This is a genomic window from Geodermatophilus sp. SYSU D00700 (assembly GCF_054050255.1).
The window spans coordinates 1-57,671 of the sequence record NZ_JBJGZA010000006.1 but is presented as its reverse complement, the minus strand read 5'-3'; the positions used below and the strand labels follow the sequence as shown (position 1 = coordinate 57,671).

46 protein-coding genes (1 of these 46 running past the window's edge) are annotated in these 57,671 nt (G+C 74.5%); 19 read left to right on the top strand and 27 right to left on the bottom strand.

Annotation, left to right across the window (positions count from 1 at the left end):
- The 6 genes from glfT1 to ACI79V_RS06860 form a co-directional block, all read right to left on the bottom strand.
- Positions 1-19 carry the 5' end (the start) of a galactofuranosyltransferase GlfT1 gene (gene glfT1 / locus ACI79V_RS06885; protein WP_456887781.1) on the bottom strand. The gene continues 896 nt to the left of window position 1, outside the view, so 19 of the gene's 915 nt are visible here — the first part of the coding sequence; it begins with the start codon at positions 17-19; its stop codon lies off the left edge, out of view.
- Complete coding sequence (gene wzt, locus ACI79V_RS06880; RefSeq protein WP_456887779.1) at positions 16-783, bottom strand: galactan export ABC transporter ATP-binding subunit Wzt/RfbE; 768 nt, start codon at positions 781-783, stop codon at positions 16-18. Before wzt ends, glfT1 begins: the two co-directional genes overlap by 4 nt.
- On the bottom strand, positions 780-1,637 hold the full coding sequence (gene wzm / locus ACI79V_RS06875) for a galactan export ABC transporter permease subunit Wzm/RfbD (RefSeq protein WP_456887777.1): 858 nt from the start codon (positions 1,635-1,637) through the stop codon (positions 780-782). The genes wzt and wzm overlap by 4 nt, the downstream gene beginning before the upstream one ends.
- Before the next feature lie 18 nt (positions 1,638-1,655).
- The gene (locus ACI79V_RS06870) at positions 1,656-3,614 is read right to left on the bottom strand and encodes a DUF6541 family protein (RefSeq protein WP_456887775.1); all 1,959 of its coding nucleotides are present in this window, start codon (positions 3,612-3,614) and stop codon (positions 1,656-1,658) included.
- 111 nt (positions 3,615-3,725) lie between these two features.
- The gene (locus ACI79V_RS06865; RefSeq protein ID WP_456887773.1) at positions 3,726-6,056 is read right to left on the bottom strand and encodes an N-acetylmuramoyl-L-alanine amidase; all 2,331 of its coding nucleotides are present in this window, start codon (positions 6,054-6,056) and stop codon (positions 3,726-3,728) included.
- Positions 6,057-6,224: 168 nt separating this feature from the next.
- Positions 6,225-7,484, bottom strand: a complete 1,260-nt coding sequence (locus ACI79V_RS06860; protein ID WP_456887771.1) for a glycosyltransferase family 2 protein — start codon at positions 7,482-7,484, stop codon at positions 6,225-6,227.
- A 385-nt stretch (positions 7,485-7,869) separates the two neighbouring features.
- On the opposite strand from ACI79V_RS06860, the gene ACI79V_RS06855 reads away from it, so the two are divergent.
- The 5 genes from ACI79V_RS06855 to ACI79V_RS06835 are packed head-to-tail and all read left to right on the top strand — an operon-like array spanning position 7,870 to position 12,665.
- Positions 7,870-9,441 carry an LCP family glycopolymer transferase gene (locus ACI79V_RS06855; RefSeq protein WP_456887768.1) on the top strand — a complete coding sequence of 524 codons (1,572 nt, stop codon included), beginning with the start codon at positions 7,870-7,872 and terminating at the stop codon, positions 9,439-9,441.
- Between the two features lie 40 nt (positions 9,442-9,481).
- A complete protein-coding gene (locus ACI79V_RS06850; RefSeq protein WP_456887766.1) occupies positions 9,482-10,282 on the top strand; it encodes a TIGR03089 family protein in 801 nt (266 codons plus the stop codon).
- Between the two features lie 58 nt (positions 10,283-10,340).
- Positions 10,341-11,159 carry a CoA transferase subunit A gene (locus tag ACI79V_RS06845; protein ID WP_456887763.1) on the top strand — a complete coding sequence of 273 codons (819 nt, stop codon included), beginning with the start codon at positions 10,341-10,343 and terminating at the stop codon, positions 11,157-11,159.
- Positions 11,156-11,824: a CoA transferase subunit B gene (locus ACI79V_RS06840; protein WP_456877188.1), complete on the top strand. Its 669-nt coding sequence runs from the start codon at positions 11,156-11,158 to the stop codon at positions 11,822-11,824. Before ACI79V_RS06845 ends, ACI79V_RS06840 begins: the two co-directional genes overlap by 4 nt.
- A gap of 19 nt (positions 11,825-11,843) precedes the next feature.
- Positions 11,844-12,665 (top strand): DUF1028 domain-containing protein, encoded by an 822-nt coding sequence (locus tag ACI79V_RS06835; protein ID WP_456887760.1) that lies wholly within the window; start codon positions 11,844-11,846, stop codon positions 12,663-12,665.
- A gap of 10 nt (positions 12,666-12,675) precedes the next feature.
- Here ACI79V_RS06835 and ACI79V_RS06830 read toward each other — a convergent pair whose 3' ends face one another.
- Together ACI79V_RS06830 and ACI79V_RS06825 are read right to left on the bottom strand one after the other, a co-directional pair.
- Positions 12,676-13,644 carry a decaprenyl-phosphate phosphoribosyltransferase gene (locus ACI79V_RS06830; RefSeq protein ID WP_456887758.1) on the bottom strand — a complete coding sequence of 323 codons (969 nt, stop codon included), beginning with the start codon at positions 13,642-13,644 and terminating at the stop codon, positions 12,676-12,678.
- A 152-nt stretch (positions 13,645-13,796) separates the two neighbouring features.
- Complete coding sequence (locus ACI79V_RS06825) at positions 13,797-16,886, bottom strand: arabinosyltransferase domain-containing protein (RefSeq protein ID WP_456887755.1); 3,090 nt, start codon at positions 16,884-16,886, stop codon at positions 13,797-13,799.
- 96 nt (positions 16,887-16,982) lie between these two features.
- On the opposite strand from ACI79V_RS06825, the gene ACI79V_RS06820 reads away from it, so the two are divergent.
- The 7 genes from ACI79V_RS06820 (at position 16,983) to ACI79V_RS06790 (ending at position 26,602) form a co-directional block, all read left to right on the top strand.
- Positions 16,983-18,281, top strand: coding sequence for a lipopolysaccharide biosynthesis protein (locus ACI79V_RS06820; RefSeq protein WP_456887753.1), 1,299 nt, complete (start codon positions 16,983-16,985; stop codon positions 18,279-18,281).
- Positions 18,278-19,474, top strand: coding sequence for a glycosyltransferase family 4 protein (locus tag ACI79V_RS06815; RefSeq protein WP_456887751.1), 1,197 nt, complete (start codon positions 18,278-18,280; stop codon positions 19,472-19,474). The genes ACI79V_RS06820 and ACI79V_RS06815 overlap by 4 nt, the downstream gene beginning before the upstream one ends.
- An 11-nt stretch (positions 19,475-19,485) precedes the next feature.
- Positions 19,486-20,676, top strand: a complete 1,191-nt coding sequence (locus ACI79V_RS06810; protein WP_456887749.1) for a glycosyltransferase family 4 protein — start codon at positions 19,486-19,488, stop codon at positions 20,674-20,676.
- Positions 20,677-20,997: 321 nt separating this feature from the next.
- On the top strand, positions 20,998-21,579 hold the full coding sequence (locus ACI79V_RS06805) for a hypothetical protein (protein WP_456887747.1): 582 nt from the start codon (positions 20,998-21,000) through the stop codon (positions 21,577-21,579).
- Positions 21,576-23,888, top strand: a complete 2,313-nt coding sequence (locus ACI79V_RS06800) for an LGFP repeat-containing protein (protein ID WP_456887745.1) — start codon at positions 21,576-21,578, stop codon at positions 23,886-23,888. Before ACI79V_RS06805 ends, ACI79V_RS06800 begins: the two co-directional genes overlap by 4 nt.
- Positions 23,889-24,116: 228 nt before the next feature.
- A complete protein-coding gene (locus ACI79V_RS06795; RefSeq protein ID WP_456887742.1) occupies positions 24,117-25,259 on the top strand; it encodes a glycosyltransferase family 4 protein in 1,143 nt (380 codons plus the stop codon).
- A 107-nt stretch (positions 25,260-25,366) separates the two neighbouring features.
- A complete protein-coding gene (locus ACI79V_RS06790; RefSeq protein ID WP_456887741.1) occupies positions 25,367-26,602 on the top strand; it encodes a hypothetical protein in 1,236 nt (411 codons plus the stop codon).
- Between the two features lie 89 nt (positions 26,603-26,691).
- Here the strand turns inward: ACI79V_RS06790 and ACI79V_RS06785 are convergent, their stop codons facing one another.
- The 4 genes from ACI79V_RS06785 to ACI79V_RS06770 are packed head-to-tail and all read right to left on the bottom strand — an operon-like array spanning position 26,692 to position 30,628.
- Positions 26,692-29,037 (bottom strand): heavy metal translocating P-type ATPase, encoded by a 2,346-nt coding sequence (locus ACI79V_RS06785; protein ID WP_456887739.1) that lies wholly within the window; start codon positions 29,035-29,037, stop codon positions 26,692-26,694.
- A 48-nt stretch (positions 29,038-29,085) separates the two neighbouring features.
- Positions 29,086-30,075, bottom strand: a complete 990-nt coding sequence (locus tag ACI79V_RS06780; protein WP_456887737.1) for a hypothetical protein — start codon at positions 30,073-30,075, stop codon at positions 29,086-29,088.
- A gap of 14 nt (positions 30,076-30,089) precedes the next feature.
- Positions 30,090-30,371, bottom strand: a complete 282-nt coding sequence (locus tag ACI79V_RS06775) for a metal-sensitive transcriptional regulator (protein WP_456877176.1) — start codon at positions 30,369-30,371, stop codon at positions 30,090-30,092.
- A 47-nt stretch (positions 30,372-30,418) separates the two neighbouring features.
- Complete coding sequence (locus ACI79V_RS06770) at positions 30,419-30,628, bottom strand: heavy-metal-associated domain-containing protein (protein WP_456887735.1); 210 nt, start codon at positions 30,626-30,628, stop codon at positions 30,419-30,421.
- Positions 30,629-30,829: 201 nt separating this feature from the next.
- On the opposite strand from ACI79V_RS06770, the gene ACI79V_RS06765 reads away from it, so the two are divergent.
- Positions 30,830-33,451 (top strand): ATP-binding protein, encoded by a 2,622-nt coding sequence (locus tag ACI79V_RS06765; RefSeq protein WP_456887733.1) that lies wholly within the window; start codon positions 30,830-30,832, stop codon positions 33,449-33,451.
- 69 nt (positions 33,452-33,520) lie between these two features.
- On the opposite strand, the gene ACI79V_RS06760 is transcribed toward ACI79V_RS06765, so the two are convergent.
- From ACI79V_RS06760 to ACI79V_RS06720, 9 genes are all read right to left on the bottom strand, one after another.
- Positions 33,521-34,888 (bottom strand): DJ-1/PfpI family protein, encoded by a 1,368-nt coding sequence (locus tag ACI79V_RS06760; RefSeq protein WP_456887731.1) that lies wholly within the window; start codon positions 34,886-34,888, stop codon positions 33,521-33,523.
- Between the two features lie 29 nt (positions 34,889-34,917).
- Positions 34,918-36,033, bottom strand: a complete 1,116-nt coding sequence (locus ACI79V_RS06755) for a flavin-containing monooxygenase (protein WP_456887730.1) — start codon at positions 36,031-36,033, stop codon at positions 34,918-34,920.
- Entirely contained in the window at positions 36,030-37,691 is a 1,662-nt protein-coding gene (locus ACI79V_RS06750; RefSeq protein WP_456887729.1) for a multicopper oxidase domain-containing protein, read from the bottom strand. The genes ACI79V_RS06755 and ACI79V_RS06750 overlap by 4 nt, the downstream gene beginning before the upstream one ends.
- Positions 37,692-38,454: 763 nt before the next feature.
- Positions 38,455-38,892, bottom strand: coding sequence for an SRPBCC family protein (locus ACI79V_RS06745; protein WP_456887727.1), 438 nt, complete (start codon positions 38,890-38,892; stop codon positions 38,455-38,457).
- 224 nt (positions 38,893-39,116) lie between these two features.
- Entirely contained in the window at positions 39,117-40,286 is a 1,170-nt protein-coding gene (locus tag ACI79V_RS06740) for an acyl-CoA dehydrogenase family protein (protein WP_456887725.1), read from the bottom strand.
- Between the two features lie 9 nt (positions 40,287-40,295).
- Positions 40,296-41,483 carry a polysaccharide pyruvyl transferase family protein gene (locus tag ACI79V_RS06735; protein ID WP_456887724.1) on the bottom strand — a complete coding sequence of 396 codons (1,188 nt, stop codon included), beginning with the start codon at positions 41,481-41,483 and terminating at the stop codon, positions 40,296-40,298.
- Between the two features lie 103 nt (positions 41,484-41,586).
- Positions 41,587-42,117, bottom strand: a complete 531-nt coding sequence (gene purE, locus ACI79V_RS06730; RefSeq protein WP_456887722.1) for a 5-(carboxyamino)imidazole ribonucleotide mutase — start codon at positions 42,115-42,117, stop codon at positions 41,587-41,589.
- Positions 42,118-43,320, bottom strand: coding sequence for a 5-(carboxyamino)imidazole ribonucleotide synthase (locus ACI79V_RS06725; protein WP_456887720.1), 1,203 nt, complete (start codon positions 43,318-43,320; stop codon positions 42,118-42,120).
- 34 nt (positions 43,321-43,354) lie between these two features.
- The gene (locus tag ACI79V_RS06720; RefSeq protein WP_456887718.1) at positions 43,355-44,026 is read right to left on the bottom strand and encodes an SGNH/GDSL hydrolase family protein; all 672 of its coding nucleotides are present in this window, start codon (positions 44,024-44,026) and stop codon (positions 43,355-43,357) included.
- A 141-nt stretch (positions 44,027-44,167) separates the two neighbouring features.
- Between ACI79V_RS06720 and ACI79V_RS06715 the strand changes: the two genes are divergently transcribed.
- Both ACI79V_RS06715 and ACI79V_RS06710 read left to right on the top strand, forming a co-directional pair.
- A complete protein-coding gene (locus tag ACI79V_RS06715; RefSeq protein ID WP_456887716.1) occupies positions 44,168-44,626 on the top strand; it encodes a GtrA family protein in 459 nt (152 codons plus the stop codon).
- A gap of 303 nt (positions 44,627-44,929) precedes the next feature.
- Positions 44,930-46,213, top strand: a complete 1,284-nt coding sequence (locus ACI79V_RS06710) for an acyltransferase family protein (protein ID WP_456887714.1) — start codon at positions 44,930-44,932, stop codon at positions 46,211-46,213.
- A gap of 56 nt (positions 46,214-46,269) precedes the next feature.
- On the opposite strand, the gene ACI79V_RS06705 is transcribed toward ACI79V_RS06710, so the two are convergent.
- The 4 genes from ACI79V_RS06705 to ACI79V_RS06690 all read right to left on the bottom strand — a co-directional run bounded on the left by ACI79V_RS06705 (position 46,270) and on the right by ACI79V_RS06690 (position 51,914).
- Complete coding sequence (locus ACI79V_RS06705) at positions 46,270-49,230, bottom strand: AAA family ATPase (RefSeq protein ID WP_456887712.1); 2,961 nt, start codon at positions 49,228-49,230, stop codon at positions 46,270-46,272.
- On the bottom strand, positions 49,227-50,375 hold the full coding sequence (locus tag ACI79V_RS06700) for an exonuclease SbcCD subunit D (protein ID WP_456887709.1): 1,149 nt from the start codon (positions 50,373-50,375) through the stop codon (positions 49,227-49,229). The genes ACI79V_RS06705 and ACI79V_RS06700 overlap by 4 nt, the downstream gene beginning before the upstream one ends.
- 91 nt (positions 50,376-50,466) lie before the next feature.
- Positions 50,467-51,042, bottom strand: coding sequence for a PH domain-containing protein (locus ACI79V_RS06695; protein WP_456887705.1), 576 nt, complete (start codon positions 51,040-51,042; stop codon positions 50,467-50,469).
- A gap of 32 nt (positions 51,043-51,074) precedes the next feature.
- Positions 51,075-51,914 carry a biotin--[acetyl-CoA-carboxylase] ligase gene (locus tag ACI79V_RS06690; RefSeq protein WP_456887701.1) on the bottom strand — a complete coding sequence of 280 codons (840 nt, stop codon included), beginning with the start codon at positions 51,912-51,914 and terminating at the stop codon, positions 51,075-51,077.
- Positions 51,915-51,933: 19 nt separating this feature from the next.
- On the opposite strand from ACI79V_RS06690, the gene ACI79V_RS06685 reads away from it, so the two are divergent.
- The 3 genes from ACI79V_RS06685 to ACI79V_RS06675 are packed head-to-tail and all read left to right on the top strand — an operon-like array spanning position 51,934 to position 54,400.
- Complete coding sequence (locus ACI79V_RS06685; RefSeq protein WP_456887699.1) at positions 51,934-53,562, top strand: acyl-CoA carboxylase subunit beta; 1,629 nt, start codon at positions 51,934-51,936, stop codon at positions 53,560-53,562.
- Complete coding sequence (locus ACI79V_RS06680; RefSeq protein WP_456887698.1) at positions 53,559-53,801, top strand: acyl-CoA carboxylase subunit epsilon; 243 nt, start codon at positions 53,559-53,561, stop codon at positions 53,799-53,801. Before ACI79V_RS06685 ends, ACI79V_RS06680 begins: the two co-directional genes overlap by 4 nt.
- Complete coding sequence (locus tag ACI79V_RS06675; protein WP_456877754.1) at positions 53,798-54,400, top strand: Maf family protein; 603 nt, start codon at positions 53,798-53,800, stop codon at positions 54,398-54,400. Before ACI79V_RS06680 ends, ACI79V_RS06675 begins: the two co-directional genes overlap by 4 nt.
- 6 nt (positions 54,401-54,406) lie before the next feature.
- On the opposite strand, the gene ACI79V_RS06670 is transcribed toward ACI79V_RS06675, so the two are convergent.
- Positions 54,407-55,195, bottom strand: a complete 789-nt coding sequence (locus ACI79V_RS06670; RefSeq protein ID WP_456887696.1) for an FkbM family methyltransferase — start codon at positions 55,193-55,195, stop codon at positions 54,407-54,409.
- A gap of 129 nt (positions 55,196-55,324) precedes the next feature.
- Between ACI79V_RS06670 and ACI79V_RS06665 the strand changes: the two genes are divergently transcribed.
- Positions 55,325-57,085 (top strand): acetyl/propionyl/methylcrotonyl-CoA carboxylase subunit alpha, encoded by a 1,761-nt coding sequence (locus ACI79V_RS06665; RefSeq protein ID WP_456887694.1) that lies wholly within the window; start codon positions 55,325-55,327, stop codon positions 57,083-57,085.
- Between the two features lie 72 nt (positions 57,086-57,157).
- On the opposite strand, the gene ACI79V_RS06660 is transcribed toward ACI79V_RS06665, so the two are convergent.
- Positions 57,158-57,671: hypothetical protein (locus ACI79V_RS06660; protein WP_456887691.1), on the bottom strand; the 514-nt coding region annotated here is incomplete at its 5' end.

Sequence of the window (57,671 nt, the reverse complement as noted above, 5' to 3'; positions counted from 1 at the left end):
CGCCTGCCGACGACGTCACGCGGGCTGGCCCTTGTAGGCGCGCAGCACGTCGTCGATGTCGCCCTGTTGCCTGATCCGGCCGTGCTCCATCCAGATGGCCGTGTCGCACAGCTCGCGGAGGAACTCGTCGGAGTGCGACGCGAACACCAGCAGGCCCGAGCGGTCGACGAGCTCCACCAGCCGCCGCTTGGACTTCTCGAGGAAGGCGGCGTCGACCGCGCCGATCCCCTCGTCGAGCAGCAGGATCTCCGGGTCGATGCTGGTGACCACGCCGAGGGCCAGGCGTACCCGCATGCCGGTGGAGTACGTGCGCAGCGGCATGTGCAGGAAGTCGCCGAGCTCGGTGAAGTCGGCGATGTCGTCGACGCGCTCCTGCATCTGCTTGCGCGTCATGCCGAGGAACAACCCGCGGATCATGATGTTCTCGAAGCCGGAGATCTCCGGGTCCATGCCCACGCCGAGGTCGAACACCGGCGCCACCCGGCCACGGACCTCCGCGATCCCGCGCGTGGGCTCGTAGATGCCCGACAGGAGCCGCAGCAGCGTGGACTTGCCGGCGCCGTTGTGACCGACCAGCCCGACTCGGGCGCCGTGCTCGAGGTGCACGGTGATGTCCCGCAGCGCCTCGATGACCGGCACCTTGGCGCCGCTGTCGATGTTGCCGCCGACCAGACCCATGACGGTCTTCTTCAGCGACCGGCTCTTGGCGTCGAAGATCGGGAAGTCGACACAGGCGTCCTTGGTCGTGATGCCGATCGAATAGGAGATGTCGGACACGTTCACACCCAGTAGGAGACGCGGGACCGGTAGCGGCGCAGCACGAGCAGTGTCAGCGCCCAGCCGACCACCGTGATGGCGAGGACGACCACCCAGTACCGCAGCAGCTGGTCCTGGCCCAGCAGCGGACGACGGATGATCTCGAGGAAGTGCAGGAACGGGTTGAACTCGGCCAGCCGTGCCCGTTCGGCGATGTCCGGGTTGGGGCTGTTCACCAGCTCGTCGTAGATCCAGACGATCGGCGTCAGGAAGAACGCCAGTTGCACCACGCTCTGCGTGATCGGCAGGATGTCGCGGAACCGTGCGGTGATGATGCCGACGGCGAGGGCCACCCAGACGCCGTTGAGGGCCAGCACCGCGAACGCCGGGACGGCGTACACCGCCGTCCACTTCAACGGCTGGGGGAAGACCAGGAGCATGACCCCGTAGACGATCAGGTTGTGCAGGAAGAACAGGGTCTGCCGCCAGACCAGCCGGTAGACGTGCACCGACAGCGGAGACGGCAGGTGCTTGATCAGACCCTCGTTGGCGATGAAGACCTCTGAGCCCTCGGTGATGCAGCCGCTGATGAAGGCCCAGACGATGAAGCCGACGAGGACGTGCGGCAGCAGCCGCTCCAGCGGGATGTCGAACAGGCCCGAGTAGAGGATGCCGAGCGCGACGGCGGTGACCGCCATGCTGATGGTGATCCAGACCGGGCCGAGGACCGAACGCCGGTAGCGCTGCCGGATGTCCTGCCAGCCCAGGTGCCCCCAGAGCTGGCGCTGGCGCCAGCCGCCGGAGAGATCGGCGAACGCGCTGCGCCACGGCCGGGTGTTGGACGTGACGGGCGGCGGCGCCGCGGGTGCGTCGAGGCTCATGTCAGGACTCTCTGGTTCTCAGACCCGTCCGGGTCGGGTGAGGCGGTAGATGCTCGTCTGCCGATCGCTGTAGACCAGCTCCAGCCCATCGACCTGGTCGAGATCGGTGAGACCCGCCGCCCGCGTCTGGCCGACGGCGGTGAAGCCCTCACTGATCACCACCCAGCGCACGTCCAAGTCCTCGACGGCTGTCTGGACGGCCTCGTCGGTGTCCAACTGGTTGAACTCCCGGAACAATAGGAGCCGGTCCTCGCCGATGTCCTCGGGTCGGTAGGGCGGCGTGATCGGTGACCGGAACACCAGCGGCAGCTGGTAGTACGCGAAGGACCACGCCGACCCGTCGAAGGGGTCGTTGAGGACGGCTCCACCGTCGTGCAGATCCGCCAAGACGGCATAGCCCCTCTGCTCCTCCTCGGAGAAGGTGGGGCCGTCGGTGTAGCCGAGCGCCACCCGTTCCTGGTTGCGAGGGAAATAGGCGAGGACCACCACTCCCGCCACGACGACCAGGACCAGCACCGGGACGAGTCGCCGTCCTCGTCGTCCTGCGGCTCCCGGCAGTTGTGCGATGAGGTCTCGCAGCCCGTCCGCGGCCACCTGCACGCCGACGGCGGCCACGATCACCGCCGGGACCGCGAACAGCGCTGCGAAACGCCAGCGGTCGTTCCACCACAGCGAGGTCAGCGACTGCTGGAGCGGCTCGTCGTACGCGGCGGCCATGACGTACAGGGCGGCGAACAGTCCGGTGGCCACGAGCAGCGACCAGCCCCGCCAACCGCAGCGGGGGGCCGCCAGCACACCGACCAGCAGGAGTGCGGCCAACGCCCACTGGGGGTGGGCCGAGTCCTGATTGAAGGTCAGCAACTGGCCGATTGCCTGACCCGGCGAGGCAACCGCTGGCCAGTCCACACCGCCGAGGCCGCCGCTCTGTCCTGTCAGCGAGGACACCAGCGGGGCGGACACGAGGGTGAAGACAGCAGCCGCGAACAGGACCCAACCCGCGTGCTGCAGCCGCTCGCGAGGCCCGGGGAGCCGCCGGAGGCAGACGAGCATCTGGGGTAGGCCCAGGACCACGGCGAGGAGGAGGCAGCCAACGCCGGCGGCCGGCTGCGTGTGGACGACCCCCAGCAACCCCAGGGCCGCAGCCACCGCAGTAGCCGAGCTCCCGTGGCGCGCCAGGAGCAGGATGAGCGCTGCCGCTGAACCGATGGCGGCCACCGCTGTGCCGAACGGCCACAGCGGCCCCCAGAAGAACAGGTCGTAGGGGAAGGCGGTGACCACCGTGGCGAGCACGAGGGCAGCGGCACTGACGACGGGGCGGCCAAACAGGACCCAGGCGAGCAGCCCCGCCCCAGCGGCGAATACCCCCGGCAGCACGGCGAGAACTGCGTTGATCGCGACCGGCACCGACCCGGCACCGAGGTCGACCAGCAGTGCTGCGACACCGTGGAAGACGTCGGGGTAGTAGAACGCGTCGTTCTCCGGCTGGGCCAGGGGCGCGAGATCGGCGGGAGCGATGTCGCCGTGCTCGGCAATCCAGCGGACGGCATTGGCGTGGAACATCGCGTCCCAGTACTGCTGCGGTCGCTGCAGACCCTGGCTGGCCCGCACGACCAGGTACGCGGAGACCGCCGAGACCACCGCCCACAGCGCGAGGACGGCGGCGTGCCCCGACCACGGGCGCCACCGCGCCGCGCGGGTCCCCGTCCTGTCCGGCGCGTCCGTGACGCCCCGCCGCCACGGACGGCGAGCGGCGGTCAGGCCGATCAGGACGACCAGCAGAGCGAGGCCGACCGTCGTCGGCTCCCACCGCACCCCGGCGGCCCCGAAGACCACTGCGACGCAGGCGTACAGGCCCAACGACAGCGCCGGCGCCGCCCCCAGGGCGGACGCACCCCTCATGCCCAGGGCCGACGCAGCGATCGCTCCCGGCAAGAAGAGGAGGAGGCCAGCGGCGGCGACGGCGAGCCCGGCGCTCACTGGGCTCGGGAGGTCGACAGGGCACCGCGGGGCATGGGCCCAGGGTAGCCAGGGAGGTGCACGCCGACGCGGAGGCGGACGGACCGGTCACCCCCACCCGACACGCTCGTCTCAGCCGTACCAGACGCGCGACCCCTCCGCGGGCGTCCAGGTGATCCGCCCGTGCTCGAAGGTGCTCACGAAGCCACCCGGGACCGCCGTCTCGTCACTGGTCGGGTACCCGAGCCGGCTCTTCTCCGCGCCCAGGTCGCGGTACAGGGCGCCGATACCCCCGGCCACGTAGTGCGGTCCCGTGCGCGCGCTCCAGTAGACGACGCCGCCCTCGAACGACTGGACGATCCCGCGACCGTCCGCGAGGCCCCGTTCGTCGGTGAGGGGATAGCCCAACCGGCTGGCTTGCGCGCCCATGGCGGTGTACAGCCCGCCGATGCCCCCGGTGACCTGCATGCCCCCCGTGGCGGCTGTCCAGTAGACGGCCCCCCTCTGGAACCGCTGCCGGAAGCCGCGGTCGTCGCCGAGGTACTCCTCCCCGGCCACCGGGTAGGCCAGCCGCCCCGCGTCGGCGCCGAGACGCTGGTAGGCCAGCGCGATACCACCCGCCACGACCTGGCCACCGGTCCGCTCGGTCCAGTACACGTCACCCCCCTGGAACCGCTGGCGGAAGCCACCGGTCACGGCGAGGTGCTCCTCTCCGGACAGCGGGTACCCGAGTCGGCTCTGCTGCCCGCCGAGCCGGTCGTAGGACACCTTCATCCCACCGACGACCGCGGTGCTCGGTGTGTCGAGCGACCAGTAGACGTCGCCGCCCTCGAAGTGCTGGACGACGCCGCGCCCGCCGGGCAGCCCGATCTCCCCGCTGGTCGGGTAACCGAGCCGGCCGGCTTCCCAGCCGCTGCGGATCCAAAGCGCCCGGATGGCGTTGACGACCACCTGGGACCCGGTGGCCGGTGACCAGTAGATCGAGGCGTGGGGGAAGTGGTTGTAGACGCCGCCACCGCCAGGGACGACCAGCTCGTCGGTCGTCGGCAGGCCCAGCACCGGCGGGCCACCAGCCCCCAGGTAGGCGGCGAGGTTGCCGTTGACGAGAAAGTGCGTCCCGGTCTCCGCTGAGGAGTACATCCGACCTCGATCGAAGGGCTGCCAGCGGTACCCGCCGCCGTCCTGCTCCGGTCCGGTGGGCGCGCCCAGGGCGACCCGCACGCTCGCGTCGGCCAGGTAGCGGGAGCCGATGGCGGTGCCGGGGTCCACGGACGTACTCAGCGTGCGAGCCACCTTGGCGCGGATCTCGGGCAGCCTGGCGTACCCGTAGCGGCCCGGACAGGCGGTCGAGCCGACGTCGCGGTGGCCGAAGACCGTCGGCAGCGTCACCGGTGTCCCGGAGGCGTACCGGGCCGTCCCGCCTCCGCCGGAGATCAGGGTCGTGGTCCCGTCGGGGTCCACGCCGTACAGCGAGAACTTCCACGCGATGATCGCGGCCACCGCGTCGACCATCGGCTGGGTCGTCGCCACCGTGTCGTAGTTCCCGAGCATCGACACCCCGAAGGTGCCGCTGTTGAAGCCGCCCGCGTGGGCGCCGACGACCGTGCTGGCCAGACCGCCGGAACGGCCCTCCCACAACCGGCCGAACCTGTCGGCGACGACGTTGTAGCCGATGTCGCCCCAGCCCAGGCTGACGGTGTGGTAGCGGTAGATCGACCGCATCATCGCCGGCACCTGGTCGACCGTGTAGCCGTTCGCATCCGCGGTGTGGTGCAGCGTCGCGGCCTTGATCGTCGGGGCGTACTGAGGAGCCCACGTGCGGATGGACTCGTCGGCGCCCCACTGCGCGCGTGAGTAGACCGGGGGCATGGCCAGCGCCGCGTCGGCGGTGTCCTGGATGTCGGGCGTCTCCAGCGCGGCGTCGGCTGCACTCTCCCCGGGGTCGACCAGGTCGAGTCGGACGTCGGTCGGCGCCGCACCCGACCGGGTCACCAGCTCGACCTCGACACCGGTGCTGGGGCCGGTCCACAGCGGCGCGGTGCCGGCCCGGCGCGGCTCTCCATTCCCGACGGCGGGCTGTCCCGCGTCCTGACCAGCGTCCTCCGGACCGACCTGCGCCCACTCGCCCCAGGGCTCGTCGCCGCTGCGGACCCGGACCTGGACGGCGACGTCGACGACGGCCGGGTCCGGCGCCCAGGTGACGCCGACCAGGGAGAACTCGTCGGTCGACTCCCGGGTGACCGTGAGGACCGACGCGGTGTCCGGCACCCCACTCACGGGCTCGGTGGTCCCCTCCTGGACGTCGGCCTCCGGCGCGGGGTCCTCCACGGAGCCCAGCGGGACCTCCTCGACCGAGGTCTGGACCGGCTCGGCCCCCGGCTGGGGAGCCGCGTAGACGGGCAGGACCAGAAGGGTGCTGGTGACCGCTACGAAGGCGAGCAGTCCCGCGAACAGGCGACGCACGACAGGGAGCTCCAGGACTCGACGACTCGAGGGTTGTGCCAGGAGGTGCGACACCCGCACGACCCGGTCATCTCGTCATCGGCAGGCAGGTGCGCTCTCGTGACCGGAACCGCCCGTGAGACCTGGCGGGCCGGGACGAGCCACCCGCTCGCCCCGGCCGGAGCCCTCTCAGGCCGCGGACTGCCCCCGAGACACGACCGGGGACACCTGCGTGACGGGCATCCGGGCCGGGACCCCGGGATCGGCGATGTCGACGCGGGGGCGGTCCTTGCGCCCGAGACCGAGGATGGACACGAAGAGGCTGTTGAGGACCACCTGCGCGCCCAGGATGAGGCCGATCATCGCGACGACGACGATGCGGATCTGTGTCCCGGTGTCGAGCGCGCCCAGACCGGCCTGTCCCCACCTGACGAGCGAGACGACCCCCGCGACGACGCCGATGAGGAAGAGGAGACCGCCGGTGACCAGCCCCACCTCGAGGGTGAAGCGGCGGAAGAGCCGGGTCATGCGCGGATCCGGTGGCAGGAAGCCCTCCTCGATCGCGTAGACCTTGGTCAGCAGCCAGAAGGCGATCGCCTGGCTGCCGATCAACAGGGCGGCGGCCGCGTAGCCGAGCGTGCCGATGTCGAAGGTCGCCGAGCCGATGGTCACCGGGGTGAACAGCAGCACCGCCGTGGCGAGCGCACCGACGCCGGCCAGGGCGAAACCAGGGAAGAGGAAGAGCCACCGCGGCGCGTAGAGCAGCAGGAAGCGGAGGTGACGCCAGCCGTCCCGGAAGCTGCGCAGGTGCGGGGGCCGGCTGCGCCCGTCCTTGCTCAGCGTCGTCGGGACCTCGGCGATGCGGTGTCCGGCGAGGACGGCGCGGACCACGACCTCGGAGGCGAACTCCATGCCCGTCGTGTGCAGGTCGAGTTCGAGCAACCGCTGGCGGTTGAAGCCGCGCAGGCCGCAGTGGAAGTCCCCGACGCGGGCCTTGAAGAAGAGCCGACCGATGAAGGACAGCACCGGGTTGCCGACGTAGCGGTGCAACGGCGGCATCGCGCCGTCGGCGATGCCACCCGCAAAACGGTTCCCCATGACGAGGTCGGCGCCGGCCCGCAGTTCGGCGACGAAGGGCCCGAGGTCGGAGAAGTCGTAACTGTCGTCCGCGTCGCCCATGACCACGTAGCGGCCGCGTGCGGCCCGGATGCCGCCGAGCAGGGCGTTGCCGTAGCCCTTCTCGGTCACCGGCACGACCCGCGCGCCCTCGGCCTCGGCGATCTGTTGCGAGCCGTCGGTGCTGCCGTTGTCGGCGATGACGACCTCACCGCTCACGCCGCTGCGCTCGAGGAAGCCGCGCGCCTTGCGGATGCAGACCGCCAGCGTCTCCGCCTCGTTGAGGCAGGGCATGACGATGGACAGCTCGATCTCGGTGTCGTGGGCACCCACAGGTGCAGCTCCTCGGGCTCGTGGTGAGAACAGGGCCACGGTAAGCGGCCACACCGCGGACACGCCCGAACGTCGCCGACGACTGTGACGGAAGTGTCACGAGTGCTGGAACAGCACGCCGCCTCGCGGTGGAGACCGGAGCACTGCGCCGGGCCCGGGTCGCCGACGATCTGCAGAGCATATTCCGGGCAGGCAGCGCCCTCGGCCGGAGCCGGTGAGCCACGCGGGGCCCGGACCCGTCGGGTGCCCCTGTGACGGCCGTGCCCGGTGGGGCAGTGCACGACCAGGCGGGCGGCCGGTGCCAGACGGGCACGCGCGCCGAGACGGAGCGTTCCCCCGTGTCGCGGACCGCTTGCCGCCACCGGCCGCCCCTAACCTCGATCGCGTGAGCCGAGACCGCAACGAGCCCTCGGGCCGGCCGCTCCCGGCGCGGCTCGACCCGCGTGCCGGTCGCCCGTCCCGCCCGCGCAGCAGCCGGGGCGCCACGGGCGAGGAGGCCGTGCCGCGGGGCGCTCGCAGCAGCGCCACGGCCGGCGAGCCGCGCCGCCGGGGAGGCCGCGCTGCCGTCGCGGCCCGCCCGCTCGCCGTCGTCCTGTCGGTGCTCTTGCTCGCCGGCAGCGGCTGGGGCTGGTACCTCGGCCGGGTCGCCGAGGCCACGGTCAACCGCACCGACGCCATCCCCACCGACGGCAACGCCGACACCGGGGGCGCCCCCGAGGCGATGAACCTGCTGCTGGTCGGCAACGACAGCCGCGCCGCGCTCACCCCCGAGCAGCTCGCCGAGCTCACCGCCGGCTCGGACTCCGGGATCAACACCGACACGATGATCCTGGTGCACGTCCCCGCCGACGGGTCGCACGCCTCGTTCGTCTCCTTCCCGCGCGACTCCTACGTCGAGATCCCCGGCTACGGGATGGACAAGCTCAACGCCGCCTACGCCCACGGGTACGCGGAGGTCGACGACTCCGCGCCGGAGGAGGAGCGCCAGGCCGGCGGCGCACAGCTGCTGGTGCGCACGATCAGCCAGCTCACCGGTCTGCAGATCGACCACTACGCCGAGGTCGACCTGCTCGGCTTCTTCAACCTCACGAGCGTCGTCGGCGGCGTCACGGTGAACCTGTGCGAGGCGGTCGACGACTCGGGGTTCTCCGGCGCGGTCTTCCCCGCCGGCGAGCAGACCATCTCCGGCGCCGAGGCGCTGGCCTTCGTCCGGCAGCGGCACGGACTGCCCCGCGGCGACCTCGACCGGATCGTCCGCCAGCAGGTGTTCATCGGCGGCGTCCTGCGCAAGATGCTCTCCGAGGACGTGCTGCTCGACCTGGGCAAGCAGCGACAGCTGGTGCAGGCGGCGTCGGAGTCGCTGACCATCGACCGCGACCTGGTGCTGCTCGACCTCGCCCAGCAGATGCAGGCGGTGACCGCCGACAGCATCGAGTTCCAGACCGTGCCCATCGTCGGCGACGGCCGCGACGAGCAGGGCCGCTCGATCCTCGAGCTGGCCGACGAGGACACGCTGCACGAGTTCTTCGCCGACCTCTCCGCCGAGCCGGAGGTCCCGGCTGCACCCGAGACCGAGGCCCCGGCCACCGTGGCGCCGTCGCAGGTGTCGGTGGAGGTCTACAACGGCTCGGGTACCTCCGGACTGGCCGCCGAGGCCGCTGCCGAGCTCGAGGCCGCCGGCTTCGCGGTGACCTCCACCGGCAACGCCGACAGCAGCGACTACGAGCAGACCGTCGTCCGGCATGCCGCCGGCGACGAGGCGCTGGCGACGACACTGGCCGGGCAGGTGCCCGGAGCCACTGCCGAGGTCAGCGAGGACGCCGCGAGCGGCACCGTGCAGCTGGTCCTGGGCAGCGACTTCAACGGCATCGGGCAGCCGACCACGCCGCCCGCGCCGGCCGGCGAGACCACCGCCGAGGTCCCCCGGACGGCAGCCGACACCAGCTGCATCAACTGAGGGACGCATCCCCGACCAGGCCGGCTGGGAAGCTCGGCACATGAGCCCTGCGCCGAGGACCCCGTCGGACCTGCTCGCCGGGGTACTGCGGCACGCCCCCTCCGCTCCCCTGGTCACGGCCTACGACGACACCAGCGGCGGGCGCGTCGAGCTCTCCGCCGCGACGCTGGCCAACTGGGTGGCCAAGACGGCCAACCTGCTGCAGGACGAGTTCGACGTCGGCCCGGGCAGCACGGTGGCCGTCGTGCTGCCGGTGCACTGGCAGACCGCCGCGGTGCTGCTCGGGGTCTGGAGCTGCGGCGCCGCGGTGCTGGACACCGCCGCCGAGGACGACGGCAGCCTCGACGCCGCCGACGTCGTCCTCGCCGCCCAGGACCGGCTCGCCCCGCTGGAGGAGCAGGACCTGCCCGACCTGCTCGGCCTCTCCCTGCACCCGCTGGGCCTGGGCATGGCCGGGTACGCCGGACCCGCCCGCGACTTCGCGCTCGAGGTGCGCGGCCACGGCGACGTCTTCACCCCGTACGTCCCCCCGGACCCGGACTCCCCCGGCCTGTCCGCCGGCGGTCTGCAGCTGACCCTCGGCGGGCTCGCGGCCGCCGCCGGGGAACTCGCCGGGCGGCTGGGGATCGCGGCCGGGGACCGGCTGCTGGTCGACGAGCGGACCGCCGCGGAGGCCGGCCCCGTGGCCTGGCTGCTGGCGCCGCTGGCCGCCGGCGCCTCCCTGGTGCTGTGCCGGGACACCGATCCCGCCACGCTGCGCGGCCGGGCGGAGGCCGAGCGGGTCACCGCTACGCTCGGCGTCCGGATCGAGGGCATCCGCGAGCTGGGCCGGCCCGCCTGAGGCGGCCGGCCCGCCGCGCCGGGAGAGACGGTGGTCAGCTGATGGACGGGGTCGCCTGATGGACAAGGTCGTCGCGAGCACGCGGGAGGCGGTGGCCGACATCACCGACGGCGCCGTGCTCGCCGTCGGTGGGTTCGGCCTGTGCGGCGTGCCGATCCGGTTGATCGACGCGCTGCTCGAGCAGGGCGCGCGGGACCTGGTCACGATCTCGAACAACTGCGGGGTCGACGACCAGGCGCTGGGCGTGCTGCTCTACGCCGGTCGGATCCGCCGCACGATCAGCTCGTTCGTCGGCGGCAACAAGGAGCTCGCCCGCCTGTACCTGTCCGGCGAGCTGGAGGTCGAGCTGACCCCGCAGGGCACGCTGGCCGAGCGGCTGCGCGCCGGCGGTGCCGGCATCCCCGCCTTCTACACGCCCACCGGCGTGGGCACGATGGTCGCCGACGGCGGCATCCCGGTCCGCTACGACGCCGACGGGAACGTCGTCGAGACCAGCGCGCCCAAGGAGACCCGCGTCTTCGACGGCGTCGAGTACGTGCTCGAGACCGCGCTGACCGCCGACTACGGCCTGGTCCGCGCCGCGGTCGGCGACCGGCACGGCAACCTGGTCTTCCACGAGTCGGCGATGAACTTCAACCCGCTCGCCGGCATGGCCGGGCGGATCACGATCGCCGAGGTCGAGGAGCTGGTCGAGCCCGGCGAGATCCGCCCCGAGCACGTGCACCTGCCCGGCGTCTTCGTCGACCGGGTGGTCGTCGTGGGCCCGGAGGGCAAGCGGATCGAGCGCCGCACCACCCGTCCCCGGCCGGCCGCCGGCACCGACGACGCGCCCCTCGCCGCCGCCGGCGAGGAGGCCACCGAGGAGAGCGCCCAGTGACCCTGACCCGCGACCAGCTCGCCGCCCGCGTCGCCCAGGAGCTCGAGGACGGCGCCTACGTCAACCTCGGCATCGGCATGCCGACCCTGGTGCCCAACCACGTCCCCGACGGCGTGCACGTGGTGCTGCACTCGGAGAACGGCGTCCTGGGCGTCGGGCCCTACCCCGTCGAGGGCGAGGAGGACCCCGACCTCATCAACGCCGGCAAGGAGACGGTCACGATCCTGCCGGGCGCGAGCTTCTTCGACTCGGCCACCAGCTTCGGGATGATCCGCGGCAAGCACCTCGACCTCGCCATCCTCGGCGCCATGCAGGTCAACCCCCGCGGCGACCTCGCCAACTGGCTGATCCCCGGGAAGATGGTGAACGGCATGGGCGGGGCGATGGACCTCGTCCACGGCGCCCGCCGCGTGGTGATCATGATGGAGCACGTCGCCCGGGACGGGTCGCCGAAGCTGGTCGAGGAGTGCTCGCTGCCGCTGACCGGCAAGGGCTGCGTGGACCGCGTGGTCACCGACCTCGCCGTCGTTGACGTCACGCCCGGGGGCTTCGTACTCCGCGAGGTCGCCCCCGGCGTGACCCCCGACGAGGTGGTCGAGAAGACCGGCGCCCCGCTGACCGTCCCCGGCGACGTCCCGACGATGGCGCTGCCGGCGACCGTCTGAGCACCCCCGCCCGCCCCCGGTGACGTTCTCGGTCGTCGCCCGCGACCCGGTCACCGGGGAGATGGGCATCGCCGTCTCCTCCTGCATCCTCGCCGTCGGCCGCGCCGTGCCCAGCGCCCGGCCCGGCGTCGGCGTCGTCGCGGTGCAGGCGCGCAGCCCGCGCGGCCTCGGCCACGTGCTGCTCGGCGGCCTGGCCGAGGGCACGGCGCCGGAGGTGCTGGTGCGCCGGGCCGCGCACGCCGCCGAGGACGTGGACCGGCAGATCGCCGTGCTCGCGCCCGACGGCGCCGTCGCCGCCGACACCGGGCCCGGCTCGTTCCCGGTCAGCGGCCACCTGGTCGGCGACGGGTGGAGCGTGCAGGGCAACATGCTCGGCTCGCCGGAGGTGCTGCCGGCGATGGCTGCGGCCTACCAGGCCGACGACGGCGGGCTGGCCGACCGGTTGCTGGCCGCGCTCACCGCCGGCCAGGACGCCGGCGGCGACCTGCGGGGGCGGCAGTCGGCGGCGCTGCTGGTGGTGAGCGGCGAGCCGGCGTCGGAGGAGGACGACGGCGTGCGGATGGACCTGCGGGTCGACGACTCGGGCGACCCGGTGGCCCAGCTGCGGATGCTGCGCAACCTCCAACGGGCCTACGACGAGCGCGACTACGAGACCCTCGCCCTGTTCGCCCCCGAGGGCGCCCGCGACCTCTACGCCGCGCTGGCCGCCTCCCGCCGGGGCGACCGGGCGGCCGCCCGTGCGGCCCTCGCCGCGGTGCGGCGGCGGCCGGGCTGGTCGGCGTGGCTGGCCTCGATGGCCGGTGACTCGCGACTGACCGCGGTCTCCCGCCTGCTCGACTGATCCCGCCCGGTCAGTTGACGAAGACGCCCATCCCGACGAACAGCGCCCACACCACGCCCAGCCCCAGCAGCACCCGGTCCCGCAGCACGAGCTCCTCGGGCGCGCCGGCTCGGCCCCGGTCGACGTCGACGGCGTACCGGAGGAGCGCCAGGACGAACGGGGCGATCGACAGCGTCTGCCACGGGAACCCCGGGTCGTCCTCGTAGAGCTCGAACGCCCACAGGGAGTAGGTGGTGCAGGTCACCCCGGCCGAGAGGCTCCACACGAAGCGCAGGTAGCTGGCCGAGTACTCCTTCAGCGACCGCCGCGTGGCGGCCTCCTCCCCCACTGCGACCAGCTCCGCGTAGCGCTTGCCCGCCACCATGAACAGCGCGCCGAACGCAGCGACGAGCAGGAACCACTGTGACAGTGCGATCCCCGCCGCCGCACCGCCGGCCACGCCGCGGAGTAGGAACCCCGAGGCGACGACCGCGAGGTCGATGACCGGCTGGTCCTTGAGGAAGTACGCGTAGGCCAACGAGATCCCGGCGTAGGCGCCCAGCACGCCGGCGAGCTGCACCCGGGTGAGGAGCACCGCCGCGACCAACGCCGCGACGAGGAGGACTGTCCCCGCGACGACGGCGAGGGGTACTGGCAGGGCGCCGGCCGCGACCGGCCGGAACCGCTTGGTCGGGTGCCGGCGGTCCTCCTCGACGTCGCGCACGTCGTTGAGGAGGTAGATGCCGCTGGCGACGGCGCAGAAGAGGACGAAGGCGACCAGCGTGGCGCGGAGCACGTCGAGGTCGAGGACCCTCCCCGCGGCGAGCGGAGCCGCGAAGACGAGCACGTTCTTGACCCACTGGCGGGGTCGCATGGTCCGCCAGAGGCCGCGGACGATGCTCAGACCCGTGCGCGGGGGAGGGACCAGCGGGGCGGCCACGGCGACGTTGTCCCGGTACTCCACGGTCCGGCCCGGCGCGGTCTGGCCCTCGACGTCCACTGGTCCGTCCTCCCCGACCGTCGTCGTCCACCCGCCTCCGCGGCGTCGTCCTACCCCCGTGTCGCGTTACCGGTGCCCTGAACGTGGCCGGTCCACTCCCGGCAGGGCGTGAAGAGTACCGACATCGAGCGCCCGCGGGGCGGACGGCTCCGTCACCCGGCCGGGGCCCCCTGCCAGCCCAGCCGGGTCTCCCGGTCGACCCGGAGGTCGTAGGCGTCGGGGGTGTAGGGCAGCTCGAACCGGAAGACCTGCAGGTCGCGGACGTCGGGCCAGTCGGGGAACCGCGTGGCCAGCTCGGTGACCGCGGAGGTCCGCTCGACCGGCGCGAACAGCCCGCCGCGCGGGACCTGCCAGGTGTTGTCGTCCAGTCCCCACGCGCCGGGGCCCGGGCGCCAGACGACGCCGTGGGTCACCGGCTCGGTGACGCCCAGGCGGACGACGGGCTGGCGCTGGCACGGGAAGAGGAAGGACACCTGCCAGGCGGTGGCCACCGCCTCGTCCTCGGGGAGGACGTCCTGCAGGGGCGTCCACGGCAGCACCGAGGGCGAGGTCACGGCCAGCCACCCGCCGGCTCCTCCCGAGCGGTCCTCCGCGGCCAGCCGCACGAGGTCCGGCGCCCCTCCGGCCCCACCGGGGTCGAGGACGAACGTGCGCCATACGGGCGAGTCGACCGCGTCGGTGAGCTGCTGGCGGCCGGTGAGCACCGGCTCCCCGCCGTCCCCGGCCGTCGCGTACTCCACGGAGACCTCGTTGCCGCGGTCGAGACGCCCGGCGGCCAGGACCGTCAGCGCCTCGTCGCCTGCGAGGTCGGGCACGGGGTACCAGGGCGTGGTGAGCGTCCCCGTGGCGTCCTCCCCCTCCGGCGGGGCGAGGGTTCCCCACACGTCCCCGGTCCCGGGCGGGGGCGGGTCGACCGGGAACCAGCCGCCGTCCGGCACGAACGCCGTGCTGGTCGTCGCCGCCGCGTCGTCGCCGGGGACCAGCGGGCGCGCCGCCCCGACGTCGAGGACCTCCATGCCGCCGGCCGCCCCGCAGTCGTCGGCCAGCGGGTCGGCGAGCGCGTCGGCCCAGGGCGACCAGTCGTCGAGCGTCGTCACGGCGGCGTAGGCGTAGCTGCCCAGCAGGTAGGTGAGGCCGGTCCCGAGGCATACGAGGGCGACGACGGGGGCGGCCACCCAGGACCGCGCCCAGGAGCCCCCCGTGCGCCGCCGGACGAGGGTGAGTACACCCAGCACCGCGACCGCCACGACGGCCCAGAGCACGGGGCTGCCCAGCGTCAGCGGGCCCAGGTACGGCGGCACCATCGGCTGGGGCATGCCGGGCAGCCAGCTGTAGGCCCACTGATTGGGCCCCCGCAGCGCCAGCGCGCAGGCCAGCACGAGCGATCCCAGGACGGCCACCGGCACGCCCGCGCCGGTCCGCCGCCCGCGCGTCACCTGCGCGGCGAGCCACGGCAGGCTGACGAGGAAGAGCCCGAGGAACACCGGGCCGAGGCCGGCGAGCGCCCCGAAGTGGTGGGTCCACTTGCTCGGCGTGATCCACAGGAGCAGGAACGCCGCCGCCAGCGACGAGCCGGCCAGCAGAAGCGGGAGAGGCACGGCGACGTCCCGGGCGCGGGCGGCGGCCGCGAGGCCGAGGAACCACAGCAGGGCCACGACCCCGAGCAGCACCGCGGCGCGGCGGGCGTAGGACCCCATCGGGATGGGGCTGAGCAGGAAGTTGTACCGCTGGTACTCGTCGTACCAGGAGTTCTGTTCCTGTACCGAGAGGAACAGCTCCTGGCCGCGCAGGAAGTCGTGCAGCGTGCCGTCCGCGAAGGCCACGACGCTGCCGAGGGCACCGGGGGCGACCACCAGGGCGGTGCGGGTGAGCGCGCCGAGGCGGGAGACGCCGTCGCCCACGAGGGGGACCAGTCGGGGCAGCGCCACCAGGAACGGCGCGAGGGCCACCAGGCCGGTCGGGTGGCAGGTGGCGCTCAGCGCGGCGGCGGTGAGACCGAGGGCCACGGGGAACAGCCGCCGCGTCCGCAGGCCGGTGACCACGCCGGCCAGCGACGCGAGCGCCAGCAGCCCGACGGCCGCCTCCGGCCGCACCCCCATGCCGTAGGGCAGCCACCAGGCGAGGAAGGCCGCGGCCAGGAGCAGCGCCGCCGTGGCCGGGCCCCAGCGCCGCTCGCGGACGGCGGCCGGCAGGGCACCGGGCGCGGCGACGTAGCGCCGGAGCAGCAGCCAGGTGACCAGGCCGGCGACGAGCGCAGGGATCCGCAGGACGACCGGGCTGTCCCCGGCCGGCTGCCACCAGCCGAGCAGTCGGTAGAACCACGTGAAGGGCGTGAAGGACTGGTTGAACAGCTGGTAGTAGTTGCCGACGAACCCCTCCGCCGCGGCGTTGCGGGCCATCGCCGCGTAGTAGCCGTCGTCGTCGGACGCCGGCGCGATGAACAGCCACAGGACCATCGCGCCCACGACGAGGACGTCGACGACGACCGCCGGCAGGCCGCCCCGCGCCCGGGTCCCGGGGTCGGCGGGCCGCGCGGTCCTGCGGTCGGCCCGGCGCAGCAGGACGAGGGACGCGAGTGCCGCCAGCACGACCACGGCGGTCAAGACGAGCTTGGCGACCGTCGGGGTGGTGTTGAACTGGTTGTCGACCTGCAGGGTCACCCTCAGGTCGTCGTCCGAGGGCAGCTGGGCGACGCTCGTGGCCAGGACGTCGACGTCCGGCAGGACGCGGTCACCGCGCGCGGCGCCGACCGGCGACCCGTCCCGTTCGAGGACCACCGCGTCCGGGGTGCCGGTCAGCCGGTACGAGCAGTTCCCGCTGCCGATCGGCTCGTCGAGGAGCGTCTGTCCCCGCAGCACCACGGTGAGGCGGCCGTCCCGTGTGGTGACCAGGAGTCCCTCTCCCGCGGCCGCGGGCTGGTCGGGCACCAGGGTCGACAGGACCACGCCGCCCTCGGCACCGGCGGCGGCCCGCACGGCTCTGCAACTGAACCGCGCGTCGATCGCCTGCGGGGTCTGGTTGGTCAACTCGAGCATGGTGGACGCCGGCCGCGTCGGTTCCTGCGGCCAGGTCGCGGTCGGGACGCTCATCTGCACGGGCGCCAGGAGCAGCAGGACGGCGCCGAGGACGGCCACCAGCGCGACAACGAGCGGGACCAGCCCGGTCACCGGGCGCCGGGCGACGGCGGCTCCGGCGGCACCGCTGCCCGTCTCGCCGGTCTGCTCCTGGTCGATCACGCCCACGCGTGCACCCCGTCACTCCGTCCTGTGCCGTTCGCTCCACGACGCGCGCCGCTACGGTGGTCCCGTGCTACCGGGGCGGCCACTGGACCGCAGCGCGTGCGGGACCCGGTCCTGAACCGCCCGGCGCCGCGACTCGCGTCCTCCCTCGGCTGGGCCGCCGTCGGCGTAGCAGGCTCGGGGATCCTCACCTACGCCTACCTTGCCGTGGTGGCGCGGTCGGTGCCAGCGGCCGAGTACGCCGACTTCGGCGCCTTCTGGTCCATCGCGCTCGTCGTGGGACTCGGGGCCTTCCAACCGCTGGAGCTGGAGATCGCCCGGCTGGTGCACCTGGACGGCGGCGGACGCCTGCCGCGGGGGACGGTGCGGGTGGCCGGTGCCATCACCGCCGTCACGCTCCTCGCGGTGCTCGCCGGGTGGCCGCTGCTGCGGCGCGTTCTCGGCGCGGACGTGGCGCTCCTGGTCGCCCTCCTGGTCGTGTGCCTCGGCTCGGCCCCGCAGTTCGTGCTCCGCGGGCTGCTCCTCGGCCGTGGCGCCATACGGCTGCACGGGACCGTGCTGTTCGCCGAGGCCGTGTTGCGGCTGGCCGCGGCAGGGGCGGTGGCCGCCTTCGCCGGGCCCGACGGTGCGGGTGACTTCGGCTGGACGCTGGCCGCCGCGGTGCTGCTGGCCCATGCGCCGGTCCTGCTCCGGTTCGGACGCCGCCGGTCCTCCTCGCCGGGGGACGACCGGAGGCTGCGCCTGCGCTGGGGTGACGTGGGCCACCTCATGGTCGGGTCACTGTGCGCCCAGGCGCTGCTCAACGCGGCACCGGTGCTCGTCACGGCGGTCGCGATGGCGGACGAGCGGGTGCTCGCCGCGCAGTTCGTCGCCGGTTTCACCCTCGTCCGGCTGCCCCTCTTCGTGGCGGTCCCGCTCCAGGGCGCGCTCATCCCGGCGCTGACCGGGGCGGGGGCGAGCCGGGACGCGGTCCGCCGCTTGGTCGGGCGGACCGCTGCCGGCGTGGCGGCGGTGGCCGCGGCCGGTGGCCTCTTGGGGTGGCTGGCCGGCCCGGCGTTGGTGGGGGTGCTCTTCGGGGACCGCTACGCGCTCGACGGCGGCTCCCTCGCGGTGCTCGCCGTCGGCAGCGGGCTGTACCTGGGGCTGCTGCTGACCGGCCAGGCGCTGCTCGTCGACGGGCGGCACCGGGACGTGGCCACGGTGTGGGTCACCGGGCTGGCCGTCGCGGGGGTCGTGTTCGCCGTCGTCCCCGACCTCGTGCTCCGTGCCGGGCTGGCCTTCACCCTCGGGTCCGGGGCTGCGCTGGCGGTCAGCCTCGGGCTCCTGCTGGCCGGCCGGCGTGCCGCGGCCGGCGACCTCGTCGCGTCCACCGACGGAGAGAGAGGAGGCCGGGCATGACCGGTCCGCTGGACCTGCTGGTCGCCCTGGACTACTACACGCCCTACGTCAGCGGCCTGACCAACGTGGCGCGCGACGTCGCCGAGGGCCTCGCCGCGCGCGGGCACCGGGTCCGCGTGCTCACCAGCCGGCACGACCGGTCCCTCCCCGAGCGGGAGGTGCTCAACGGGGTCCAGGTGGAGCGGGCGCCGGTCCTGGCCCGGCTGGGCAAGGGGATCGCGGCTCCGTCGCTGGTCAGCCGGATCGGGCGGGCGGCCCGTGGGGCCGCGGTGACGAACCTGCACCTGCCCATGCCGGAGGCGGCGCTCCTCGCCGGCCGCCTGGCCTCCCCCGTGGCCACCACGTACCACTGCGACGTCAGCCTCCCGCCGGGAGCGGTCAACCGGCTGCAGACCGCGGGGGTGGACGCAGCCAGCCGCAGGGCCCTGACCAGGGCCGACGCTGTCGTGGTGACGAGTGAGGACTACGCGCGGTCCAGCCGGCTCTGGCCGGCCATGGACGGGCGGACGACGGTGATCCCCCCACCGTGCCACGCGCGCCCGGCCGGCCGGCCGCGGTTCCGGGAGACCGGGGGGCCGCACGTCGGCTTCCTGGGCCGGATCGTCGAGGAGAAGGGGCTGGAGTACCTGGTCCGGGCCTTCCGCGCACTCGAGGACCCGGACGCCCGCCTGCTCATCGGCGGCGCCTTCGCCGACGTGGCGGGAGGCTCGGTCGTGGCCCGGGTCCGGGCGGCGATCGGCGACGACACCCGCGTGCGCCTGCTCGGGTTCGTGCCCGACGAGGACCTCGCCGACCTCTACGCGTCACTCGACGTCTTCGCGCTGCCGTCGGTCAACGCCTTCGAGGCCTTCGGCATCGTCCAGGTCGAGGCGATGCTGGCCGGCGTCCCGGTCCTCGCGAGCGACCTGCCGGGCGTCCGGGTCCCGGTGCGGGAGACCGGTTTCGGCACCGTGGTCGCACCACGCGACGTCCCGGGCATCACGGCCGGCCTGCGCCGCCTGGCCACGGATCCACCCGACCCAGGGCGCGGCCGTGAGCAGGCGCGTGCGCGCTACTCCGTCTCGGCGGTGCTGGACGCGCACGAGGAGCTGTTCGCCCGTCTCGCGGTCGAGCGCACCGGGGGGCTGCTGAGCGATCCGCACCGACCCGGTCGGTACCGTCGGCCCCGCCCGGGTGGGCGCTGGAGCGGGTGAGGGGGACACGGGTGGCCGACGCCGACGGGCTGCACATCGCGGTCGTCTACGACTGCTTCTTCCCGGCCACCACGGGTGGCGGGGAGCGGCAGTACCGGGCGTTCGCCGAGCGGTTCGTCGAGCGCGGACACCGGGTCTCGTACCTGACGCGGCGACAGTGGGACGACACGCCACCTCCCGTCCCGGCCGGCCTCGAGGTGGTCGAGGTGGCCGGGCGTGCGCGGCTGTACGACGAGCACGGCGGCCGGCGGCTCCCCCCGGCCCTCGGCTTCGCGCTGGCCGTGTCCCGGCACCTGCTCCGCCGTCGGCGGCGGTACGACGCCGTCCTGGTGAGCGCGCTGCCCGCTCTCAACGTCCCGGCGGTCCGGCTCGCGCTCCTGGGCCGCCGGATGCCGATCTGCGCGGACTTCCTCGAGGTCTGGCGACCGGAGCAGTGGCGCCAGTACTCGGGCGCCGTGGTCGGGCGGATCGCCACGCTGCTGCAGCGGCTCGCGGTCCGACTCAGCCCACTCGCCAGCTGCCACTCACGCATGAACGGACGGCGCCTCGAGGCGGAGGGCCTGCGGACACCACCGGTGATCAGTCCCGGCCTGATCCACGGCGACACGCACGCCGAGGCCCGGCCGGTGCCCGACGAGCCGCCGACCGTGGTGTACGCGGGGCGCATGATCCCCGACAAGCGGGTGGAGTCGATCCCCGCGGCGCTGGCCGAGGCGCGGGCGCGGGTCCCCGCGCTGCGGGCGCGCCTGTTCGGCGACGGCGAGAGCCGCGCGGCGGTGGTGGCGGAGGTCGCCCGTCTCGGTCTGGACGACGTCGTCGAGGTCCCGGGCTTCGTCGCCCAGGACGAGCTGGAGCGCGCGATGGCGGGGGCGGCCTGCCTGGTCAACCCCTCCCGCCGGGAGGGCTACGGGCTGGTGGTCGTCGAGGCGTGCGCGACCGGGACACCCGTCGTGCTGGCCGAGGCGCCGGACAACGCCTCCCTGGAGCTGGTCGAGCCCGGGGTCAACGGAGCGGTCGCCCGCAGCACCGAGCCCGCCGACCTCGGCGCGGCGATCGCCGAGGTGGTGCTCGCCGGGGAGGCCCTGCGGCGATCGACCCGCGCGTGGTTCGAGGAGGCGGCCCGCACCCGCACCATGACCGCCGCTGCGGACGGTGTGCTGGCCGCGCTGACCAACGCCCGGGGTGCGGCTCCGCTGCCCTGACCCGGGCGGTGCGACACCGTCCCTCCCGGTGACCGCGGTGGCCCTGCGTCGACACACGACCCGGGAGCCGGACGTGCTGACGGACCACCACGTGCCGTCCTGAGCTCGCCCGCCTCCGGCCGGCGCGCCGCCGTCCGCGGGAGGCGGACCCGGTGCCACCGGACGGCCCTCCCGGTCCGACCCGTCATGGATCCCTGGAGTCCTGCCGATGACTGTCCCGGTGAGGACCGGTCCGGTCCTGACCGGTCCCACCCGGTGCGACCTGAGGGTCGCCACGAGACATGCCTGTGAGGTCACGTGTCCCGAGTCCACCGTCGTCGTGTGACGCTGGTGCTCGCCGCCCTGGGCGTCTCGGCGGCTGTCGCGGCCGCCGGTGCCGTCCTGGTCGCTCCTCGGTCCAGCGACGGGCCGGAGCAGGCCACGAGCACGGCGACGAGCGTGCCGTCGGTCACGGCGGCGCCGCCCGCGACGGCGTCGGAGACCGCCTCCTCCGTCCCGTCGTCCCCGCCTCCCCGTGACGGCGGCGGAGGGCTCCCCGTGGCCGAGGTCACCCCACCTGCACCCGAGGACGTCGCCACCGACGCACCGCCGCCTTCGGACGGTGACGCGCTGCAGGCCGTCCTCACGTCGGTCACCTGGGAAGCCGCAAACGCCGCGGTGCAGGCCACCGGCTACGTGTCCGGTGTCGTGGAGGTCGGCGGCACCTGCACCCTCACGCTGACCAGCGGCCCGACCGTCCTCAGCACCACCACGCAGGCGCTCGCCGACGCCAGCACGACCTCCTGCGGGCAGATCAGCCTCGCCGACCCGCGGCTGTCGACGGGCACGTGGCAGGCGGTGCTGAGCTACGTCTCCGACACCGGTGAGGGCGCGTCGCAGGCCGCCGAGGTGGTCGTCCCGTGAACCTCGTCGGCCCGTCCAGGCGCCTGCTCGACCTCGCCGTCTCCGCGGTCTGCTGCGCCGCCCTCCTCATCGTCGGCGCCGGCACGCTGCCGGACGGCACCCCGGCCACCCCGCAGCTGGTGGAGACCGCGGACGTCAGCCAGTTCGACGCCGGCAACATCATCAGCGACGACGTCTTCTTCGACGCGACGTCGATGGACGCCGCTGCCGTCGCCGCCTTCATCAACGCCAAGGGCGCCTCCTGCCGCACCGGCTCCGACGGCACGCCGTGCCTGAAGGACTTCGTGCAGGACACCTACACTCGCAACGCCGACTCGCTGTGTCGCGGCACCTACACCGGCGCCGCCCGCGAGAGCGCGGCGACCATCCTTACCAAGGTCGCCCGCGCCTGCGGCGTCAACCCGCAGGTGCTGCTCGTGCTGATCCAGAAGGAACAGTCGTTGGTGACCAACGACGGTTCGACGCTCTGGGCCAACCGCTACAAGAGCGCCGCCGGCATGGGCTGCCCGGACACCGCGGCGTGCGACGCCGCCTACTACGGGTTCTTCAACCAGGTCTACGGCGCCGCCCGGCAGTTCCAGCGCTACGCAGCCAACCCCACCGGCTACGCGCACGTCGCCGGCCGGACGAACTTCGTGCGCTACTCCCCGAAGGCCGAGTGCGGGGGTTCCCAGGTCTACATCGCCAACCAGGCCACCGCGGGCCTGTACAACTACACGCCCTACCAGCCCACCGCGGCCGCCCTCGCCGCCGGGTACAAGGCGGCGAACGACACCTGCGCGGCATACGGCAACCGCAACTTCTACCTGTACTTCAACGACTGGTTCGGCTCGAGCACCGTGCCATACGTCTCCGGCGGCATCGCGGCGACGTGGAACGCGCTCGGCGGCGCCGGAGGCGTCCTCGGCCAACCCGTCACGCGGATGGTCTGCGGCCTGGAACAGGGCGGCTGCGCCCAGCACTTCCAGGGTGGCTCGGTCTACTGGACCGAGGCGACCGGTGCCCGGGCCGTGCTCGGTCCGGTCCGCGACCTGTGGGCCGCGAGGGGGTGGCAGAGCGGATCGCTCGGGTACCCCACGATGGACACCGTCTGCGGCCAGCGCGACGGCGGCTGCGCCCAGCACTTCCAGGGCGGCTCCGTCTACTGGAGTCCCGCGACCGGCGCCCGCGCGACCAGCGGTGCTGTTCGCAGCGCGTGGGCGGCCCGGGGATGGCAGGACGGCGTCCTCGGCTATCCGGTCACCGACCTCGTGTGCGGTCTGCGCCAGGGCGGGTGTGCACAGCACTTCCAGGGCGGCTCGCTGTACTGGACGGCGCCCACCGGGGCGCAGCTGACCGCGGGCGTGGTCCGGCAGACGTGGGCCGACAGTGGCTGGCAGGACGGGCCCGTCGGCTACCCGACGGCCGAGGTCGTCTGCGGTCTGACCGGCGGCGGCTGCCGGCAGGACTTCCAGTTCGGGTCGGTGACGTGGTCGCCGGCCACCGGTGGACGAGTGGTCTCGGGCGGCATCGGAGGACTGTGGGCAGCCGGTGGCGGTCAGGCAGGCTCCCTCGGCTACCCGACCGGCGCGATGGTCTGCGGTCTGAATCGCAGCGGCTGCAGCCAGCAGTTCCAGGGCGGGGTCGTCACCTGGAGTCCCCAGTCGGGCACCGCTGCCATGTCCGGCGGCATCCTGGCCGCCTGGGCGGCGAGCGGGCACGACCGGAGTTCCTTCGGCTATCCCACCGGCGCCATGACCTGCGGGCACTCCGGCGGTGGCTGCACGCAGCCGTTCCAATACGCCCAGCTGACCTGGTCGCCGGCCACCGGCACCCGGGCCCTGTCCGGCGGCATCGCCGCGCTCTGGGTGTCCACGGGCGGGGCCGACGGCCCGCTCGGCTACCCGACTATGGACATGGTCTGCGGCCTGCGCGGAGGCGGTTGTGCCCAGCACATGACCGGCGCCTCGGCCTACTGGTCCCCCACCACCGGCGTCTGGGCGTCCTGGGGTCCGGTCCGCGACGCCTGGGCCGCCACCGGCTGGGAGAACGGCTACCTCGGCTACCCGACGACGAGCACGACCTGCGGCACGCGCGACGGCGGTTGCACCCAGCGGTTCGCCGCCGGGGAGGTCGCCTGGTCGGCGGCGACCGGCGCCCACGCCGTGTCCGGGGGCTTCGGCGCCACCTGGGTGAACGAGGGACGGGCCGACGGTCCACTGGGCTACCCGACGAGCGACATGGCGTGCACCTCCGCCGGCTGCACCCAGCAGTTCCAGGGCGGCACCCTGTCGTGGGACTCCCGCACCCACGTGATCACTCGGCGCTGACCCGGCCGGACGAGCACGGTGTCGGACCGCTCGGCGGCCGCGGCGCCGTGCTCGTCCGGGTACCCTCGGTGAGGCCCTGCGCCGCCCACCGGCGCCCCGGCGGCTCTGGCGGCTCCTCGGCGTGACCGCCGTTCCTGGAGCGCAGCCGCCCAGGCTGACGCTTCGAGTCGACCAGAGTGAGGTACCCGACGAGATGGCAATGCACCGACCGGCCAGGACCCGTGGGGCATGACGACAACCCACGTCGCCGTCGACCTGATGCACCTGACGGGCCAGCGCGGAGGCACCGAAACCTACGCACACGAGCTGTACCGCGCGATGCCGGCCGTCGCACCCGACCTGCGGTTCACGGCACTGGTGAACGCCGGGACCGAGCTCCCCCTCGACTGGTTCCCCGGAGAGGTGCGACGCATCCCGATGTCCGGGCGCAACCGCGTCGTCTGGGCGGTGGCCGAGTCCCTGGTCGTCGGCCCGGTCGGCCGGCGGCTGGGCGCCGACGTGCTGCACTCCCCGGCCAACTTCGGGCCGGTCTTCCAGGCGCTTCCTACCGTCCTGACGGTGCACGACCTGCTGTCGTTCCGGTTGCCCGACGTGGCAGGCCCGATCGGCCGACCCGTCGGGGTCCTCTGCCGCCGCGCCGCCCGTGCCGCCTCACGGGTCCTCACCGACTCACAGGCCTCGGCCGCCGACATCTCCGAGTTCATCGGTATCGGTCCTGAGCGCGTGGACGTCGTCCCGCTCGCCGCCGGTCGTCCCGCGCCGCCGGACCCCGCCGACCGGCTCCCGGCCGCCGTGCCGGACACCGGCCGGCCACTGGTGCTCAGCACCGGCAACCGGCTCCCCCACAAGGACTTCCCGACGCTCCTGCGCGCGTGGAGCCAGGTGCCCGCCGACGGCCGTCCCCTGCTGGTGGTCACCGGCAGCCAGGGCGACGACCCGCTCCGCCCGCTGGTGACCGAACTGGGTCTCGAGAACGACGTCGTCCTGCTCGGCTGGGTGACGCGCGGTGAACTGGAGGCGCTGTTCGCCCGGGCCGACCTCTACGTATGCCCCTCCCTGTTCGAGGGCTTCGGCCTGCCCGTCCTGGAGGCGATGCAGCGCGGCTGCCCGGTGGTCGCGTCGGACATCCCGGTGCTGCGCGAGGTCGGCGGTGACGCGGCCCGCTACGTGGCCCCGGGTGACCCACGCACCTTCGCCGCGGCGGTGCAGGAGCTCATCGCCTCGCCGGGGCAGCGCGCCGCACTTTCCGCTGCCGGGCGTGCGCGAGCGGGGCGCTTCTCCTGGGAGACCACGGCCCGGCTGACGGCAGCGTCCCTACGCCGAGCTGTGGACGGCGCCCGCTCCTCCGGCGCGCGGACGACCGCCTCGTGAGCGCCTCACCGAGCACGCCCGGCAGCGGTATGTCGTCCGCGCCGGCGCCGGACGCCACCTCCCCGGTATCGATGAGCTCGACAGCGGCGGAGGGTTCCGGTGGCGGCGTGCGCTCGGGACTGACGGTCCTGACCGCGTCCATGATCGGCCACGCGGGCAACTACCTGTTCTACGTGGTGGCGGCCCGGATGCTGGGGGCGGCACAGTTCGCCGAGGTCAGCGCCCTGATCGCCTACTCGCTCATCTGCTTCCAGCCACTGAACGGCGTCCAGGCGGCCGCCGCGCGGGACACCGCCCGCCTGGCCGGCCAGGGTGACGCTGCCGGTCTGTCGGGAGTGGTGCGCACGCTGACCCGCGGCAGCGCCTGGGGCGTGCTCGGTCTGACCCTCGCACTGCTCGCCCTCGGCCCGGTGCTGACGTCGTGGCTCGACCTGTCCACGTGGACCCTGGCGGCCGTCGCCGCACTGTGGATCCCGCTGGGCAGCGTGCTGCTGGTGGGCACCGGCATCCTGCAGGGGCTCGGTGGCTTCGGCCGCGTCGCCTTGGTCCTCGCGGGGCCCCTCGGCGCACTGCGCACCTTCCTGCTGCCGCTGTGCATCCTGCTGCTTGGCCTCTCCGGAGCCGTCTGGGCGATGGTCGCGGCCACGGTCGTGGGGCTCCTGCTGCTCGTCGGCCCCGTGCGCCGGGCCGCTCGTCCCGAACCCCGTGCCGTGAGCTTCGCGCCGGGCACCTCGATCCTCGCGCTGCTGGCCTTCGCCAGCCTGACCAACCTCGACCAGCTGGTCGCCAAGGCGACCCTCGCTCCCGAGGTGGCCGGCGTCTACTCGGCCGCGGCGCTCATGGGCAAGGTATCCCTCTACGCCCCGGCTGCCCTGACGATGGTGCTGCTGCCCCGGGTAGCCGCCGATCTGGCGCGCGGACGGGAGCCCGTCCGCCCAGTCCTGCTCACGATGGGCGTCACCGCCGTCACCGGCCTCGTCATCACCGCCGGCCTGGCGCTCGTTCCCAGCTCACTGCTGGCCGCGACCTTCGGCCCGGAGTTCGCCGACGCCGCCCGGCTGATGGTGCCGCTGTCCTTGGTGATGACGCTGGCGTCGCTGCTCTACGTCCACTTGACGCTGGCCATCGCCCGCGGCTCGTGGTCGTTCACGGCGCTGCTCCTCGTCACCGCCCTCGGCCATGCCGCGCTGCTGGCCATGTGGCACGGCTCCCCGAGTGGGGTGATCGCCGCCTCGGCGGTCGCCATCGGCGCCGCCACCCTGGTGCACGAGGTCGCCTCGCCGCACGGCACCATCCGCATGGTCCTGCGCGGGGTGGCCGCGCGGCAGGCGGCATCCGCCTGAGCGCCACCGAGTCCGCGCGGCGGCCAGCGCCCAGGGGCTGGGCCTCCCCGCGAACTCGTGGCGCTCGTGCCCGACGACCCACCGCCCCCTCAGGGTGCCGCGGTGGCCTGCCGGGGTGCGTCGGCGACGGCGGCGGCCGGGTCTGGACGCACGCCGGCCGCGGTCGCACCACTGGTGGAGCGGAACCGGCGCAGCCGCAGGCTGTTGGAGACGACGAACACCGAGGAGAACGCCATCGCCGCGCCGGCGAGCATCGGGTCGAGCAGGCCGGCGGCCGCGAGCGGCAGCGCGGCGACGTTGTAGGCGAAGGCCCAGAACAGGTTCTGCCGGATGGTGGTCAGCGTCCGCCGGGACAGCCGGATGGCGTCGGCGGCGGCCCGCAGGTCACCGCGGACCAGGGTGAGGTCACCGGCCTCGATGGCGACGTCGGTGCCGGTGCCCATCGCCAGCCCCAGGTCGGCCTGGGCCAGCGCCGGGGCGTCGTTGACGCCGTCGCCGACCATCGCCACGACCCGGCCCTGCTCCTGCAGCCGCCTGACGACGTCGACCTTGTCCGCGGGCAGCACCTCGGCGACGACCTCGTCGATGCCGACCGCCGCGGCGACCGAGCGGGCGACGGTCTCGTTGTCGCCGGTCAGCAGGACCGGGGTCAGCCCCAGGTCGCGGAGCTGCCGGACGGCCTCGGCCGAGGTGTCCTTGACGGCGTCGGCGACGACGAGGACGCCGCGGGCGGCGCCGTCCCAGGCGACCGCGACCGCGGTCCTGCCCTCGGCCTCGGCCGCGGCCCGCGCGCGCTCCAGCTCGGCGCCGAGGGGCTGGGACCACTCGGCCAGCAGCCGGGGGCGCCCGACGAGCACCGCGTGCCCATCGACGACGCCCTGCACGCCGAGGCCCTCGACGTTGGTGAAGCCCTCCACGGCCGGCAGGTCGCCGACCGCCTCGGCGGCGCCGGTGGCGACGGCCCGGGCGACGGGGTGCTCGGAGGCGTCCTCCAGGGCGCCGGCCAGCCGCAGCACCTGCCGGCGGTCCTCGCCCGGCGCGACGACGACGTCGAGCAGGGTCATCCGGCCGGTGGTGACCGTGCCGGTCTTGTCGAGCACGACCGTGTCGACCTGCCGGGTGTCCTCCAGCACCTCGGGGCCCCTGATCAGGATGCCGAGCTGCGCGCCGCGCCCGGTGCCGACCATGAGCGCGGTCGGCGTGGCCAGCCCCAGCGCGCAGGGGCAGGCGATGATCAGGACGGCGACCGCGGCGGTGAACGCGGCGGCCAGCCCGCCGCCGGTGCCCAGCCAGAAGCCGAGGGTGCCGACGGCCAGGGCGATGACGACCGGCACGAAGACGCCCGAGACGCGGTCGGCCAGGCGCTGCAACTCGGCCTTGCCGTTCTGCGCGTCCTCCACCAGGCGGGCCATCTGTGCGAGCTGGGTGTCGGCGCCGATCCGGGTGGCCCGCACGACCAGCCGGCCGCCGGCGTTGACGGTGGCGCCGGCGACGGCGTCGCCGGGGCCGACCTCGACCGGCACGGACTCGCCGGTGAGCATCGAGGCGTCCACGGCCGAGGAGCCCTCGGTGACCACGCCGTCGGTGGCGACCTTCTCGCCGGGGCGGACGACGAACAGGTCGCCGACGGTCAGCCGGTCGACCGGGATCCGCTGCTCGCGCCCGCCGCGCAGGACCGAGACCTCCTTCGCGCCGAGCTCGAGCAGGGCGCGCAGCGCGGCGCCGGCGCGGCGCTTCGAGCGGGCCTCGACGTAGCGCCCGGCGAGGATGAACGTGGTCACCCCGGCGGCGGCCTCGAGGTAGATGTTCCCCGCTCCGTCGCTGCGGGCGATGGTCAGCTCGAACGGGTGCGTCATGCCCGGCTCGCCGGCCGTGCCCCAGAAGAGCGCGTACAGCGACCAGGCCAGCGCGGCGAGGGTGCCCATCGAGACGAGCGTGTCCATCGTGGACGTGCCGTGGCGCAGGTTGGTCCACGCGGCCCGGTGGAACGGCCACGCACCCCAGACCACCACCGGAGCCGCCAGGGTGAGCGACAGCCACTGCCAGTTGGTGAACTGCAGCGCCGGGACCATCGCCATCGCGATGACCGGGACGGTCAGGACGGCGGAGACCACCAGCCGCTGCCGCAGCCCGCGGACGGGGTCGTCGGCCTCGGCGGCCGCCGGCTGCCCGGCCGCCGGGGGCTCGGGCAGGTGCGCGGTGTAGCCGGTCTTCTCCACCATCGCGATCAGCTCGTCGGGGGTGACGTCACCGGTGACGGTGACCCTCGCCTTCTCGGTGGCGTAGTTGACCGTGGCGGTGACGCCCTCGAGCCGGTTGAGCTTCTTCTCGATGCGCGCCGCGCACGAGGCGCAGGTCATCCCGCCGATCGCCAGCTCGACCTGGCCGCCGCCGGCCGCGGCCGGTGGGGTCGTGCGCTCAGTCGCGGAGCTCATCGTCTTCTTCCTTCGGGACTGCTGGGGGTGGGCCGGGGGTGCGTGGCCTCAGCCGTGGCCGTGGCCGTCGTCGGCGTGGCCGTCCTCGGCGGCGGGGCCCGGGGTCGCCGTGCCGCCGCCGGCCGCCGTCTCCCCGGCGCGCACGGTGAACTCGGCGGTGCGCACGACGTCACCGTGCTTGAAGTCCAGGAACAGCCGGTAGTCCCCGGCCGAGGGTGCGGTGGCGGAGAAGGTGATGCCGGGCCCCGGCTGTGTGGTGCCGTCGCCGGGCTCGCCGGCCGGGTGCACGTGCAGGTAGGCCAGGTCGCCGTCGCGGAGGGCGACCAGGTGCCCGTAGGCGGCCAGGTAGGGCTGCAGGTCGGTGACCGGCTGCCCGTCCCGGCTGACCGACAGGGTCAGCTCCGACTCCTGCCCCGGGACCAGCCGGCCGTCGAGGGTGACGGTGTACCCGTCGACCTCGGCCGTGGCCGACGGCTCGGGCAGCGGCTGCGGGACGTGGTCGCCGGCAACGGCGACGTCGGTGCCCAGGACGAGCGCGGGGTCCTCGCCGGCGGGGTCGAAGTCGGCGAACAGCCGCCAGGTGCCGGCGGTCAGCTCGAGCGGGATCGACCAGGTGCCGTCGGCGGACAGCTCCGGGTGCACGTGCTGGTAGCCGGTCAGGTCCCGGCGCACCGCGATCAGGTGCAGGTCCTCGTCGTGGGCGGGGTCGTAGACGGTCACCGGCTGCCCGTCGGGACCGAGGACGCGGAAGGACACCGGGGTGGCCGCGCCGGCCGGCAGGGACCCGGCGGCGTCGAGGGTGTAACCGCTCTCGGAGACCTGCAGGCCGCCGGGCGCGTGGTCGCCGGCGGCGGGTGCCGCTGCGCCGGGGTCCAGCGCGGATCCCGCATGGGTCCCGCCGTGGGGAGCGGCCTCGTGGCCGGCCGCGTCGTCGGCGGCCGCGCCGACGGGGCCGACCGCCTGGCCGATGCCGGCGGCCGCACCGAAGACGGCGACCAACCCGAGCGCGTAGGCGCCGAGCCGGGCAGGGGTGTTCACGGCACGTCCTCCGGTCAGGAGCGGACGAGGCGGGCGATCGCCTCGGAGGCCTCGCGGACCTTCGCGTCGGCCTCCGGGCCGCCCTTCTGCGCGGCGTCGACCACGCAGCCGGCCAGGTGCTCGTCGAGCAGGCCGAGGGAGAACGACTGCAGGGCGCGGGTCGCCGCCGACACCTGGGTCAGGATGTCGATGCAGTACTTGTCGTCCTCGACCATGCGCTGCAGCCCGCGGATCTGGCCCTCGATGCGGCGCAGCCGCTTGAGGTGCTCGTCCTTCGCGTGGGTGTAGCCGGCCATGTCTGTCGGTCTCCTCGTCGGGTGGGACGGATCGGGTGGGTCGCCGGTCAGCCGGGGACGACCTCGTAGCCGGCCTCGTCGACGGCGGCGGCCACCGCGTCGTCGGACACCGGCCGGTCGGCCTCGACGGTGACCCGGCCGGCGGCCAGGTCGACCTGCACGCCGGTCACCCCGGGGATCCTCGAGACCTCGTCGGTCACCGCGCTCGCGCAGTGGCTGCAGGTCATGCCCCGGACGGCGTAGTCGCTGGTGCTCACGATCGCTCTCCTCTCGTACCGGTACCCCCTAGTGGTACCCAGTACAAGGTATACCCCCACACGGTACCTCTCGCAAGTGCCGGCACACCGGACGGGACCGGCGGCCGTCGGGCGTGCCGGGTGAGCTGGTCCGCCGGCCACGCGGACGCCACGATGACCAGGTGACCGGCGCCCGGTGCCGGCGAGGCGGTGAGCACGGAGATGACGGCGACCGACATCCCCCCGCGGGACCCCGGGGAGGTCATCCGGACGCCGGATCAGCGGATCCGGGTCTTCGTCAGCTCCACCCTGGGTGAGCTGGCCGAGGAGCGGCGTGCGGTGCGGGGCGCGATCGAGCGGCTGCACCTGGCGCCGGTGATGTTCGAGCTCGGTGCCCGTCCGCACCCGCCGCGGGACCTGTACCGCGCCTACCTCCGCCAGTCACACGTGTTCGTCGGCATCTACTTCCAGCGCTACGGCTGGGTGGCCCCCGGTGAGGAGGTCTCCGGGCTCGAGGACGAGTTCCGGCTCAGCGACGGGATGCCGCGCCTGCTGTACCTCAAGCGACCTGCGGAGGCGGTGGAGCCGCGTCTCCAGGCCATGCTCGACGAGGTCAGCGAGCACGGCAGCGCCTCCTACCGGCACTTCACCGACGCCACCGAGCTCGCCGGGCTGCTCGAGGACGACCTCGCCGCGCTGCTGAGCGAGCGGTTCATGACCCCGGCCCCCGCCGCTGCGGCAGCCCCGGACGGCCGGCGGGCCCGACCCTCCGCGGCGCCGGTGCCGCTGACGGCGACGGTGGGCCGTGACCGGGACGTCGCCGCCGTCTCCGAGCTGCTCGGCGGGGAGGCGCGGCTGGTGACGGTGACCGGCCCGGGCGGGGTGGGCAAGACCCGCCTCGCCCTCGAGGTGGCCCGCGTGGTGGACGAGCGTTTCCCCGACGGTGTCGCGTTCGTGCCGCTGGAGGACGTCCCGGTCGCCGACCTCGTCCTGCCGACGCTCGCCGGGGCGCTCGGCGTGCCCGGGGCCGGCAGCCGACCGCTCCTCGACCGGCTCGTCGACGACCTGCGCGGCCGGCAGCTGCTGGTGGCACTCGACAACATGGAGCACCTGCGGACCGCCGGCCCGGCCCTGGCCGCGCTGCTCGGCCGCTGCCCGTGGCTCGCGCTGCTGGTCACCAGCCGGCAGGCGCTGCGGCTGCGCGGCGAGCGGGAGTACCCGCTCTCGCCGCTGCCGGTCCCGGCCGACGACGAGCCGGTCGCTGCCGCGCCGGCCGTGCAGCTGTTCGTCCAGCGGGCGGCCGACGTCCACCCCGGCTTCACACTCACCGAGGGCAACCGGGCCGCGATCGCCGAGATCGTGCGCCTGCTCGACGGCCTGCCGCTGGCCATCGAGCTGGCCGCGGCCCGCGCCCGGCTGTTCTCCCCCGTCGCGCTCGCCGACCGGCTGACGCAGCGGCTGGACGTGCTCGGCGGGGGCCCGGACGACCTGCCGGCCCGGCAGCGAACCCTGAGGGCGACCTTGGACTGGAGCTGCCGACTGCTCTCCCCAGCCGAGCAGGCGCTGTTCGCCCGGCTGAGCGTGTTCGCCGGCAGCGCGACGCTCCCGGCGGTCGAGGCGGTGTGCGGTGACGACACCGTGCCGGACGTGCTCGGCGGGGTGTCCTCGCTGCTGGAGAAGAACCTGCTGGTCGCCGACGTCACCGACGACCCGCGGGTGGGCATGCTGCACGTCGTCCGCGCCTACGCCGCCGACCTGCTCCAGGAGCGCGACGAGACCGAGCGGTTCGGCGAGCGGCACGCCCGCTGGTTCGCCGAGCTCGTCGAGCCCGCCGACATCCTCACGCACGACGACGCGCCCAGGTCGTGGCCGCTGCTGGCACGCGAGGCCGACAACCTCCTCGCCGCCGCTCGCTGGGCCGCGGGCCGCGGCGCGGTCGACGTGGTCACCGCACTGGCCCGCCGGCTGTGGCCGTGGCTGATCTACGGCGGTCGGGTCGGCGAGCTGCGCGACGTCGCCCCAGCGGCCACCGACACGGCAGGCGGCGATCCGGCGAGCCGGGAGCAGGCCTTCCTGCACAGCGTCGCGGTCTGCTACGCGCAGACCCAGACCGGGGACCACGCCGCCGCGCTGGCCACGGCCGAGCAGGCCCTGCACCTCGCAGGGGACACTTCGGACCGGGACACCGCGCTGCTCGCGACCGCGGTGCGGCTGCTCCGCGGCGCGCTGCGGCTGTCCCTGGGGCAGACCGCCGGTGTCGCCGACGACCTGGACACCGCCCTGGCCACCGCTCGGCGCCAGGACAACGCCTGGCTGCTCGGGCACGCCACCCTGCACCACGGTGTCTGGCGGGCCCTCATCGGGGATCCCGCCGGGGCGCGCGCCGACCTCGACGAGGCCGCCGCCGTCGCCACCGCGATGGGCCACGACGTCCTCCTCGCCCAGGCGGTCGGGCACCTGGCCGTCCTCGACCTGCTCGCCGGTCACCTGGACGAGTCCGTGGAGCGCCTGCGCCAGCAGATCGAGCACCTCCGGCGGGCCGTCAACCTCGAGGGACTGGCCACTGCCCTGGACACCACGGCGGCGCTGGCAGCCCGGCAGCAGCACTGGGAGACCGCCGCCCGGGCCGCTGCTGCCGCGGAGGCGCTGCGCGGCCGTGTCGGGCTACCTGCCCGGCCGATGACCCGGGACCTGCACGAGGCCGCGGTGGCCGCGACGCTGCGGCGCCTCGGCGACCGCGAGCCCGAGATCCGGGCGTCGGCGAGCGCGGCTGACCCGTGGGTGCTGATCGACGAGGCGCTGGGCGAACTCGCGACCGGGCCCGGAGCCCGGCGCAGCGGCTGACTCCTTCCCCTCGGCCGCTGTCGGACGGTCACGACGGGCGGCGCCCGTCGGGTGCCCGGGTCGCGCGTCTCAGCGTCCGGCCCGGGTGAGTCGCCGAGGCCGGGCGGTGACGACCGGGGCGGTCAGCCCGATGGCGCCGCGCAGCGCACGGGGGAAGCGCGGGATGCGGGCGTAGTCGATGCCACCCCAGGGCGGTTGCGGGTCGTAGTCGACGGCCCGCTGCACCCGGCGGGCGGTGGCCTCGTCGGTCAGCCGGGCGGCGAGGTGCAAGGCCATGTCGACGCCGGCGGAGACCCCGGCGGACATGATCAGGTTGCCGTCCTCGACCCAGCGCCGGATGCGGTACGTGGCGCCCAGGTTCTCCAGGATCCCGGAGTAGAACCAGTTGGTCGTGGCCTGGCGCCCCTCCAGCAGGCCGACCGCGCCCAGGATCAGCGAGCCGGTGCACACCGAGGTGATCAGCTCGGCCGAGGCGGCGGCCGAGCGCACGTAGTCGCGGACCAGCGGGTTGCTCATCGCGCGGATGGTGGGCAGCGCGCCACCGGGCACGAGCACGATCGCCGGGTGCGGGACTTCCTCGAACGTCCGGTCGGGGACCATCGGCACGCCCACGTCGGTGGGCACGGGCTCGCGGCGGGCCCACACCGTCACGGGGCGGTAGCCCGGCGCCAACCTCTCCAGCATGGTCAGCACCTGCAGCGGACCGACCAGGTCCAGCACGGTCAGCCCCGGGTAGAGCACGAAGGCGACGAGCCGCTCGTCGCCTCCCCCGGGATCGGCGGTGGGCGCGCTGTCGGGGTCGCGCAGTGTCCGGGCGAGATCGTCGTCGGAGGGGTCCGGCCCCACCCGGCCGAACGGCGGCTGCGGGTCGTACTCCGCGGACAGCTGGGTCAGCCGGGCGATGGTCGTGCCGCGCAGCCGGGCCAGCAGGGACAGGGTCATGTCCATGCCGGCCGTGCCGCCGGCAGCGGTGTGCAGCCGGCCGTCGGCCCGCCACCGCTCGGTGGCGGGGATCGCGCCCAGCTTCTCCAGCGGCTCGCGGAAGGCCCAGTGGACGGCCGCCCGCCGACCGCCCAGCAGGTCGGCCGCGGCCAGCACGAGAGCCCCGTTGCCGGTGGAGCCGACGACCTCCGCCCCGGTGGCGGCCGAGCGGACGTAGGACAGCAGCCGCTCGTCCTCGGCCGCCGCGAGGGTGGCCGCGCCGCCGCCGGGCACGATCACCGCCCACGGGTTCGGTACCTCCGCGAAGGTGGCGGCCGGCTGCAGCTGCAGCGGCGTGTCGGTGGCCAGCGGCTCGGCGCGCTCGCCGACCACGACCGTGCGGTACCCCATGCCGCCGATGCCGGGGCCCATCAGCACGGTGAGCGGGCCGATCAGGTCCAGCGGCGTCACGCCGGGGTAGACCGGGAACGCGAGGACCTTCTCGGTGCGGGGCATGGCGGTCTCCTTCGGGTGCTCGGCGTGGTTCAGTTCCGGACGTGGTGCGGGGCCGCCTCCGCGTCGGGCGCACCGCGCGGCCCGGGCGCGGATGCGCTGCTCCTCGCGGCGGCGTCGACCACGTGGGCGGCGTCGTCGGCGACGAAGCCCAGCAGCGCCGAGCCCCGCGTGTGCTGCCAGGACAGGCCGAGGAAGTACAGCCCGGGGACTTCGGTGACGCCGCGGCGATGGGCGACGCGGCCGTCGCGGAGCACGTCGGGGATGTCGATCCAGGAGTGGTCGGGCCGGTAGCCGGTGGCCCAGACGACGACGGCGACCTCGTTGCTGGCGCCGTCGGCGAAGCGGACGGTGCGACCGGCGGCACCGACCAGCCGCGGTCGGAACTGGACGCCTGCCCGCTGCAGCCCGCGCCGGCTGCTGCCGATGAGGAACTCGCCGCGGGTCTGCATCCGCCGTCCGAGCCGGGAGCCGGCGGTCACCCGCATCAGACGGAGCCGGGTCAGCCACCAGAACAGGTCGCGGTCGAGCAGCCGCTGCGGCAACGCCGGGTACGCCGAGCCGACCGACAGCTCGACCGCCCGGGTCCCGGCCAGCTCCTCGGCGATCTGGAAGCCGGAGTTGCCCCCGCCGACCACCAGGACGGGCCCCTCGGGCAGCGCCGCGGGGCTGCGGTACCCGGAGCTGTGCAGCTGGGTCACCGAGGCGTCCAGCCCGGCGGCCAGCGGGGGGACGAACGGGGTCTGGAACGGTCCGGTGGCGACGACGACCTGCCGGGCGTCGTACGTCCGGTTGGCGGTGGCGAGCCGGAACCCGCCGTCGGTGCGTTCCAGCCGGGTGACCCGCGCGTCCAGCTGCACCGGCAGGTCGAAGGCGGCGGCGTAGTCGCGCAGGTAGTCGGCGACCGCCTCCTTGCCCGGGTAGCTGCCGGCCGGCGCCGGGAACGGCAGGCCGGGCAGCGCGTCGTGCTCGGCCGGGGTGAACAGCCGCAGCGAGTCCCACCGCGTGTGCCAGGTGTGCCCGAGCTCCGGCGCGGCCTCCAGGACCAGGAACCGGAGCCCCCGCTCGCGCAGGTGCCAGGCGGCGGCCAGGCCGGCCTGCCCGCCGCCCACCACCACGACGTCGAAAGGCTCGGCCGGGGGGGTCACGGGGTCACCGCCCGGTCGACGGTGAAGCTGAACATCATCCCGGCGTGCATGTGCTCGGCGATGTGGCAGTGCGCCATCCACAGGCCGGGGTTGGTGACGTCGAGGAGGACGTCGACGGTCTGTCCGGTCGGGATGAGCACGGTGTCCTTCCACACCAGGTTGGGCTCGGGCACGCCGTCCCGGGCGAGGACGAGGAACCGACCGGCGCCGTGGACGTGGAACGGGTGGTGCATCGGGTGGTCGGAGTCCATCTCGTTGACCAGCCGGATCTTGACCCGCTGTCCGGCGGTGAACCGCCAGTCGACCGGCAGCCCGTCGCGGCCGGCGGTGCGGTCGAGCAGCTTCCAGCGCATCGTCTCGGCGGTGGTGGTCCGGTTCACCTCGGCCATCTCGTCCTCCCACTCGATCCCGTCGGCGGTGGCGGGACCGTGGTGGTGGGCGTGCGGGGAGGCGGCGTCGTGGCCCGTGTCGTGGCCCGTGTCGTGGCCCGTGTCGTGGCCCGTGTCGTGGCCGACGGCGGCGCCGGCCGGGGTCGTCGCCATCAGCCTCATGCCGCACCTCGGGCAGCGCCCGGGCTGTTCGCTGACCACCTCGGGGTGCATCGGGCAGGCGTAGGTCACCGGGCCGGCCGCCGAGGCCGCGCCCGGGTCGTCCATCTCCGCGACGATGGCGAGGGTCTTGTCCGGCGGCGCGGCCAGCCACGCGCCGAGCCGCTCCCGCTCGGCGGCCAGCTCCGGTGCGGTGCGCAGCGCCTCGAACTGCTCGGCCAGCGGCGGCTCGGCGACCTCGTCGCTGACCGTGATCGTCGCCAGCCGGTGGGTCCGGTTCGGGGTGCGGTGCTCCAGCGCGAACTCGCCCGGCCGGTCGAACAGCACGTCGACGACGGCCCGCTCCGACGGCGCCAGCACCACGTCGTCGACGAACTGCTCGTGCTCCACCCGGCCGCTGTCCCCGCCGACGAGCTTCATCCGCGCTCCGGGCACGCCGATCCGGAAGACGCGGCTGTTGGCCGTGTCGACCAACCACAACCGGAGGACCTCACCGGTCCTCGCGGTGAACGCCGGGGCTGTCTCGCCGCCGGTGAGCATCAGGTTGCCGTAGCGGCCCATCGCCGCGTAGCTGGTCTCGGTGCGGCTGAACGGGGCGATCACACCGTCCTCGAGCAGCAGGTCGTCGAGGGTGAGCACCACGTCGCGGTGCGCCGGTGGCCAGTAGTCCGGCTCGGTCGGCTCGACCAGGATGCAGCCGTAGAGACCCAGCTCCTGGGTGACGTCCTCGCGGACGTGCGGGTGGTACCAGTACAGCCCCGGGTCGGGGAACTGGATGCGGTAGGTGAACTCCCCGCCCGGCGGGATCGGCGCCTGGGTCTCGTGCGGCACCCCGTCGAAGCGGTTCTCCAGGCGCAACCCGTGCCAGTGCACCGTGGTGTCCAGGTCGGTGCCGTTGCTGACGTGCACGACGACCTCCGAGCCCTGCCGCACCTTCAGCGTGGGGCCGGGGATCGAGCCGTTGTAGCCGAGCATCCGCACCGTGGTGTCGCCCAGCCGCTTCGCGACCGGAGCAGGGCGCAGGCGCAGTTCGTCGCCGGGGCCCAGCACGAGCACCTCGGGCCGCGTGGCCTCCGGCAGGTCGGTGGTGTCGGTGGAGAAGGTGTCCACGGGAGGTCCTCCGGTGGGTGGGTGACGGGTCCTCGGCCACGGCGGGCCGGGGCGGTGAGGCGGAGCCCGCCCCGGGACACGGGCGCACCGGGCACGCGGTCCCCGCGACGGCGCGACGTCGTCGACAGCTCGGTGCTCATGGCGCCTCCCGGGCGGGCTGCCAGTCCAGCCCCCTCGGGGTGACCTGTCCAGACGCCTCCGCACGGCGGGCGCTCCTCGGCGGTCACCGGGCCCGGATCCGGACGTGTCCGATGACCGGCCCGCGCGGCCGACTGCCGCATCCGCCTCCACGGCCGCACACGACCGCGGGCCAGGGAGTCCCCACCGCATGGAGCACGGGTTCCGCACACCGGTGCAACTGGAGCCCCACCCCGACAGCCTCGCCATGCGCACCGATGAGGTGTCCGTTGCGGGCATCGCGGCCGGCAGCGGCACCGAGGTGCTGCGCCCCTCCGACGGCGAGCTCCTGTGCCCGATGCGACGGCACCGGCAAACCCACGTCGGCACGGCTGCGCGGCCGTGGGCTCCGGCGGCCTCACGAGGAGCCCTCGCCACCGCTCGGCGCCGACCTGAGCCGGAGCGAGCACGCGCGGTTCGCGCGGGACGCGCACAGCGCGCTGCAGAGGATGGTGGCCGCGATGACCGCGCGCGCCCTGGAGGAGGCACGAGCGACCGCGGAGAACGTCCGGCTGCTGTTCCAGCCGGCTCCCGACCCGACGGCGACGCCTCCAGGAGACACCGCCGGCCGGCGGCCCGGTCGGCCTCAGCGGTACCGGAGGCGCTCGGCGAGCCGCGCCAGGTCCTTCCTCATCGCGCCCTCCATGGCCCTCGCCATCACCCGAGCACCGATCTTCGCGAACCCGCTCGGCGCGCCGCGGTTGCGCAGCCTCATCCGGGTCCCGCCCGGCACCGACTCCCACGTGTAGGTGGTCTCCATCGGGAACGGCCCGTCGGCGGTGCGCATCACCAGCCGATCACCCGGCTCGAGCTCGACCACCTCGTAGGTGTAGCTCAGCCGGCGACCCAGGAAGCGGGCCTCGAAGTCCATCCGGGAACCGACTGCGACCGGCGGCGGGGTCTGCCAGTTCACCGACACGATGTTGGCGTACCACTGCGGCGCGTTGCTCGGGTCGCCGGCGTAGGACGCCACGACCTCGCGGGGGTGGGGGATGACGGCCTCCACGGCGACGTCGACATCCATGTCCCGAGCATGGCCCCTCATCGCGGGTCGGCGCGCAGCTCCGGCTCGCACCCGCACCGGCGTCGCGGAGTCCGCCCGGCAGCTCCGTGGTGGCGACCCGGGTGGTGCCGACCAGGTCGGCGAGCGCTCGCCGGTCAGCCGGATCTCCGGTCCGCGAGGTGAGAGCAGTCCGGTCTCCGGGGAGACCTGTCGTGGCGGTGAGCGGAGAGGACGCAGGCTCCTTCCTACCGGAGGAGGCTCCGCGCGATGACCATCCGCTGGATCTGGTTGGTGCCCTCGTAGATCTGGGTGATCTTGGCGTCGCGCATCATCCGCTCGACCGGGAAGTCCTGCGTGTAGCCGGCGCCGCCGAAGAGCTGCACGGCGTCGGTGGTGACCTTCATGGCCACGTCGGAGGCGAAGGCCTTGGCGGCGGCGCACAGCCGGCCGAGGTCGGGGTCCACCTTGCCGCCGGAGTTGCCGGCCTCGCCGCGGGCGGCCGCGACGTAGACCAGGTGCCGGGCGGCCTCGATCTGCATGGCCATGTCGGCGAGCATGAACTGCACGCCCTGGAAGTCGCTGACCGCGCGGCCGAACTGCTTGCGCTCGCGGGTGTACTCGACGGCGGCGTCGAGCGCGCCCTGGGCGATCCCGACGGCCTGCGCGCCGATGGTCGGGCGGGTGTAGTCCAGCGTGCGCAGCGCGGTCTTGAAGCCGGTGCCGGGCTCGCCGATGACCCGGTCGGCCGGGATGGTGCAGTCGGTGAAGTAGAGCTCGCAGGTGGGCGAGCCCTTGATGCCCATCTTCCGCTCCTTCGGGCCCACGGCGAAGCCCGGGTCGTCGCGGTGGACGGCGAAGGCGGAGATGCCGTTGGCCCGCTGCTCCGGGTCGGTGACGGCCATGACCGTGTACCACTCGGAGACGCCGGCGTTGGTGATCCAGGCCTTGGTGCCGTTGAGCACCCAGGTGTCGCCGTCCCGCCGGGCCCGCGTCTTCATCGAGGCGGCGTCGGAGCCGGCCTCCCGCTCGGACAGGCCGTAGCTGATCATCGCGTCACCGGCGGCGATCGGGGCGAGCACCTGCTGCTTGAGGTCCTCCGACGCCGACAGGATCACCGGCATCGAGCCGAGCTTGTTGACCGCCGGGATGAGCGAGGCCGAGACGTCGACCCGCGCGACCTCCTCGATGACGATGCAGGTGGCGACCGCGTCGGCGCCCTCGCCGCCGTACTGCTCGGGGATGTGGGTGGCGTGGAAGCCGGCCGCCGTCAGCGCCTTCTGCGCCTCGATCGGGTACCGCGACCCGGCGTCCACCTCGGCCGCGTACGGCTTGATCTCCCGCTCGGCGATGTCCCGGACGGCGGCCCGGATCGCGTCGTGCTCCTCGGTCAGCTGGTACAGCCCCGCACTACTCACGGGTAGATGCTAGGACGCCCTCGCGGTGATCAGGAGCGGCCGGTCCGTGCGCGGCGCCGGGCCGGTGACCACCGGGGCGGCGACGCCGTACAACTCGGTGGCGATCGACAGCTTGCGGGCACGGACGAGCTCTCCGGTGACGGCCAGCGTGCCCGGGCGGCCGGCCGCCGGGTCCACCACTCCGGCGCTGCTCGGCTGGAGGAGGTGCCAGGTCGAACCGGCCTCCAGCAGGGAGCCGTGCTTCACGTCGTAGTAGCCGGGACGGACGGGCACGGCGACCCCGCAGGCCCCGACGGCCGAGGCGACCAGGTGGGGGTGGAAGCGGGTGCTGAACCACCGCTGGTGGGCCCCGGCGGGCACCCCGCGCTCGAGCAGCTCGACCCAGGGGACGAACACCAGGCCGGGCAGCAGCCCGACGAACCGGTCGAAGATGCCGCGATCGACCCGCGGGATGCACTCGAGCACCGCCGTCCGGGCCGGGTCGACGCCCCAGTGGTCGAGATGGGTCAGGCACTGCTCGGTGAGCCGCTCACAGCCGGGTCCGTCGAGCAGGTCGCCCTGAACGCATACGACGGCGTCGATCTCCGCGGCCCGCTCGGTGTCGACGAGGGACGGCATGTCGGCGAGCCACAGGTCGTCACCCGAGTGGGCCTCGGGGCGGCCGAGCAGCCCGGCGCTCGCGCTGTCGCGGACGTCCAGCGTGTCCAGGTGCCGGACCAGCCGCCGGCTCAGCGCGACCGCGTCGTGCCCCATGGGGGCGAGGCCCTGGCCGGTCATGGCCGTGCGCGCCCCGTGCCTCGCGGCCCAGTCCACGGCCGCGAGGAGGCCGAGGTGCCGCGGCCAGACGCCGTTGACGAAGCCGCCACCGATCAGGTGGACGACCGAGGCCTGACCGAAGCGGCGCAGTCCCGGGACCCACCGCGGCGCCTGACCGTGGTCGTCGAGTGCGCCGGCGACGAAGGACACGACCTCCCAGGCGTCGTCGGACGGCGCCTCCCAGCAGAGCCGGAACAGCGTGTCGACACACCGCAGCCTGGGGTGAGCGTCGGCCAGCAGCGCCTGCGCGCCGGCGGGGTTGGGGCAGTCCAGCCAGACGTCCACGTCCGGCGCACGCACGGCGAGCTCCCGCAGCCAGGTGCGGGTGATGAGCTCGTCACCGACGTTGGGGTGTCCGGCAGTGGAGATGAGGTAGTGCACGTCCGCTCCGGTTCTCGTGGCACCGGACCGAGCCGACGCTGCCGTCAATCAGCTCACGGTAAGAGCTCAACCACCCTGCGTGAGGTACCGGACGGGGGTCCTGTCACGGCTGGGGCGGTTGGTGACCAGAGAGGCGGGCGCGCAGCGCGGCGTCGCGGGCCGCCACGGAGTCGGCCAGGTCGGCCTGGAACCGCTCGACCGCCGCCCGCAGCCGCGGGTCCGCGGAGGCCAGGATGCGGACGGCGAGCAGCCCGGCGTTGCGCCCGCCGCCGATGGACACCGTGGCCACCGGCACGCCCGCCGGCATCTGCACGATCGACAGCAGGCTGTCGAGGCCGTCGAGCCGGTCCAGCGGCCGGGGGACGCCGACGACCGGCAACGGGGTGGCCGCGGCGAGCATGCCGGGCAGGTGGGCCGCTCCCCCGGCCCCGGCGACGAGCACCCGCAGGCCCCGCCCGGCCGCCGAGGTGGCGTAGTCGAGCATCCGCTGCGGCGTGCGGTGCGCGGACAGCACGTGCACCTCGTACGGGACGCCGAACTCGGCGAGCGCCTGTGCGGCGGGTTCCATCGTCGGCCAGTCGGAGTCGCTGCCCATGACGACGCCGACGAGGGGGCTGCCGACGAGCGGGTCCACTCAGTGCTCCCGGGGGAAGGCGAAGGCGGGGTCGACCACGCCGTCGGCGAGGTAGCGGGCCGCGGCGAGCGCGCGGGCGCGGACCTCCGCGAGGTCGTCGCCCAGCGCGGTGACGTGACCGAGCTTGCGGCCGGGCCGCTGGCCCTTGCCGTACCAGTGCAGCTTGACGTCGGGCCAGTGCGCCATGAGGTGGTGCACCCGCTCGTCGACGCCGGGGCCGTCCCAGCCCTCCGCCGACGCCGCCCCGCCGAGCACGTTGGCCGTGACCACGACCGGCGCGGTCATCGCCGTCGACCCCAGGGGGTAGTCGAGGACGGCGCGCAGGTGCTGCTCGAACTGGCTGGTGCGCGCGCCCTCGATCGTCCAGTGCCCGGAGTTGTGCGGGCGCATCGCCAGCTCGTTCACCAGCACCCCGTCGGCGGTCCGGAACAGCTCCACGGCCATGACCCCGACGACGCCCACCCGGTCGGCGACGCGGACGGCGAGCTCCTGGGCGGCCAGCACGGTCTCCTCGTCCAGCCCGGGTGCGGGCGCCAGGACCTCGGTGTTGATGCCGTCGCGCTGGACGGTCTCGACCACCGGCCAGACGGCGACCTGCCCGAACGGGGAGCGGGCCACGAGCACCGCGAGCTCGCCCACCAGCGGCAGCCGCTCCTCGACCAGCAGGGTCCCGTGCCGCTCGAGCAGGTCGGCGACCTGGTCGGGGCCGTGGACGACGAAGACGCCCCGGCCGTCGTAGCCCCCGCGCGGGGTCTTGACGACGACCGGCCAGCCGACCTCCTCGGCGAACGCGGCCACCGCGTGCACCGTGGGCGCCTCGGCCCAGGCCGGCTGCGGCTCCCCCGCCCCGGCCAGCGCCCGGCGCAGGACCAGCTTGTCCTGGGCGTGCAACAGCGCATCGGGGCCGGGGGCGACCCGTACGCCCTCGGCGGCCAGGGCGCGCAGGTGCTCGTTGGGCACGTGCTCGTGGTCGAAGGTGAGCACGGTGGCTCCGTCGGCCACGGCGCGCAGCGCACCCAGGTCGCGGTGGTCGCCGAGCCGGACATCGGCGGCGACCAGCGCCGCGGACTCGTCGGCACCGGTGGCCAGCACCCGCAGCGACTGGCCGAGGGCGATCGCGGCCTGGTGGGTCATGCGCGCGAGCTGTCCCCCGCCGACCATGACGACGACAGGTAGACCGGTGCGCGGGTCGAGGGAGGTCATGGCGCTGTCAAGGCTAGTGGCCCGGCCCAGTGCGTCAGCCACCGTCCGCCCGAGCGAGGACCGTGGTCCGGATCGAGCAACCCACCTCGTCGGCCACCTCCTGCGTGGGGTGGACGCCGTCCGAGGACGCACCCGCCACCCAGCGCCCGTCCTGCGCAACCCCCGCCCACGGGTCGGTGAAGACCCAGCCCTGCTCTGTCGCAACCTGCCGGAGCCGGTCGTTGTAGGCGGTGACGGACTCCGCGTGGGCAGCGGACGGCGGTATCGCCGAGACGATGACCTCCCCGATGCGTAGTGTCCGCGTGATCGCCAGGAGGTTGTCCCGGCTGGCTGTCCAGTCGACGCCGGCGCCGACGTCGTTGGTACCGGCCATGACCACCAGGACGTCGCCGTCGACGTGTCGGACCCCACTGCGCATGTCCGCGGTGGTGGCGCCGGGGACCGCCCATCCACCGCCGAGGAGGAGCGGGTCGCCCACCGCGGACGGCACCCACGACCCCTCGCCCTCGATCTCGCCTCCTGCCAGGGGTCGTGAACCAGCGGTGAGCGAGTCACCGATGACGACGAGGACGACGCCGCTGGTGTCGACGCCCTCGACGTGGTCTGGCGAGGCGGAGCACGCGGTCGCTGACAGCGCCGCGAGCAGCACGCCCGCGCTCAGCCGGCGGACTCGGCGCGGACGGGCCAGGCGGGTGGGGGATCGCACGGACCGATTGTCTGCTCAACCCGGAGGAGACGATGGAACGCGCGCTGAGCGGTGGGGGGCGGCGAGGCCGTGAGCCGTAGAGTCGGTGCAATGCGGCTCCTCCCGGCTCTCCGCCGCCGCGCTGAGACGACGTGTCACGCGTTGCTCAGGGAACTCAGCGCATTCGGCGCGGTCGGCGCGGCGTGCTTCGCCCTCGACGTCGGACTGTTCCAGCTCCTCTACATCTCCGGCACCGGCGCGGTGACCGCGAAATTGGTGTCCACGACCGTCTCGACGACGGCGGCCTACCTCGGGCACCGGTTCTGGTCCTTCACGCACCGGGAGCGCACCGGCTACCGGCGGGAGTACGCCGCCTTCATGTTGGTGAACGGGACTACACTGCTGATGGGACTGGCCCTGGTGGCGTTCGTGCGTCATCCGCTCGGCCAGGAGCACGCGCTGGTGCTGCAGGCGACGAACGTCGCCTCCATCGGGCTGGGCACCGTGGTCCGCTGGTTCGCCTACCGGCGCTGGGTCTTCCCGCCGAGGGCCGATGACGTCGCCCGACCCGAAAGGGCATCCCGGGACCCCGTGGCGGCATCCACGCCGTCCAGCGCCTGACCCAGCACACCGAACTCCGGGGCAGGCAAGGCCCCACCTGCCTCACGCACACCGGGAGCCCGAGATCTTGCGTCGCACGGGATCCGTGGGACCAGTGATGCTCCCGGTGTGACGGAGAGGTCCGGTCCGGGGCGTCGTCCTCCAGTCGAGCTACCGAATCGTTACGTTCGGCAACGCCCGCCCGCTCCTCTGCGGACGGCGACCGAGCCGACTCCGTCACCGGGCGGCGATCCGCGACCCACACGGGGAGTTACGTCGGTGCGTACGACCAGCAGCTCAGGGAACAGCCAGCGACGCCTCGGCATGCTCGACGTCCTGCGCCTGTTCGCGGCCATGGCTGTCATGGGCTTCCACTTCACCGCTCGCGACAGCCCGGCCTGGGACGGTCCGGTGCCCGAAGCGGTCGCTCCGGTAGGGGAGTGGACCACCTATGGACGCCTGGGCGTCCCGCTGTTCTTCGTCATCAGCGGATTCGTCCTGCTGATGAGCTCCTGGAACAGGGACCTCCCCGATTTCATCGCCTCCCGGGCGGGCCGACTCTTTCCCGCCTACTGGGCGGCAGTCACGATCAGCATCGTCCTGGTACTCGTCCTCTGGCCCGAGAACCCCGCCTTCTTCGACAAGCAGGTCGGTGTCGCTCGCAGCCTCCTGAACCTCACGATGGTGCAGGCCGCCTTCGGTGTGCCGGACCTGGACGGTGTGTACTGGACCCTGTGGTACGAGGCGCGGTTCTACGCCCTCATCGCGCTGCTGATGCTGTGGGGCATAACGCGCGGCCGGGTCCTGGCGTTCTGTGCCCTCTGGCCGATCGTCGGAGCCATTGCCGCGGCCACGCACTCCGACCTGCTCACCGTCGTCCTCATGCCGGACTACGCTCCGTTCTTCTCCGGGGGGATGCTGCTCTTTGTCGTCCACCGGGATGGCCACGACCTCGGGACGTGGCTGCTGGTGGGGATGCAGGCGCTGTTCGGCCTCAACTTCGCCATGGGCTACTACCCAGGCGCACTCTCGGACGAGGTCCCCTGGCCTCCGTCGAAGGTGGGGATCGCACTCGCGACCCTGGCCTGCTTCGGCCTGGTGGCCCTCGTGACGCTCACTCCGCTCGCCACCACGCACGCCCGCTGGATGCCCCTGGCAGGCGCTCTGACGTATCCGCTCTATCTGATCCACGAGAACCTGGGCTGGTACGTCATCCACCTCTTCCGCGACAGCACCGGCCCCTGGGCGGCCATCGGCCTGGCGACCGCAGTGTCGTGCCTCGTGGGACTGGCCCTGCACCATCTGGTCGAGAAGCCCTGCGGTCCTCGCCTGCGGCGCGCGACGCTGGGGATGCTGCAGGGCGGCGGGCGCGGGAGCGAGCGGGTGGGGGTCTCCGCTCCCGCCCCGGTGGATGACCGACCACTCATCTCACGCCCCCACGCGATGCGGTCCACGGCGAGCGCGCCGGTGGGCATCCCCCGGCACAGCGCCTCCCGGGACCTCCATCGCCACCTCCCCGCACTGGACCGCCAGCCCCGCTCCGGACGCACCGACCCCCGGACACCCCGTTCGTCGCCGGATAGCGCGTCTCCCGTCAGGGGGGTCTGACCCGGCTGGCAGAGGTAGGCGGCGACCCGCCCGGAGGGTCGTCGTCGGGACCCCGCTCAGCCCGCGAGGCGCGAGCCCGACCGCCCGGCCACGACCTCCAGTCGGGTGGGGATGCGGGTACGCAGCTCCTCGAGGTGGCTGATCACCCCGACCGTGCGCCCGCCGCGGCGCAGCTCGTCGAGCACGGTCATCACCGCGTCGAGCGCCTGAGCGTCCAGCGTGCCGAAGCCCTCGTCGACGAAGAGCGTGTCCATCTGCACGCCGCCGGCCTCGGCGGTGACGACGTCGGCCAGGCCGAGGGCGAGGGCGAGGGAGGCCATGAAGCTCTCGCCGCCGGAGAGGGTCTTGGTCGGGCGCCGGGTGCCGGTGTACTCGTCGAGCACGTCGAGGCCCAGGCCGCCGCGGGCGCCGTGCCGGCCCAGGGCGTCGCTGTGCAGGAAGGTGTAGCGCCCCCGCGACATCTCCTGCAGCCGGCGGCTGGCCACCTCGGCCACCTGCTCGAGGCGGGCGGCGAGCACGAAGGACTGCAGCCGCATCCGCAGCGTGTTGGCACCGCGGCCGCCGACCAGGTCGGCCAGCCCGCCGACCTGGTCGGCGCGGGCGCGGCGCTCGGCGAGCTCCTCCTCCGCGGCCAGGACGTCGCCGGCCAGCCCGTCGAGCGCTGCCGCGCAGCGGCGGGCCTGGTCGAGGGCGGTCACCGCCTCCTCGCGGCGGGCGGTGAGCGCGGTGTAGCGCTCCTGCAGGGCCGCGACGTCGGGCCGCTGGTCGAGGTCGGCGAGGTCGGGGTCGGCGAGGGTGGCGGCGAGCACCGCGCGGGCGTCGTCGTGCGCGCGCAGCCGCGCGTCGAGGGCGGCGAGCTCACCGGCGGGCAGCAGGGCGCGGCCGGCGTCGGAGACGCCGGCGAACCCGGCCGCGGCCGCGCGCTCCCCGGCCGCGGCGCCGGCGGTGGTGACCGCCTCGGTGGCGCGCACCTCCTCCTCCGCCGCGGCGACGGCGGCCTCGCAGCGCTCCGCTTCGGCGGTCAGCCGGGCGGCGCGAGAGGGCAGGTCGGGGTCGTCACCGCGGGCTGCGTCGACGCGGGCGGCCGCCTCGGCCGCCGCCTGCTCGGCCGCCGCCTGCTCGGCGGTGCGGCGCTGCAGCGCCTCCCGGTCGGCGGCGAGCGCCGCGGCGGACGCGTCGCGGCGCTGCTCGGCCGCGACCAGCGCCCGGCGGGCGGCCTCGACGCCGCCGGCCAGCCGGGACACCTCCTCGAGCTCGGCCCGGCCGGCCGTGGCGCGGGCGGCCAGCGCCTCGGCCGGCTCGTCGCCCGCGCGGGCGCGCAGCACGGCGAGCTCGCGCTCCTGCGCTTCGACCCCCGCCGCGGCGGCGGTGCGGCGCTCGTCGGCGGCGTCGGCGGCGGCGCGGGCGCGCTCCTCGTCGTCGGCGGTGACCGGCGCCCCGGCCGGGACCGCCGGGCGCGGGTGCTCGGCGGAGCCGCACACCGGGCAGTCGGCACCGTCGGTCAGCCCGGCGGCGAGCTCGGCGGCCATGCCGTCGAGACGGGCGGTGCGCACCTCCACCAGCCGCTCCCGCGCCTCCAGCCAGCCCAGCCGGGCGGCGTCGGCCGCGGCGCGGGCGCCGTCGAGCCGGCCGGCGAGCGCGGCGGCGCGGGTGGCGGCGTCGAGAGCGGCGCGGGCGGCCTCCGCGGCGGCGGTCAGGCCGGGCAGCCGCGCGGCGGCGGCCTGCGCGGCGTCGAGGCGGGCCTGGGCGGCGGCCACCCGCGCCGGCTCCTCCTCCGCGGCCCGCGCGCCGTCAGCGCAGGCGGCGGTCAGCCGCTGCACCGCGCCGGCGAGCCGGGACGCGTCGCCGGCCAGCGCGCGGGCCCGGCCGGCGTCGGGCAGCAGCGCGCGGGCCTGCGCGGCGGCGTCCCGCAGGTCGCGCGCCGTCGCCGAGGTGGCCGGGTGCCCACCGCCGACCGCGGCCCAGGCGGCCGCGGCGCGCTCGCGGGCCGCGGCGGCGCGCGCGGCGGCGAGCGCGGCGCGCTCGGCGGTCTCCAGCACGTCGCGGAGCACCTCGGCACGGCGCCCGGCGTCGGCGCGGGCCCGCAGCGGCGCCAGCTGCGGCTCCCGGGCGGTGAGCTCCTCGAGTGAGGCGCGGGCGCGGTCCCGCCGGGCGTGCCGGTCGGCGAGCGCGCGGGCGGCGGCGAGCTCGGCGTCGGCCCGGGCGCTGTCGGCGGCCGCGGCCGCCGCGGCGGTCCGCGCGGCGGCCAGCCGCTCGGCCGCCTGGGTGCGGACCTGCCGCACCCAGGCGCCCACCGACGCACCCGGCCGCGCGCCGACCAGCTCCGGCGCGAGGTCCTCGGGCACCGCGACGTCGGCGATCTGGGCCACCCGGTGCAGCAGCATGCTCACCCGGTGCCGGTCGGCGCGCAGCGCCTCCTCGGCGGCCCGCCGCTCGCCGGCCAGCCACTCCTCGGCACGGGCGAACCGGTCGACGTCGAAGAGGGTGCGCAGCAGCTTGGCGCGGTCCTCGGGCTCGGCGCGCAGGAACCGGGCGAAGTCGCCCTGCGGGAGCAGCACCACCTGGCAGAACTGCTCGGCCGAGAGCCCCAGCCGGACGCGCAGGTACTCCGACCCCTCGTCGATGCGGGTGCTCACCGGCTCCCAGGTGCTGCCGGTCCAGCGCTGCACGGTGAGCCGCGCCTGCTCGGTGGTCTCGCCGGTGCCGCGCTTCTTGGGCCGGGTCTGCTCCGGCCGGCGCACCACGCGCAGCCGCTCCCCGGCCAGGGTGAGCTCGCAGCCGACCTCGGTGCGGGTGGCGGCGTCGGCGTGGTCGCTGCGCAGCCGGCGGGCCTCGCCGCGGGCTCCGGGCACCACGCCGTAGAGGGCGAACACGACGGCGTCGAGCAACGTCGTCTTGCCCGCTCCGGTGGGACCCCACAGCAGGAACAGCCCGTCACGGGCGACGTCGTCGACGTCGACGGTCTCGGTGCCGGCGAAGGGCCCGAAGGCGGTGAGCGTGAGGGAGTGCAGCCTCACCGGGCGGGCTCCTCGCGGGTCGCGGCGGCCAGCGCGCGCCCGAGCAGGTGTCGCTCGGCAGAGGTGGCGGCGACCCCGCCGCGGACGTGGCTGACGAACTCGCCGGCGACGTCGAGGTCGCCGCGCCCGCGCAGCCGCTCCTGGTAGCTGCGCCCGTCGGGGGTCCCGCCGCCGGACCACTCCAGGTGCACGCAGTGCGGGAAGCGGGTGCGCAGCTTGCGCATCGGGTCGGTCGGGCGCACGGGGTCGGTGAGGCGGGCGGAGACGAACGCCTCCTCGGCCGCGGCGTGCACCGGGTCGGCCAGCAGCTCCTCGAGGGTGCCGCTGAGGACCCGCAGGGCGCGGGGCAGGGGCAACGGCACGGCGCGGACGCCGGCCAGCCCGCCGGCGTCGAGGTCGACCAGCCACACCTGCTTGTCCTGGCCGGCCTCGCCGAAGGAGTAGGGCAGCGGCGAACCGCTGTAGCGCAGCCGGTCGGACAGCGACTGCGGCCGGTGGAGGTGGCCCAGCGCCACGTAGTCGACGCCGTCGAACACCGACGCGGGCACCAGGTCGACGCCGCCGACGCAGATGTCGCGCTCGCTGTCGCTGGCCACGCCGCCGCCGACGAAGGCGTGCGCCAGCACGACCGAGCGGGTGCCCGGGCGGAGGAAGAGGTCGGCGCGGACGCGGTCCATCGCCGCCCGCAGCACCGCCTCGTGGCTGCGCGCCTCGCGCAGGCCGAGCTCGTGGCGGGCGAGCTCGGGCTCCAGGTAGGGCAGGCCGTAGACCGCGACGTCGCCGTGCGCGTCGGACAGCAGCACCGGCTCGTCGAGGCCGCCGGTGGTCGTGCGGAAGTGCACGCCCGACCGGGTCAGCAGGCCGGAGAAGGTGCTCAGCCGGCGCGCGGAGTCGTGGTTGCCCGGCGTCAGGACGACCGCCGCGCCGGCCCCGACCAGCCGGGCGACCACCGCGTCGAGGACGGCCTGCGCATCGGCCGAGGGCACCGCACGGTCGTAGACGTCACCGGCCACCACGACCGCGTCGACCCGCTCGGCGGCGACGACGTCGGCCAGGCCGGAGAGCACCGTCTCCTGCTCGGCGAGCAGGTCGGCGCCGTGCAGTGACCGTCCGATGTGCCAGTCGGAGGTGTGCAGCAGCCGCATGGGTGCGGAAGGTAGGTCGCCGTACCGACAGATCCGGCCAGGCTCGCCGTGACCGATCGGTCACACCCCGCCGGGGGCGCGGGCCGGCGGGTCAGCGCAGGCGGGTGGTGCGGGACTCGACCGACGACCAGTCCTGGTACCAGCCCTCGTCGTGCCCGTCCCCGGCGGGGCCGCCCAGCCGAGGGTCGTCCTCGACGAGCTGGGCCAGCAGCGCCTGCACGCCGTCGCTGTCGGGCAGGCGGCGCAGCACCAGCGGGGGCCCGTCGCCGGCGGACTCCACGGTGACCGTGCCCGACCGCACGATCCGCTCCCACGGCGTCTGGCGGCAGGAGACGTCGGTGACGCGGGAGAGGGCGACGCCGCGGCCGCGGCGGGAGAGCACGCCGGTCCGTACCAGCACCCGGTGCGTGGTCACGACGACGTGGGTGGTGCGCCAGCGCAGCAGGGGGCCCGCGACGGCGACGGTGAGCACGACCAGCGCGACCGCCAGCAGCAGCATCCGCAGCACGCCCTGCTGGCGGCCGGCGGGGACGAGCGCGGCGAGGTAGGAGGCGGCGCCCACGACCACGAGGAACCGGACCACCGGCCAGAACAGCGTCGTCCAGTGCGGGTGCAGGTGGGCGACGACCTCCTCGTCGTCGGCCAGCAGCCGGTCGGGGTAGGGCACGTAGAGGAGGATGACCGAGCGGAGCCCGCGAGTCAGGTTCCCCGCGGGCGTGTCCGCACGTGCTGCACGTCGCCGGTGGCCAGCTCCACGGTGCCGGTCGCGGTCGACAGCACCAGCCGGCCGTCCCAGTCGACGGCGGTGACGGAACCGGCCACCTCCGACCCGTCGGGCAGGGTGACGACGACGTCGGCGCCGACCGTCGAGGACCAGGCGAGGTAGTCGCGGGCCAGGTCGCTGGCGACGGGGTCGCCGAGCGCGGCGGTCCAGGCGAGGTAGCGGCGTTCCAGCCCGCGCAGGAAGGTCAGCAGCAGCGGGCCCCGGTCGACGGGGCCGCCGGTGACCACCGACAGCGACGTCCCGGTGGGCGGCAGCTCCTCGCGGCGGGTGGTGACGTTGAGCCCGGTGCCGACGACGACCGCGCCGCTCGAGGCCTCGGCGAGGATCCCGGCGAGCTTGGCGCCGTCGACGGCCAGCAGGTCGTTGGGCCACTTGAGCGACGTGCGGACCCCGGCGACCTCGCCGACGGCCTCGGCCAGGGCCACGCCGGTGAGCAGCGGCAGCCAGCCGCGGCGGGCGGCCGGGACGTCGGGGCGCAGCAGCACCGAGACGGTCAGCCCGGCGCGTGGCGGCGAGACCCAGGTGCGGTCGAGCCGGCCGCGCCCGGCGGACTGGTGCTCGGCGACCAGGACCGTCCCCTCCGGCTCCCCGTCGGCGGCCCGTCCGGCGAGGACGGCGTTGGTCGAGCCGGTCTCCTCGACGACCTCCAGCGCGCGCCACAGGCGGCTGTCGCGGACGAGGGCGGCCTGCAGGGCCGCGGCGTCCAGCGGTGGGCGGTCGAGCTCCGACCAGCGGGCGGAGGGCGCGTCGGGCACTCCCCTACGCTACGGCTCCGTGAGTGCGGCTGAACTGGAGAGCGCCGGCGAGCACGTCCCCGGCGACGTCGACATCCACACGACCGCCGGCAAGCTGGCGGACTTCGGGCAGCGTGTCGAGGAGGCCGTGCACGCGGGCTCGCAGCGGGCGGTCGAGAAGCAGCACGCGGCGGGGAAGATGACCGCCCGCGAGCGGATCGAGGCGCTGCTGGACCCCGGCTCGTTCACCGAGCTCGACGAGTTCGCCCGCCACCGCTCCACCACCTTCGGCATGGAGGCCCGCCGGCCCTTCGGCGACGGCGTCGTCACCGGGTACGGCACCGTCGACGGCCGGCCGGTCTGCGTCTTCTCCCAGGACGTCACCGTGTTCGGCGGCAGCCTCGGCGAGGTCTACGGCGAGAAGATCGTCAAGGTCCTCGACCTGGCCCTGCGCAACGGCTGCCCGGTCATCGGCATCAACGAGGGCGGCGGCGCGCGCATCCAGGAGGGCGTGGTCTCCCTCGGCCTCTACGGCGAGATCTTCCGGCGCAACGTGCACGCCTCCGGCGTCGTCCCGCAGATCTCGCTGGTGATGGGCGCCGCGGCCGGCGGGCACGTCTACTCCCCCGCGCTCACCGACTTCATCGTCATGGTCGACAAGACCAGCCAGATGTTCATCACCGGTCCCGACGTCGTGAAGACGGTGACCGGCGAGGACGTCACGCTCGAGGAGCTCGGCGGCGCCCGCACCCACAACACGAAGTCCGGCGTCGCGCACTACCTCGCCGAGGACGAGGCCGACGCCCTCGACTACGTCAAGGCGCTGCTGTCCTACCTGCCGAGCAACAACCTCGACCCGCTGCCGGCCGTCGACGTCGCGCCGGTCGACGTCACGCTGCCCGACGCGGTGACCGAGGAGGACCTCGAGCTCGACGGCTTCGTCCCGGACTCGCCGAACACGCCCTACGACATGCACACCGTCATCGAGCACGTCCTCGACGACGGCGAGTTCCTCGAGGTGCAGGCCCTGTTCGCGCCGAACATCCTCGTCGGCTTCGGCCGGGTCGAGGGGCGGCCGGTCGGCGTCGTGGCCAACCAGCCCACCCAGTTCGCCGGCACGCTCGACATCGACGCCAGCGAGAAGGCCGCCCGCTTCGTGCGCACCTGCGACGCGTTCAACGTCCCGGTGCTCACCTTCGTCGACGTCCCGGGCTTCCTCCCCGGCACGTCGCAGGAGTGGGAGGGGATCATCCGCCGCGGGGCGAAGCTGATCTACGCCTACGCCGAGGCCACGGTCCCGAAGGTCACGGTGATCACCCGCAAGGCCTACGGCGGCGCCTACGACGTCATGGGTTCCAAGCACCTGGGCGCCGACCTCAACCTGGCCTGGCCGACCGCGCAGGTGGCGGTCATGGGCGCGCAGGGCGCGGTCAACATCCTCTACCGGCGCGAGCTCGCCGACGCCGACGACCCCGAGGCCCGCCGCGCCGAGCTGGTCACCGAGTACGAGGACACCCTGCTGTCCCCCTACATCGCCGCCGACCGCGGCTTCGTCGACCAGGTCATCCTGCCGTCGCACACCCGCGTCCAGGTGACCAAGGCGCTGCGGCTGCTGGCCAACAAGCGCCAGACCCTGCCGCCGAAGAAGCACGGGAACATCCCACTGTGACGACGACACCGTCGTCCGCCGAGAGCGCGCCGCAGCGCCCGCTGCTGAGGGTCGTCCGGGGGGAGCCCACCGCCGAGGAGCTCGCCGCGCTGACCGTCGTGGTCGCCGCGCTCTCCCAGCGGAGCCGGCCGCGCCGCCGGCCGGTCCCGGTCGGGGCGTGGGCCTCCCCCGCCGCCCTGCACCGGCCGGTCCTGCGCCCCGGCTTCGGTGGCTGGCGCGCCGCGGGACGGCCCGGATGAGCCGGAGGCTGGTGCTGGCCTCCGCCTCGCCGGCCCGGCTGGCACTGCTCCGCCAGGCGGGGCTCGCCCCCGAGGTCGTCGTGAGCGACCTCGACGAGTCCACCGTCACCGCGCCGCGCGTCGGCGAGCGGGTGGCGCTCCTGGCCGCGGCGAAGGCCGCCACCGTCGCCGGCCGGGAGGACGACGCCCTCGTCGTCGGCGCCGACTCCCTGCTGGAGTTCCGCGGGCAGGCCATGGGGAAGCCGGCCGACGCGCACGAGGCCCGCGACCGCTGGCGGCGGATGTCCGGGCGCTCCGGGGTCCTGCACACCGGCCAGGCGCTGCTCGACGTGCGCGCCGGCCGGGTCGAGGGCCGCGACGTCGTCGTCACCTCGACCGTCGTGCACTTCGCCACCCCGACGGCGGAGGAGATCGAGGCCTACCTGGCCACCGGGGAGCCGCTCGCGGTCGCCGGCGCCTTCACCCTCGACGGGCTCGGCGCGCCGTTCGTCCGCCGGGTCGAGGGGGACCCGGCGTCGGTCGTCGGCCTGTCGCTGGCCGCGCTGCGCGAGCAGCTGCGCCGCCGCGGGCTGACGATCACCGACCTCTGGCGGCGGTAGGTCGTCTCAGTCACCGTCCGGCGGCACGGCCGGCCGACGGGCGACCGCCGACCGCGGATCCGGGGACACCGCCAAGCAGTCGCAGTCCGCCACGGACCCGGCCAGGTAGGCGGCCACCCGCGCCGCTGACATCGGGTGCCGGGATACCCAGTCGGACCGTTCGGCCTCCCGGACGAAGAAGTCGGTGTAGCCACGCGCTGCCAGCGTGTCGACCACCTCGTGGACACCGGGCCGGTTGACCTCGAAGAAGACCGACGGTCGGGCCGTGGTCAGGCCCCGTACCACGCCGGACTCGTGACCCTCGACGTCGATCTTGACGAGCACCGGGCTCCCGTGCTCGGCCACGAGCGAGTCCAGCGTCCGCAGCGGGACGGTGATCCTGCCGTTCCACTCCAGCTCGGCGCCGGCACCGGTGGCCCCGCCTGTGGCACGCGTCTCCTCCAGGGTGGCCAGCGCGTCCGCGGTCGTGCAGTACAGCGTCGCCTCGCCCGCGTGGTCGGACACCGCCGTCCCCACCACGGTCACCAACGGGTCGGCGCGGAAGCGGGCGCGCAGGTGCGCGCTCAGGCGGGGCTGGGGCTCGACCGCCACGACCCGGGTCCCCAGGTCGCGGAAGGCGGCCGTGAACTCGCCGATGTTGGCCCCGACGTCGAACACCAGGTCCCCGGGGCGGACGAGCTCGGCGAACAGGCGACGCTGACGGCGCCGCGTCCCGGTGACCTTGCGGCCGACGTTGCGCAGGTGGAAGTAGAGCGCCGGCATGCGGGTGAGGAGCAGACGATGCACGACCAGCATCCGCGGATGCTATGCGAGGACCGACGCCGCGTGCGCCCGCCGGAGCGGGTCCCGAAGGCGAGGGCACCGCCGGACGTCGGCGTCGCACTGGCTACAGTCCGACCGGTCCACCAACGAGGGAGCAGCCCGGTGCAGAAGGTCCTGATCGCCAACCGCGGCGAGATCGCCGTCCGCGTGGCCCGCGCCTGCCGGGACGCCGGGCTGACCAGCGTCGCGGTGTACGCCGAGACCGACCGGGACGCCCTCCACGTGCGCGCCGCCGACGAGGCCTTCGCCCTCGGCGGGACGACGCCGGGCGACTCCTACCTGGTGATCGACAAGATCCTCGACGCCGCCAAGCGCTCGGGCGCCGACGCGGTGCACCCCGGCTACGGCTTCCTGTCGGAGAACGCGGACTTCGCGCAGGCCGTCATCGACGCCGGGCTGACCTGGATCGGCCCCTCCCCCGAGTCGATCGTCGCCCTCGGCGACAAGGTCGCCGCCCGGCACATCGCCACGAAGGCCGGCGCGCCGCTCGTACCCGGCACGAAGGACCCGGTCGCCGGCGCCGACGAGGTGGTCGCCTTCGCCCGGGAGCACGGCCTGCCGGTGGCCATCAAGGCCGCCTTCGGAGGTGGCGGGCGCGGCCTGAAGGTCGCCCGCACCGAGGAGGAGATCCCCCACCTGTTCGACTCCGCCGTCCGCGAGGCGGTGGCCGCCTTCGGCCGCGGCGAGTGCTTCGTCGAGCGCTTCCTCGACAAGCCGCGGCACGTCGAGGCGCAGGTGCTGGCCGACACCCACGGCAACGTCGTCGTGGTCGGCTCCCGCGACTGCTCGCTGCAGCGGCGCAACCAGAAGCTGGTCGAGGAGGCCCCGGCGCCGTTCCTCACCGACGAGCAGCGCGCCCGCATCCACGAGTCGGCCAAGGCCATCTGCCGGGAGGCCGGGTACCACGGCGCCGGCACGGTGGAGTACCTCGTCGGCACCGACGGTTCGATCTCCTTCCTCGAGGTCAACACCCGCCTGCAGGTGGAGCACCCGGTCAGCGAGGAGACCAGCGGCATCGACCTGGTCCGCCAGCAGTTCCGCATCGCCGAGGGCCTGCCGCTGTCGATCACCGAGGACCCCGCCCCCCGCGGGCACAGCATCGAGTTCCGGATCAACGCCGAGGACGCCGGGCGCAACTTCATGCCCGCCCCCGGCCCGGTCACCCGGCTGGAGATCCCGCAGGGCCCCGGTGTCCGCTGGGACTCCGGCGTCGAGACCGGCGGCGAGGTGGCAGGCGCGTTCGACTCGATGCTGGCCAAGCTGATCGTCACCGGGGCCACCCGCGCGGAGGCGCTGCAGCGCGCCCGCCGTGCGCTCGACGAGCTCGTCGTCGAGGGCATGCCGACGGTGATCCCGTTCCACCGGGCGGTGGTCCGCGACGAGGCGTTCACCAGCGAGCCGTTCACGGTGCACACCCGGTGGATCGAGACCGAGTGGGACAACCAGGTCCCGCCCTACAGCGCCGCGCCGGCCGAGGCCGACGAGGAGGCGCCGAGGCAGACCGTCGTCGTCGAGGTCGGCGGCCGGCGCCTCGAGGTGTCGCTGCCCGCCAGCCTGGCGGCCGGCGGCGGGCCGGCCCCGGCCGGTGCCGGGCCCCGGCCGCGCAAGCGGGGCTCGGGTCACGGCGGGTCGGCCGCCTCCGGCGACAGCCTCACCTCGCCCATGCAGGGCACGATCGTCAAGGTCGCCGTCGCCGACGGGGACACCGTCGCCGAGGGCGACCTGGTCGTCGTCCTCGAGGCGATGAAGATGGAGCAGCCGATCACCGCGCACAGGGCCGGCACGGTCAGCGGCCTGTCCGCCGAGGTCGGCGCCACCGTCACCAGCGGTGCGGCCATCTGCACGATCGTCGACGCCGCGTAGCACCCGGGACCGGGCAGGCACACCCGGCCACGCGCCTCCGGCCATGGCCTGACGGCCTAGGGGCCCGGTCGGTCAGTAGGAGCGGCCGTAACGGGACGACCACAGGGCCCGGCCGCCGGTCGCGTACAGCACCAGGTTGCCGTCGTCCTGCATCCGCAGCTGAGCGCCGGGACTGCCCTGGGTGCGGGCGTTCCACACCGCGCGCCCGTCGGAGGCGTACACCACCAGGTTCCCGTCGGGCTGCAGCACCGTCCGCGCACCGGGGCTGCCGTGGGTGTGCGCGTGCCACAGCACCCGCCCGTCGGAGGCGTACACCACCAGGTTGCCGTCGGGCTGGGCCACCACCCGGTACTCCCCCGACGGCGAGCGCAGCGACTGCCCACCCGCCATCCGGTCCCCGGCGCGCAGCACGTCGAAGGCGTCCCGGCCGGTCCACCAGGCCGGTGATCCATCCACTCGGTACAGCACCAGGTTGCCGTCGTCCTGCATCCGCAGCTGAGCGCCGGGACTGCCCTGGGTGCGGGCGTTCCACACCGCGCGCCCGTCGGAGGCGTACACCACCAGGTTCCCGTCGGGCTGCAGCACC

Excerpts from the sequence above, each read along its gene's own strand:
- wzm (WP_456887777.1), bottom strand. The coding sequence starts at position 1,637 with ATGAGCCTCGACGCACCCGCGGCGCCGCCGCCCGTCACGTCCAACACC.
- ACI79V_RS06850 (WP_456887766.1), top strand. The coding sequence starts at position 9,482 with ATGAGCCCTGCGCCGAGGACCCCGTCGGACCTGCTCGCCGGGGTACTG.
- ACI79V_RS06845 (WP_456887763.1), top strand. The coding sequence starts at position 10,341 with ATGGACAAGGTCGTCGCGAGCACGCGGGAGGCGGTGGCCGACATCACC.
- ACI79V_RS06815 (WP_456887751.1), top strand. The coding sequence starts at position 18,278 with ATGACCGGTCCGCTGGACCTGCTGGTCGCCCTGGACTACTACACGCCC.
- ACI79V_RS06795 (WP_456887742.1), top strand. The coding sequence starts at position 24,117 with ATGACGACAACCCACGTCGCCGTCGACCTGATGCACCTGACGGGCCAG.
- ACI79V_RS06785 (WP_456887739.1), bottom strand. The coding sequence starts at position 29,037 with ATGAGCTCCGCGACTGAGCGCACGACCCCACCGGCCGCGGCCGGCGGC.
- ACI79V_RS06775 (WP_456877176.1), bottom strand. The coding sequence starts at position 30,371 with ATGGCCGGCTACACCCACGCGAAGGACGAGCACCTCAAGCGGCTGCGC.
- ACI79V_RS06765 (WP_456887733.1), top strand. The coding sequence starts at position 30,830 with ATGACGGCGACCGACATCCCCCCGCGGGACCCCGGGGAGGTCATCCGG.
- ACI79V_RS06760 (WP_456887731.1), bottom strand. The coding sequence starts at position 34,888 with ATGCCCCGCACCGAGAAGGTCCTCGCGTTCCCGGTCTACCCCGGCGTG.
- ACI79V_RS06745 (WP_456887727.1), bottom strand. The coding sequence starts at position 38,892 with ATGGATGTCGACGTCGCCGTGGAGGCCGTCATCCCCCACCCCCGCGAG.
- ACI79V_RS06725 (WP_456887720.1), bottom strand. The coding sequence starts at position 43,320 with ATGACCTCCCTCGACCCGCGCACCGGTCTACCTGTCGTCGTCATGGTC.
- ACI79V_RS06710 (WP_456887714.1), top strand. The coding sequence starts at position 44,930 with ATGCTCGACGTCCTGCGCCTGTTCGCGGCCATGGCTGTCATGGGCTTC.
- ACI79V_RS06700 (WP_456887709.1), bottom strand. The coding sequence starts at position 50,375 with ATGCGGCTGCTGCACACCTCCGACTGGCACATCGGACGGTCACTGCAC.
- ACI79V_RS06675 (WP_456877754.1), top strand. The coding sequence starts at position 53,798 with ATGAGCCGGAGGCTGGTGCTGGCCTCCGCCTCGCCGGCCCGGCTGGCA.
- ACI79V_RS06670 (WP_456887696.1), bottom strand. The coding sequence starts at position 55,195 with ATGCTGGTCGTGCATCGTCTGCTCCTCACCCGCATGCCGGCGCTCTAC.